The 56,047-nt window shown below is 71.0% G+C and carries 53 protein-coding genes (2 of these 53 only partly in view); 19 read left to right on the top strand and 34 right to left on the bottom strand.

Annotation, left to right across the window (positions count from 1 at the left end; genetic code table 11):
* The 14 genes from KIK09_RS50755 to KIK09_RS50690 form a co-directional block, all read right to left on the bottom strand.
* Nucleotides 1-118: the start of an ABC transporter ATP-binding protein gene (locus KIK09_RS50755; RefSeq protein ID WP_214326804.1), read on the bottom strand. It extends 818 nt beyond the left edge of the window; only the first 118 of its 936 coding nucleotides appear in the window; its start codon is at nt 116-118; its stop codon lies off the left edge, out of view.
* A gap of 78 nt (nt 119-196) precedes the next feature.
* Nucleotides 197-994, bottom strand: a complete 798-nt coding sequence (locus tag KIK09_RS50750; RefSeq protein ID WP_214326803.1) for a lantibiotic dehydratase C-terminal domain-containing protein — start codon at nt 992-994, stop codon at nt 197-199.
* Between the two features lie 19 nt (nt 995-1,013).
* The gene (locus KIK09_RS50745) at nt 1,014-3,377 is read right to left on the bottom strand and encodes a lantibiotic dehydratase family protein (protein WP_214326802.1); all 2,364 of its coding nucleotides are present in this window, start codon (nt 3,375-3,377) and stop codon (nt 1,014-1,016) included.
* Nucleotides 3,374-4,447, bottom strand: coding sequence for a hypothetical protein (locus tag KIK09_RS50740; RefSeq protein WP_214326801.1), 1,074 nt, complete (start codon nt 4,445-4,447; stop codon nt 3,374-3,376). The genes KIK09_RS50745 and KIK09_RS50740 overlap by 4 nt, the downstream gene beginning before the upstream one ends.
* Nucleotides 4,448-4,511: 64 nt before the next feature.
* Nucleotides 4,512-4,679 (bottom strand): thiocillin family RiPP, encoded by a 168-nt coding sequence (locus KIK09_RS50735; RefSeq protein ID WP_214326800.1) that lies wholly within the window; start codon nt 4,677-4,679, stop codon nt 4,512-4,514.
* Nucleotides 4,680-4,688: 9 nt separating this feature from the next.
* The gene (locus KIK09_RS50730; protein WP_214326799.1) at nt 4,689-4,871 is read right to left on the bottom strand and encodes a thiocillin family RiPP; all 183 of its coding nucleotides are present in this window, start codon (nt 4,869-4,871) and stop codon (nt 4,689-4,691) included.
* A gap of 14 nt (nt 4,872-4,885) precedes the next feature.
* A complete protein-coding gene (locus tag KIK09_RS50725; RefSeq protein ID WP_214326798.1) occupies nt 4,886-5,047 on the bottom strand; it encodes a thiocillin family RiPP in 162 nt (53 codons plus the stop codon).
* Nucleotides 5,048-5,068: 21 nt separating this feature from the next.
* On the bottom strand, nt 5,069-5,236 hold the full coding sequence (locus KIK09_RS50720; RefSeq protein WP_214326797.1) for a thiocillin family RiPP: 168 nt from the start codon (nt 5,234-5,236) through the stop codon (nt 5,069-5,071).
* 5 nt (nt 5,237-5,241) lie between these two features.
* Nucleotides 5,242-5,940 (bottom strand): nitroreductase family protein, encoded by a 699-nt coding sequence (locus KIK09_RS50715; protein WP_214326796.1) that lies wholly within the window; start codon nt 5,938-5,940, stop codon nt 5,242-5,244.
* On the bottom strand, nt 5,937-7,523 hold the full coding sequence (locus tag KIK09_RS50710; RefSeq protein ID WP_214326795.1) for a nitroreductase family protein: 1,587 nt from the start codon (nt 7,521-7,523) through the stop codon (nt 5,937-5,939). The genes KIK09_RS50715 and KIK09_RS50710 overlap by 4 nt, the downstream gene beginning before the upstream one ends.
* The gene (locus KIK09_RS50705; RefSeq protein ID WP_214326794.1) at nt 7,520-8,122 is read right to left on the bottom strand and encodes a TOMM precursor leader peptide-binding protein; all 603 of its coding nucleotides are present in this window, start codon (nt 8,120-8,122) and stop codon (nt 7,520-7,522) included. The genes KIK09_RS50710 and KIK09_RS50705 overlap by 4 nt, the downstream gene beginning before the upstream one ends.
* A gap of 8 nt (nt 8,123-8,130) precedes the next feature.
* A complete protein-coding gene (locus KIK09_RS50700; RefSeq protein WP_214326793.1) occupies nt 8,131-9,453 on the bottom strand; it encodes a YcaO-like family protein in 1,323 nt (440 codons plus the stop codon).
* 411 nt (nt 9,454-9,864) lie between these two features.
* Nucleotides 9,865-10,626, bottom strand: coding sequence for a hypothetical protein (locus tag KIK09_RS50695; RefSeq protein WP_214326792.1), 762 nt, complete (start codon nt 10,624-10,626; stop codon nt 9,865-9,867).
* A gap of 2 nt (nt 10,627-10,628) precedes the next feature.
* Nucleotides 10,629-11,486: an ABC transporter ATP-binding protein gene (locus tag KIK09_RS50690; RefSeq protein ID WP_214326791.1), complete on the bottom strand. Its 858-nt coding sequence runs from the start codon at nt 11,484-11,486 to the stop codon at nt 10,629-10,631.
* Between the two features lie 509 nt (nt 11,487-11,995).
* On the opposite strand from KIK09_RS50690, the gene KIK09_RS50685 reads away from it, so the two are divergent.
* The 7 genes from KIK09_RS50685 to KIK09_RS50655 are packed head-to-tail and all read left to right on the top strand — an operon-like array spanning nt 11,996 to nt 18,466.
* Nucleotides 11,996-13,276 (top strand): MinD/ParA family ATP-binding protein, encoded by a 1,281-nt coding sequence (locus tag KIK09_RS50685; protein WP_214326790.1) that lies wholly within the window; start codon nt 11,996-11,998, stop codon nt 13,274-13,276.
* Complete coding sequence (locus KIK09_RS50680) at nt 13,273-14,181, top strand: ATP-binding cassette domain-containing protein (RefSeq protein WP_214326789.1); 909 nt, start codon at nt 13,273-13,275, stop codon at nt 14,179-14,181. Before KIK09_RS50685 ends, KIK09_RS50680 begins: the two co-directional genes overlap by 4 nt.
* On the top strand, nt 14,178-14,987 hold the full coding sequence (locus KIK09_RS50675; RefSeq protein ID WP_214326788.1) for an ABC transporter permease: 810 nt from the start codon (nt 14,178-14,180) through the stop codon (nt 14,985-14,987). The genes KIK09_RS50680 and KIK09_RS50675 overlap by 4 nt, the downstream gene beginning before the upstream one ends.
* 20 nt (nt 14,988-15,007) lie before the next feature.
* Nucleotides 15,008-15,529: a hypothetical protein gene (locus tag KIK09_RS50670; RefSeq protein WP_214326787.1), complete on the top strand. Its 522-nt coding sequence runs from the start codon at nt 15,008-15,010 to the stop codon at nt 15,527-15,529.
* Nucleotides 15,530-15,546: 17 nt separating this feature from the next.
* Nucleotides 15,547-16,614, top strand: a complete 1,068-nt coding sequence (locus KIK09_RS50665; protein WP_214326786.1) for an efflux RND transporter periplasmic adaptor subunit — start codon at nt 15,547-15,549, stop codon at nt 16,612-16,614.
* The gene (locus KIK09_RS50660; RefSeq protein WP_214326785.1) at nt 16,611-17,273 is read left to right on the top strand and encodes an ABC transporter ATP-binding protein; all 663 of its coding nucleotides are present in this window, start codon (nt 16,611-16,613) and stop codon (nt 17,271-17,273) included. The genes KIK09_RS50665 and KIK09_RS50660 overlap by 4 nt, the downstream gene beginning before the upstream one ends.
* Nucleotides 17,270-18,466 (top strand): ABC transporter permease, encoded by a 1,197-nt coding sequence (locus KIK09_RS50655; protein WP_214326784.1) that lies wholly within the window; start codon nt 17,270-17,272, stop codon nt 18,464-18,466. The genes KIK09_RS50660 and KIK09_RS50655 overlap by 4 nt, the downstream gene beginning before the upstream one ends.
* Here KIK09_RS50655 and KIK09_RS50650 read toward each other — a convergent pair.
* The 4 genes from KIK09_RS50650 to map all read right to left on the bottom strand — a co-directional run bounded on the left by KIK09_RS50650 (nt 18,420) and on the right by map (nt 22,017).
* Nucleotides 18,420-19,178 (bottom strand): DivIVA domain-containing protein, encoded by a 759-nt coding sequence (locus KIK09_RS50650; protein WP_214326783.1) that lies wholly within the window; start codon nt 19,176-19,178, stop codon nt 18,420-18,422. The two genes, KIK09_RS50655 and KIK09_RS50650, sit on opposite strands and share 47 nt — an antisense overlap.
* Complete coding sequence (locus KIK09_RS50645; RefSeq protein ID WP_214326782.1) at nt 19,175-20,311, bottom strand: globin domain-containing protein; 1,137 nt, start codon at nt 20,309-20,311, stop codon at nt 19,175-19,177. The genes KIK09_RS50650 and KIK09_RS50645 overlap by 4 nt, the downstream gene beginning before the upstream one ends.
* A 156-nt stretch (nt 20,312-20,467) precedes the next feature.
* On the bottom strand, nt 20,468-21,121 hold the full coding sequence (gene npdG, locus KIK09_RS50640; RefSeq protein ID WP_214326781.1) for an NADPH-dependent F420 reductase: 654 nt from the start codon (nt 21,119-21,121) through the stop codon (nt 20,468-20,470).
* Nucleotides 21,122-21,168: 47 nt separating this feature from the next.
* Nucleotides 21,169-22,017 carry a type I methionyl aminopeptidase gene (gene map, locus KIK09_RS50635; protein ID WP_214326780.1) on the bottom strand — a complete coding sequence of 283 codons (849 nt, stop codon included), beginning with the start codon at nt 22,015-22,017 and terminating at the stop codon, nt 21,169-21,171.
* A 32-nt stretch (nt 22,018-22,049) separates the two neighbouring features.
* Between map and KIK09_RS50630 the strand changes: the two genes are divergently transcribed.
* Nucleotides 22,050-22,226, top strand: a complete 177-nt coding sequence (locus tag KIK09_RS50630; protein ID WP_214326779.1) for a hypothetical protein — start codon at nt 22,050-22,052, stop codon at nt 22,224-22,226.
* Here the strand turns inward: KIK09_RS50630 and KIK09_RS50625 are convergent.
* Both KIK09_RS50625 and KIK09_RS50620 read right to left on the bottom strand, forming a co-directional pair.
* Nucleotides 22,223-22,873, bottom strand: a complete 651-nt coding sequence (locus KIK09_RS50625) for a cyclase family protein (RefSeq protein WP_214326778.1) — start codon at nt 22,871-22,873, stop codon at nt 22,223-22,225. The genes KIK09_RS50630 and KIK09_RS50625 overlap by 4 nt on opposite strands.
* Nucleotides 22,870-23,127, bottom strand: a complete 258-nt coding sequence (locus KIK09_RS50620; protein ID WP_214326777.1) for a CBU_0592 family membrane protein — start codon at nt 23,125-23,127, stop codon at nt 22,870-22,872. Before KIK09_RS50620 ends, KIK09_RS50625 begins: the two co-directional genes overlap by 4 nt.
* Before the next feature lie 73 nt (nt 23,128-23,200).
* Here KIK09_RS50620 and KIK09_RS50615 point away from each other — a divergent pair, with 73 nt between their 5' ends.
* On the top strand, nt 23,201-24,154 hold the full coding sequence (locus tag KIK09_RS50615; protein WP_214326776.1) for a LysR family transcriptional regulator: 954 nt from the start codon (nt 23,201-23,203) through the stop codon (nt 24,152-24,154).
* A 34-nt stretch (nt 24,155-24,188) separates the two neighbouring features.
* On the opposite strand, the gene KIK09_RS50610 is transcribed toward KIK09_RS50615, so the two are convergent.
* Complete coding sequence (locus KIK09_RS50610; protein WP_250575125.1) at nt 24,189-24,767, bottom strand: hypothetical protein; 579 nt, start codon at nt 24,765-24,767, stop codon at nt 24,189-24,191.
* Nucleotides 24,768-24,876: 109 nt separating this feature from the next.
* Here KIK09_RS50610 and KIK09_RS50605 point away from each other — a divergent pair, with 109 nt between their 5' ends.
* Nucleotides 24,877-26,019 (top strand): lipase family protein, encoded by a 1,143-nt coding sequence (locus KIK09_RS50605; protein ID WP_214326774.1) that lies wholly within the window; start codon nt 24,877-24,879, stop codon nt 26,017-26,019.
* A 172-nt stretch (nt 26,020-26,191) separates the two neighbouring features.
* On the opposite strand, the gene KIK09_RS50600 is transcribed toward KIK09_RS50605, so the two are convergent.
* The 4 genes from KIK09_RS50600 to KIK09_RS50585 form a co-directional block, all read right to left on the bottom strand.
* Entirely contained in the window at nt 26,192-26,578 is a 387-nt protein-coding gene (locus KIK09_RS50600) for a sensor histidine kinase (protein ID WP_214326773.1), read from the bottom strand.
* 163 nt (nt 26,579-26,741) lie between these two features.
* Complete coding sequence (locus tag KIK09_RS50595; RefSeq protein WP_214326772.1) at nt 26,742-28,715, bottom strand: bifunctional copper resistance protein CopD/cytochrome c oxidase assembly protein; 1,974 nt, start codon at nt 28,713-28,715, stop codon at nt 26,742-26,744.
* Nucleotides 28,712-29,290: a copper resistance CopC family protein gene (locus KIK09_RS50590; protein WP_214326771.1), complete on the bottom strand. Its 579-nt coding sequence runs from the start codon at nt 29,288-29,290 to the stop codon at nt 28,712-28,714. The genes KIK09_RS50595 and KIK09_RS50590 overlap by 4 nt, the downstream gene beginning before the upstream one ends.
* A gap of 46 nt (nt 29,291-29,336) precedes the next feature.
* On the bottom strand, nt 29,337-30,620 hold the full coding sequence (locus tag KIK09_RS50585; protein WP_214326770.1) for a helix-turn-helix domain-containing protein: 1,284 nt from the start codon (nt 30,618-30,620) through the stop codon (nt 29,337-29,339).
* 425 nt (nt 30,621-31,045) lie between these two features.
* On the opposite strand from KIK09_RS50585, the gene KIK09_RS50580 reads away from it, so the two are divergent.
* On the top strand, nt 31,046-33,868 hold the full coding sequence (locus tag KIK09_RS50580) for an AfsR/SARP family transcriptional regulator (RefSeq protein WP_214326769.1): 2,823 nt from the start codon (nt 31,046-31,048) through the stop codon (nt 33,866-33,868).
* A 58-nt stretch (nt 33,869-33,926) separates the two neighbouring features.
* Complete coding sequence (locus KIK09_RS50575; protein ID WP_214326768.1) at nt 33,927-36,746, top strand: AfsR/SARP family transcriptional regulator; 2,820 nt, start codon at nt 33,927-33,929, stop codon at nt 36,744-36,746.
* On the opposite strand, the gene KIK09_RS50570 is transcribed toward KIK09_RS50575, so the two are convergent.
* On the bottom strand, nt 36,747-38,225 hold the full coding sequence (locus tag KIK09_RS50570) for a PucR family transcriptional regulator (RefSeq protein WP_214326767.1): 1,479 nt from the start codon (nt 38,223-38,225) through the stop codon (nt 36,747-36,749). It abuts the gene before it with no gap.
* Between the two features lie 93 nt (nt 38,226-38,318).
* On the opposite strand from KIK09_RS50570, the gene KIK09_RS50565 reads away from it, so the two are divergent.
* From KIK09_RS50565 to KIK09_RS50555, 3 genes are all read left to right on the top strand, one after another.
* On the top strand, nt 38,319-40,532 hold the full coding sequence (locus tag KIK09_RS50565) for a xanthine dehydrogenase family protein molybdopterin-binding subunit (RefSeq protein WP_214326766.1): 2,214 nt from the start codon (nt 38,319-38,321) through the stop codon (nt 40,530-40,532).
* On the top strand, nt 40,529-40,753 hold the full coding sequence (locus KIK09_RS50560; protein WP_214326765.1) for an EF-hand domain-containing protein: 225 nt from the start codon (nt 40,529-40,531) through the stop codon (nt 40,751-40,753). Before KIK09_RS50565 ends, KIK09_RS50560 begins: the two co-directional genes overlap by 4 nt.
* Nucleotides 40,754-40,891: 138 nt before the next feature.
* Nucleotides 40,892-42,268 carry an NCS2 family permease gene (locus KIK09_RS50555; RefSeq protein ID WP_214326764.1) on the top strand — a complete coding sequence of 459 codons (1,377 nt, stop codon included), beginning with the start codon at nt 40,892-40,894 and terminating at the stop codon, nt 42,266-42,268.
* Here the strand turns inward: KIK09_RS50555 and KIK09_RS50550 are convergent.
* A complete protein-coding gene (locus tag KIK09_RS50550) occupies nt 42,265-43,113 on the bottom strand; it encodes an excalibur calcium-binding domain-containing protein (protein WP_214326763.1) in 849 nt (282 codons plus the stop codon). The two genes, KIK09_RS50555 and KIK09_RS50550, sit on opposite strands and share 4 nt — an antisense overlap.
* Nucleotides 43,114-43,213: 100 nt before the next feature.
* Here KIK09_RS50550 and ald point away from each other — a divergent pair, with 100 nt between their 5' ends.
* Entirely contained in the window at nt 43,214-44,329 is a 1,116-nt protein-coding gene (gene ald, locus KIK09_RS50545; protein WP_214326762.1) for an alanine dehydrogenase, read from the top strand.
* Nucleotides 44,330-44,458: 129 nt separating this feature from the next.
* Here the strand turns inward: ald and KIK09_RS50540 are convergent, their stop codons facing one another.
* Nucleotides 44,459-45,175, bottom strand: coding sequence for a thioredoxin-like domain-containing protein (locus tag KIK09_RS50540; protein WP_214326761.1), 717 nt, complete (start codon nt 45,173-45,175; stop codon nt 44,459-44,461).
* A gap of 101 nt (nt 45,176-45,276) precedes the next feature.
* On the opposite strand from KIK09_RS50540, the gene KIK09_RS50535 reads away from it, so the two are divergent.
* Nucleotides 45,277-45,903: a DUF305 domain-containing protein gene (locus tag KIK09_RS50535; protein WP_214326760.1), complete on the top strand. Its 627-nt coding sequence runs from the start codon at nt 45,277-45,279 to the stop codon at nt 45,901-45,903.
* Nucleotides 45,900-47,369: a phytoene desaturase family protein gene (locus KIK09_RS50530; protein WP_214326759.1), complete on the top strand. Its 1,470-nt coding sequence runs from the start codon at nt 45,900-45,902 to the stop codon at nt 47,367-47,369. The genes KIK09_RS50535 and KIK09_RS50530 overlap by 4 nt, the downstream gene beginning before the upstream one ends.
* Here the strand turns inward: KIK09_RS50530 and KIK09_RS50525 are convergent.
* From KIK09_RS50525 to KIK09_RS50500, 6 genes are all read right to left on the bottom strand, one after another.
* The gene (locus KIK09_RS50525; protein ID WP_214326758.1) at nt 47,366-48,406 is read right to left on the bottom strand and encodes a threonine aldolase family protein; all 1,041 of its coding nucleotides are present in this window, start codon (nt 48,404-48,406) and stop codon (nt 47,366-47,368) included. The two genes, KIK09_RS50530 and KIK09_RS50525, sit on opposite strands and share 4 nt — an antisense overlap.
* Nucleotides 48,403-49,032: an SDR family NAD(P)-dependent oxidoreductase gene (locus tag KIK09_RS50520; protein WP_214326757.1), complete on the bottom strand. Its 630-nt coding sequence runs from the start codon at nt 49,030-49,032 to the stop codon at nt 48,403-48,405. Before KIK09_RS50520 ends, KIK09_RS50525 begins: the two co-directional genes overlap by 4 nt.
* Complete coding sequence (locus KIK09_RS50515; RefSeq protein ID WP_214326756.1) at nt 49,029-51,101, bottom strand: DUF6421 family protein; 2,073 nt, start codon at nt 51,099-51,101, stop codon at nt 49,029-49,031. Before KIK09_RS50515 ends, KIK09_RS50520 begins: the two co-directional genes overlap by 4 nt.
* A gap of 361 nt (nt 51,102-51,462) precedes the next feature.
* Nucleotides 51,463-52,119: a response regulator gene (locus KIK09_RS50510; RefSeq protein ID WP_308164789.1), complete on the bottom strand. Its 657-nt coding sequence runs from the start codon at nt 52,117-52,119 to the stop codon at nt 51,463-51,465.
* A gap of 58 nt (nt 52,120-52,177) precedes the next feature.
* A complete protein-coding gene (locus tag KIK09_RS50505; RefSeq protein WP_214326754.1) occupies nt 52,178-53,671 on the bottom strand; it encodes a serine/threonine protein kinase in 1,494 nt (497 codons plus the stop codon).
* On the bottom strand, nt 53,671-55,146 hold the full coding sequence (locus tag KIK09_RS50500) for a zinc ribbon domain-containing protein (RefSeq protein WP_214326753.1): 1,476 nt from the start codon (nt 55,144-55,146) through the stop codon (nt 53,671-53,673). Before KIK09_RS50500 ends, KIK09_RS50505 begins: the two co-directional genes overlap by 1 nt.
* A 103-nt stretch (nt 55,147-55,249) precedes the next feature.
* Here KIK09_RS50500 and KIK09_RS50495 point away from each other — a divergent pair, with 103 nt between their 5' ends.
* Nucleotides 55,250-56,047, top strand: the beginning of a protein-coding gene (locus tag KIK09_RS50495) for a hydantoinase/oxoprolinase family protein (RefSeq protein WP_214326752.1). It continues 1,224 nt past the right edge of the window; only the first 798 of its 2,022 coding nucleotides appear in the window; it begins with the start codon at nt 55,250-55,252; its stop codon lies beyond the right edge, outside the window.

Genomic DNA, 56,047 nt, shown 5'->3' with positions numbered 1-56,047 from the left:
TAGGGCCGAGCAGGCCGAACACCTCGCCGCTCGCGATGGTCAGCGAGATCCCGTCGACGGCGGTGACCTCGCCGTAGCGCTTGACGACGTCGTCGAAAACGACCGCCAGGTCGTGCATGGAGATTCCTCTCTCTGGTCGTGCCTGGCCTATCGCTTTCCATACTGATATCTACTTTCCAACTTGGCAAGTACTTTCTTAGTTGGCAGCCGCCAGGCCGAGCAGGCACTCCTCCGCGGGGACGAAGCCCCACCTGTTGAGGTCCATGTGCAGGTAGTTGAGCAGCAGCTCGGCGCGCGTCACCGGCACGCAGGCGGCCTCGGCCGCGTCGAGGGTCTCGACGACGTTCGCGATCTGCCCGTCGAGGTCCACGCCGCCGGGGGCGGGCGTGCCGTGCACGCGGACGACCCGCTCGCGCAGCTCTTCCTGGCCGGGCACGGCCATGCGCAGCTGCCAGCCCCACTGCCGCCGGTGCGCGGCCCAGAAGGCGGCGGGGTCGGGCAGCGCGGCGCTCACCAGGCCGCGCATGTAGGCCAGCGCCAGCCCGGCCCTGGCCCGCGCCCGTTCGAGCCCGGCCACGCCGGCGTCGAGGTACCAGGCCGAGCCGCGGGTGAACAGCTCCTCGGCCAGCGCCACGCCCGCCGTCCCGCCGTACTTGCCCAGCTCGGGCGCGTACAGGCAGGGCCGCGCGCGCCGATGGCTCGGCAGCGTGCCGGGGAACTCGCCGCGCACGAGCGCCTCGTACGGCTCGGCCCGCAACCCGCCGAGCAGCCGCTCCACCTCGGGGACTCGCTCGTGCAGGCGGTCGACGCCGTCGGGCGGGCAGCTCAGCCGCAGGCGCAGGTGGTAGCCGCTCAGGTCCCAGTAGCGGATGAAGAACCACCGCCCGGCGCCCTCGCGGGCGGCCTGGTCGCGCAGCCAGGGCACGAGCACCCGGGTGGCAGGGTCCATGAGGTCGGATCCGCCCGGGTAGGCGCGGACGTACCACCAGTCCATCTCAGTCCCCCTGAAGGAATCAGCGCTGCCGTGGCCAGCGGACGAGGACGGCGTACTCGACCGCCCTGCGCCGGCCTTCCCTGTCGAGCTGCGGGTGCAGGTGCCGCTCGGGCAGCGCCTCCACGATCCGCACGTGCGTGGTGCCGGGCCGCAGCCACTGGTGGAGCATGCCGATCGACAGCGGCGAGGCCAGCGACACCCACAGCGGCTTGCGCTCGCCCGCCATGCCCATCGAGGCCCCGCCGAGCTGGTGCACGAAGACCTCCTCCGGCAGGCCGTGCGCGCGGCGGAAGCGGTCGGCGCGCATGGCCAGGGCCGCGTCGTCGTCGCCAGGCTCGGGCAGGGCGCCGATCGGCGCCACCCACGAGGCCCGCCTGACCACGACCCTGCCCTGCGCGACGCGCGGCAGCGCGACCACGTCCGCGCCGCAGGCGGCCTGCAGCTCGCCCGCTCTGCCCATCGTGTAGTCGGAGTGCGGCGCGGCGTTGATCCACGGGTCCGCCAGCACGGCGAGCAGCCGGACGTAGGACTGCAGGATGTGGTTGGGGATGAGGCCGAGGTAGGCCAGCCCGATGGGCTCGCCGCCCATGTCGAAGAGCGAGAGCGTGTCCGTTTCCTGGTCATGGGCGAGCGTGGTGCCCTCCAGCGTGATCCCGCCGGGTCCGCCGACCTCGCCCGGCAGCACCAGCGGCGGCAGCAGCCCGGTGCACTCGGACTGGACGGTGTTGCACTCGGTCCAGGCGACCAGCTCGCGCCGGTGTCCGCCGGGCCAGCAGGCGGCCACGTGCTCGGCCAGCGGCCCGCGCACGCCCTCGCCGAGCAGCGTGCCGAACCGGCTGAACAGCCCGCCGCCGCCGTAGCCGAAGTTGTTGACCACCAGCCGGTAGCGGCCCGCCTCCACCTCGGCCTGGCTCGCGGCCTCGATCTGGAACAGCAGCGCGGTGCCCGGCGGCGCGCTGGTCGGCCCCACCGGCAGCCAGGCCCGCTCCCCCGGCCGCGGCCTGGCCTTCATGTCCAGCGCCGCGGCCCGCTCGAGCGGCGGGTTGGCGTCGCCGTCGACGACCAGCCGCATGAGGAAGTCCAGCGGGTCCCGGCACGCGCCGCCGCGCCCGAACTCGGCCACGAAGCGCTCCACCAGCAGGTCGTAGACGTGCGAGCGGAACACCCACGGCCGGATCCGCGCCGTCAGCCCCGCCAGGTCCTCCTGTACGGCGGGCAGCGCGCACGGGTCGGGAAGCGCCAGGTCGGTCTCACGGTCCTCGTAGATCAGCCCCTTGGGCCGGCCCGTCCAGGCCTTGGACAGCTCGCCCACCTCCGCCCCCGCGGCCAACCGCTCGGGCACGTCGCCGCGCCAAGCGCCGCCGCCGAGCTCGCCGATCTCGGCGACCGCCCGCGCCTCGGGGGCGTCGCCCAGGACCCGGGCCAGCGCCTGGAAGGGGTCCTCGTCGCGCTTCCACGGCGGGACGGGGTGCAGCAGCCCGCTGTCCATGAGCCGCAGGAACCGGGTGAACGGCCGCTCGCCGCCGACGGCCCGGGTGATCTCGGCCAGGGTGAGCGTGTCGCCGTCGAGGCGGTCGAGCCAGGGGCGGGCGTGGTCGGCCTCGACGACCCGGTCCTGGCGCCAGATGATGCCCTCGGCCTCGACGACCTCGCTGTGCAGGGCGTACTCGCCCTTGAGCGTGGCGGGCCGGTAACGCAGCAGGCCCGCGCTCTCCTCCTGGTGCGCCACGTGCCACAGCGCCTGGTGGGCGAGGGTGGTGGCGGCCCGGCTGCGGGCCTGGCCCCGGCCTGTGGTCCCGGCCAGGCCGACCGTGGTCAGGCCCGACAGCGGGCTCGTCTTGACCGCGGCGCGCGAGACGTAGGAGTACAGGGTCTGCCGGTGGCGGGGGGTGTCGCGCTTGCCGTACCTGATCCAATCGGGCGCGGCCAGGGCCAGCGAGCGGGCGAACTCGGGCCGGTCGAGGGCGGCGCGCAGGGTGGACAGCGCCTGGGCGCGGTCGGCGGCCAGCTGGGCGGCGAGCTTGTCGGCCAGGTCGTCCCGGCTGCGGCTCAGCCTGATCCAGGTGTCGGCGGACACGCGGGCCGCCGGGTCGAGGCGGGCGCGGACGCGGCGCTCGACGTCGTCGTCCCAGGGCAGCGTGGCGAGCCGGTTGGCGGCGCGCTTGCCCGCCAGCACCTGGCGGCGCAGCGGCACGTCGTCGTCGAGGCGCGGCACCAGCGCGAACAGCGCCTCGATGAGGCGCGGGGCCAGCTCGTCCAGCTCGTCGGTGATCCTGGCCAGCTCGGCGAGCAGGCCGGCGGTGGGGGCGGCGGCCAGGTCGAGCACGTCGGCGGGCAGCCCGGCGACCCGCGCCATGACGGGGCCCGACAGGTGCGCCTTCACGGGCCCACCGCCGCGAGCGCGGCCCTGACCACCCAGGGCAGGGCCGACACGACTGATACGGCGAGCACGCAGATGTAGGCGGCCGAGATCGAGGCGTAGGCGAGGTAGGCCAGGCGCGCCCTGGCGGGCAGGTTGGTGAGGTATTCGGGCAGCGGGCGCGGGATGATCTTGCTGCCGAGCAGCGTGAACGCCCTGCCGCGCGGGTCGACCAGGCCGGTGGCGGCCTCGATCGCGGTGTAGCCGTCGCTCGGAAGCAGCGGGTTGAGGTTGATCACCAGGCCGAGCAGCTGGAAGACCAGCATGATCGAGGCGGTGTGGTGCGGCAGGCCGCTCGTGGTGAAGGCGACGGTCGCGGTGACGAGCGTGAACCAGCCGTCGCTCATGACCCCGGCCAGCGACAGCACGATCCGCCCGCCGCGGCCGCGCAGCCGGTAGGCGTCGGTCCTGTCGACGTAGGCCAGCGGCATGAAGTAGAACAGCAGCGCGACGCCCAGGCCGCGGACCGGCACCCTCAGCACCTGGGCCACCAGGGCGTGCGCGGTCTCGTGCACGAACATCAGCGCCAGCTGCAGTACCGCCGCCAGGACGAAGGCGGGCCCGGCGATCTGCGGGAACGACAGCCCTTCCGTGCTCGTCCTCACCACCGCCAGCGGATACCCGGCCAGCCCGCCCAGCGCGAACAGGGCCACCAGCACCCGCGGGTTCCGGCGGCGCAGCATGGCGGCGAGCGGCTCGAGCAGCCTGGGCAGCGCGCGGGAGATGACGACGCGCGGCATGAACAGCGAGGTGTTGATCCGGCCGCGCCGCGGCTTCTCCGGCGGGTCGGACCCGACGAGCAGCCCGCTCTCCTCCAGCGTGGCCAGGAAGGCCTCGAGCCGGCCCGGTTCGCCGCCGCCGAGCAGCGCCACCAGTTCCTCGCGGGTCCTGGTGCCGTCGAGATGGCCGAGCACCACGCGGGCGGCCGGGGTCACGCGGTGGTAGGTGCCGGTGATCGGGTCGTAGACGAGCGGACGGTCGTCCATCCCTGTGAGGAGTTCCAGGTCGTCCCGGAGTTTCGGTGCGCTGATCATCACCTGGTCCTTGGATCGGGAGGGCTGGGGCCGCGCCGGCCCCAGCCCGTCGTCCTTGCGGCCGTCAGCCCAGGCAGGCGGCCGTCGTGAGGCTCGAAGCCGAGGTGAACGGGCACGACAGGCTTCCCGCCGAGGTGAAGCTGGAGAAGCTGCCGAGGGCCGTGCCCTCAGGCAGGCCCTCCAGAGCCATGCCCTCGTCCATCGCGTAGAGGTCGATCTGGTCGGGGGTCATAGCGACTCCTTAGCTCGAGCTACTGGCGCACATGACGGTCATGGCGCTGCTGAACGGGCAGCTGCCCGTGCTGACGGTGGAGGAGGTGCCGAAGGTGCCCAGCGCGGCGGCCTCGTCCAGCTGCTCGATCTCGAGACCGCCCGCGGGCAGCTCGATCGCTGTCAGCTCGATGTCGTGGTTGTCGTGTGTCATGCGGGTTGCTCCTTCTACGAGAAGGTCGACGCAGTCCCGACACAGCTGGCGGAACTCAGCGGACAGGACGCCGTGGATGCGGACGCCGAGGAGAAGAAGCAGCCGAGAGCGTTACCCGCCGGCAGCTCCTCCACGTCGAGCGCGTCGTCGAACGCGTAGAGCTCGATCTGCTCCATGTGCCAACTCCTAAAGGGGGATCAGGTGTAACTGGAGAAGCTGCTGAACGACGAGGCCGTCGACAGCGGGCAGGACGTCGTGGACGCCGAGCCCGACGACGAGATCGACGCCAGGGCGTTGGCTTCGGCCAGTGACTCCAGTTCCAGCGAGTCACCCAGGGCGTACAGCTCCAGGTCGTGCTCTTCCATCTGCTTCACTCCTCTCTGTGTGCTGGTACGGCTCGCCCGACTGCCAGGGCGAAGACGTGGTGGCGGCTGGTTCCGTCGCTGTGCAGCGCCCGCCTCACCGAGGCGGGGATGAAGCCGGCGAAGACCGTGCCCGCCAGGCCCGACGCGACCGCGTCGAGCCACATCGTGTAGGCGGCGGCGCTGATCCTGCCGAGCAGCATCCGGTACCCGTGCGCGCCACGGGCCCTGTCGGCCTCGGCGAGGTCGGCGGCGATCGAGACGATGGCCGGCGACCGGCAGAACTCCGCCTGCAGCGTCAGGTGCTCGCGTTCCTCCGGCGGAGGAAGCGGCGCGACGGGCTGGAAGGAGCGCCGGTCGGCCTCGAAGCGGTACATGGCGGGCTCGAGCCCGTCCACGTCGAAGGCGACCACGTCGGTCTGCAGGGGCTGCTCGCCGGGCCAGGCGGCGGCGTCCTCGCGGATGCCTGCCGTGACGATGTCGGCGAGCAGACCGGTGTGGATGGGGCCCGGCGCGTAGAAGCGTTCCGACCTGCGGCGGATCAGCGTGGTCAGCAGGTCGGCGCGGGGCGTGCCGGACTCGGGTGCGATGGTCGCGGGGCCGAGCGGCTCCGGCGCCGGGCGCGGCCTGGCCGGGCCCGGGCGGGCTGCGGCGGGCTCGCGGAAGGCGGCGATCAGCCGGGTGGCCGGCTCGTGCGGGCCGTTCATCGGTGTCCTCCCAGGTCGATCACCGCGGTGAGCGGCTCCACGTCGGGGTCCACGCCGAGCAGGGCGGCCAGGGCGTCGTCGTCCCAGTGCGGCCGGAGCGCGAAGCCGATCCCGAGCGTGCGGGCGGCCAGGCGGCAGGTGGCCTGCGCGCAGCCGCTGTCGAGCAGCACGATGCGCAGCGCGAACGCGCCGTACTTGCGGGCCACCTTGGTGAAGTCGCCGGTCAGCACGAGCGTCGCGGGCGTGTTCCCGTCCGGCGGCTCCGGCGAGAGCCAGGCCAGGCGGTGCTCGGCGGGCGCGTAGCCGTACAGCCCGGGGTCGAGGCCGGGGACGTCGCGGACGGCGACGTAGGCGACGACCGAGCCGATGTTGCCGCCGCTGGCGGTCCAGCGGAACAGCCGCTGCGGGGTGTCGGCCTTGATGCCCGCCGTGACGGACAGCAGCAGGGACAGCCGCTCGGCGTCGAGCTTGCCCGAGCTCGGCCGGGCCAGCAGCTCGTGCCCGGGCGGCGGCAGCTCGACGCGCCTGGCCACCGGCCAGGTCCTGGCGATGCGCTGAAGCGCCAGGTTGGAGGGCTTGTAGTGCATCTGGTGGGCCTTGAGGTCGGCGTGCTCCTTCGGCGGGAACGCGATGCTCGCCTCGTACCGGGCCGCCAGTGGCGCCTCCTCCGCCTGATCCGCGGGGGCGGCCGAGCAGCTGGGGCAGCCCGGTCTGGTGGCGGCCGACAGGTCGTGCTGTTCGAGCGTGGCCAGGTCGACCACGCGCCTGCGCATCGGCAGCGGCCCGGGGACCGCCCTGGACACCAGCGCGAAGACGTCCCTGGCCAGCAGCGACACGGCCAGCGCCAGATCGCCGTCGACGGGTTCGCGCCCGTCCTGCTCCTCCCCCGCGGTCCCGCAGGCCAGGCACGGGGTCACCCGCGGGTCCACGAACGGCCCGAGCATCGCGCTACGTCCGCGCACGCGCATCCGCACCAGCGGGATCTCACGCTCCCAGCACTCGCGCTCCGGCCCCGGCCTCCCGTCGTCGATCCAGACGGCTAGCGTCGTCCGGTGATCAGGTACGGCTCCCGCGGCCCGTACGGCGGGCATCGACGGACCCAGCTCGGCCACCAGCGCCTCGGCCCGCTCGGGATCCCCGAACACCTCGACCCGGGCGGCGGCCAGACGCCGCGCCGCCAGCTCCCAGGCGGAGTTGGCGCCGGTCGAGTCGCCCATCCTGGACAGGAAGTCGGCCAGCCCGTCGTCGATCTCCGGGGCGGGTCCCTCCGGGGCCGCCTCCTCGATGACGCCGCACGTCCACAGCAGCGACAGGACCTTGAACACCGACTCCTCGGGCAGGCCGAGCCCGATAGCAAGGGCGGCGTGGTCGCGCTCGCCGTCCAGCAGCTCGAACAGGCGCGGCAGCACCTCGGTGGCGGACCGGCCGCGCAGCAGCTGCTTCTTGGGGCCGCCGGTCACGACGACCTGGTCGTCCTCGAAGTCGATCACCAGGCCGCGGCGCGGGCGCGGGCGGGCGGGGACGCGGATCTGCGGGTCGAAGCGGGCGGCCGCGCCGATGGCCTGCGCGGAGATCACGTTCACGAGGCGCTCTCCTGTGAGATCCGGGCGAAGGCGGGCCACAGCTCGTCGTCGCGGACGGGTCGGGTGCGGCAGCGGGGGCAGCGGTCGACCGCGACCACGGTGGCGGTGCGCGTGGCGCCGTCCACCTGGCCGAAGAGCCGGACCGTGGCGCCGATCGCGCCGGGCTCGGGCCCGTCGACGGCCTCGGCGAGCGCCTGGCGGGCGAGCGCGGCGGCCACGCCCACGTGGTGCGCGGGGTGGCCGGTCGGCATCCGCCGCTCCACCTGGTCGGGTTCCGTCGTGCGGTGCTGCTCGCGGCGGCGCAGGTAGCAGGCGTGGCACGCCGTACGGCCCGGGATGACGACCGGTCCGCACCGCAGCTCTCCCGCGGACGGGTGGACGCCGAACCAGGGCACCCGCCAGGCGTGCGCGGCGCGGTCGACGGCCTCGGCCAGGCCGAGCCGTTCGCGTCCCGCGGCCAGCACGATCACGTCGGCGTGCGGCCAGAGGCTGGGGTGGGTGCCGTCGTCGACGTGGTGGACGAGGGCGGTGGGGTCGGCGGCGCGCAGGCGGGCGGCGACCGCGTGGCCGAAGGGGTCGAGGGCCAGGATCAGGTTCACGGTGTTCCTCACGCGAAGGGCTGGGGCACGGGGTTGATCTCGGCCTCGCCGCGCACCGGGTGCCCCATGGCCCGCGGCGCCTCGTAGAGCCGCGGGTGGGCCAGGTAGCGGGCCCTGTGCACGAACGACAGCGGCATCAGCTGCGGCACCAGCACCCGCACGGCGGTGGCGCCGACCTGCCTGGCCTCGTCGGTGGTGATGTCCACGACGACGACCTCGCAGCCGGCGCCGTGCAGCCGGTCGAGCAGCCAGGGCAGCGTGCTCCGGCCAGGACCCGGCCTGGGCAGGTCGTCCAGGCGGCGCGCGGGGCGGTCGCCGTCGAGCAGGAAGTCGAAGCGGTCGCGCCGCTCGAGCGGCGCCGACTGGAGCGCTCCACCCACGACGGTGAGCGTGTCCTCGGGCACGACGTCCTGCTGGGTGGGGGCCAGCGCCCGCAGCGCGATGCGCAGCGAGGCGGCCTCACGGTAGAGCTTGGCCACCGCCCTGCCCGGGTCCACGTCGCAGGTGGCGACCACGACCTGGGCCAGGCTGGGGTCGTGGTCGGCCAGCTGGACGCCGTAGACGACCGGGACCCCGAGGTCGGTGGTGGCGTCGAAGAGCAACGTGCGCACGTTGGCGGACGCGCCGCGCTCGACGAACGCGCGGTGCTCGGGGGCCAGGTCCGCCGGGTCGAACTCCAGCCGCGGCAGCCGCAGCCGCTGCAGCCAGGTCAGGCTGATCGAGTCGCGCTCGACGACCTCGAGCAGCCCGTTGGTGACGGCGGCCGCCGGGTCGCGGTGCACGGCGCACCCGGTCGAGACCGGATGGGTGTAGCGCTCGCCCGCCGACTCGGGCGGGAACTTCAGGTACACCTGCACGGCCGGCACGTAGACGGGCCCGCGGCGGGTGAACGACCAGCCGCGCAGCCAGCGGATCGGGATCCGCGGGTCGTGCTCGGTGAGCCCGGAGCGCGGGTCGGCCAGTTCCCTCGCCGAGCAGATCGGCCACCGGCTCGGGGCGATCGCCTCGTCGCCCAGTTCCTCCGCGGTCGCCCAGATCATCCGGCCCGGGTCCCACGCGCACGAGGAGTACCGCTCCAGCGACTCGGCCACGGCCAGGTGCGCCGCGGTCTCCGTGTCGAGCGCGCCACCGGCGCCGTCGAAGTTCCCCGAGGCCGGGTCGTGCTCCCAGCCGCGCAGCGAGGCCAGCGCCGCGCCCGCGTTCCCCAGCGAGCCCGTGTAGATCTTGAACGCCGGCTCGCCCTCGGCCACCGGCAGCCACGTCAGCCTCGAGACCAAACCGTACGGTGAAACCAGCCTGCCCATGTCCCGAAGCGACTCTGGGACGGCCATGTGCTCCCCTTCCCCCGTCTTCCACCCCGGACCGCCACTCCCCCGACCGGCGACCGGACACGCCCACCAGTCTGCGCAGCCCTCGCTTCCTCCCCGCTTCCTCGCAAGTTTCCGCAGGTAGACATGTATCTACTGACATTCAGACGACCGGACATAAGCGCCGGTCGGCGAGAAGGTGTACGGCGGGCAAGCCAAGCCGTGGTGCCTCGTTCACGCATCGCCGTGACGGCGAGCAACAATCCCCGACTCGCCGGAAGCGCCGCCCACAGGCCCTCAACCGCAGTACGGCGGGCGGCCGGATTCGCCGGCCTGCCGTACGAGAGGAGGAAACAACCAGTACGGCGGGCGGCCGGAATCGGCTGCCCGCCGTACAAGAGAAAGAACCATCCGCCGTGCGGGAGAGGGAGCGAACTAGGTCAGATCGCGGCGCGTGTGAAGCACAGTGGCGAGTGCCACCGCGGCGGCCACGATCGCCGCGAAGTACGCCAGGCCCGGCAGCGGCCCGAGGACGCCGATGATGGCGGCGTTGGCACCGATCGTCTTGAACGGCAGGTAGGCCGACACCGACGACGGCAGGATGAACAGCAGGACCTGCTCGACGCCGAGCGCCCAGATGAGCAGCGCCGCGACCGCCGCCGCCGTGCTCCTGAGCAGCAGCCCGAACGCCGTCCCGAGCACCGCCGCGAGCGGCACCGCCAGCAGGATCGACAGCAGCACCACCGCGCCACCCCCCGACAGCGGCGAGTACGCGCCGGGCGCCCCCAGGAGCCCGCCGAGGTAGCCGAGGACCAGCCCGGCCAGCGCCACGACCAGTCCGGCCGCCGCGGCGGCGGTGAACTTGGCCGCCAGCAGCCGCCCGCGCCAGGGCACCATGACGGAGGCGACCCGGAGCGTTCCACTGCGCAGGTCGGCGGTGGCGATCAGGACGCCGATCACCATCATCACGTACAGCAGCACGTCGGACGGGATCGTGATGGCGTTCACCGACGAGCCGGCCGAGGCCGCCATGTCGCCGCGGGCGAACAGCGGGACGTGCCCCTGCGGGTCGAGCGACCTGGCGACGGTCAGCGCGCCCAGCCCGGTGAGCAGGATCGCGACGGCCGCCGCGACGAGGTAGGCGGGGATGGTGCGGATCTTGATGACCTCCGCGGACACGATGTCGCCGAAGCTCATGGCTAGCCCACCTCCCCCTTGATCTCGACGCGGTCGATCGTGGCCTTGGCGAACGCGGTCTGCAGGCTGCGTTCCTCGGTGAGGCCGAAGAGCGCGACTCCCGCGTCGCGCGCCAGCTCGCCGAGCTGGGCCGCGGTGAGGCCGCCGACCTGCATGCGCTGGCCGTCGCTGTCGAGCACCTGGCCCCCGGTCTGGATGACGGCGGCGCCGAGGACCTGCGGCCTGTCGCAGATCACGCGGATGGTCTGGGCCTGGAAGCGCTCGATGAACGCCGCCGCGGATCCACTACCGATGATCTTGCTTTGCGCGATCACGACCAGGTCGTCGACGAGATCCTCCAGTTCCGCCAGCAGGTGGCTGGAGACGAAGACGGTCCTGCCCTGGTCGCGGAACGTGCGCAGCAGGCCCTTCATCCAGGTGATGCCCTCGGGGTCGAGCCCGTTCATGGGCTCGTCGAGGATGACGATCTCGGGATTGCCGATCAGCGCGATGGCCAGGGCCAGGCGCTGGCGCATGCCGAGCGAGAAGCGTCCGGCCCGCTGGCCTGCGACTTCGGTGAGGCCGACGCGGTCGAGCAGCGCCTCGGCCTGGTTCGCGGGCACGCCCGCCAGCCTGGCCGCCCACCGGACGCTGTCGATGGCCCGCCTGGCCGGATGAGCACACTGCGTGTCCAGCGCGGCGCCGACCTTGCGGGCAGGCACCGGCCACTCGTGGATGGGTTTCCCGTCGATCAGCGCCGCCCCCGACGTGGGGTGGTCGAGCCCCAGGAACAGCCGCATCGTGGTGGATTTCCCGGCGCCGTTCGGGCCGAGGAATCCGGTTATGGCCCCCGATCTGATGGCGAAGCTCGCGTTACTCACCGCGAGCACCGGCCCGTACCGTTTCGTTAAGTTCTCTGCTTGCAGCATTGGTTTCATGCTCAGTGCAACCATCACTTCCGAGTCACACACCCCGTTGGAGATATGTCCGTTTCGTGCCTTGATTGGCTGTTCGATGTGACATGCGAAGTTGGTGGGCTAGCGTATGACTTTTCCCCGGCTAACCCATTTGAAGCATCATGCAAACACCGGTGAATACGTCTGTCAATCTGCAAGATCTGCCCGCCATTGGCATGCGCTGGAGCTCCAGATAACCCGAATCTCGCCTATGACCTGCAGATACAGGTGACAAAATGGCAACTTGGCGACAATTCGCGCGAGCCTGGCCGGGATCCGGTAAGCGCGGGAACCAGTGTGGCTGCCGAGATCAATGTCCACTGTGTCACGCTCACGGCAATTGTCGATCACGTTTTTAGGTGATATATGGGTCTTTAGATTGCCATTGAGGCTTGCTACGTTGTTAACCGTTGAGTGAACTCAGGAAGCAGCCGATGCGGGTCAGCAAGAGGGGCGAACGGGGCACTATGCACGGCGAACCTGAAGACGACGGGGTATTTGTTTCGACTGATGAGGCGGGGGCCTTCGATCCGAGCAAGACCACCCAGTGGGTGCGGCGTGACGCGCCGCGCCGGGTGCTCGATCCGGACCAGGAGCGCGCCCTGCGCTTCCCGCCGCCCAATCCGGCGGCGGTCGACGCGGAACCACGCCGCTTAGGCCACTTCGGCACCGCGACCGAGGATCCGCCGACCGGCACCGACCCTGGTACGGCGGGCCTCCCGCGGACCGCGGATCCCGCGCCGCCGCCGCCCGTGGACCTGCCCGCGGACGACGGGGACCCGACCTCGGAGAGCCTGCGCCCCGACCGCCTGCTCCGCAACCGCAGGCGCCCACCGGCGAGCGGCTGGCGCAGGCTCGTCTACAGGATGACGGGCGGCGCCATCCACCCACCTCCCTCCAAGCTCGAACGCCACCGCCACGACCTGGTCGAACGCATCCGCCAGCCGGTGGCCAAGGGCCACTTCAGGGTCGCGGTGATGAGCCTCAAGGGCGGCGTCGGCAAGACCACCACCACGATCGCCCTCGGCTCGACGCTGGCCGCCCAGCGCGGCGACCGGATCATCGCCGTGGACGCGAACCCGGACCGTGGCACGCTGTCGGACAAGCTCCGCCTGGAGTCCCCCGCCACGATCCGCGACCTGCTCAACGACCGCGGCGGCATCAGGCGCTACGCCGACGTCCGCTCCTACACCTCCCAGGCGCCCTCCAGGCTCGAGGTGCTGGCCTCCGACAGGGACCCGGCGATCTCGGAGGCGTTCAACGCAGCCGACTACGCGGCCGTGGCCGAGATCCTCGACCAGTTCTACTCGATCGCGATCACCGACTGCGGCACGGGCATGCTGCACTCGGCGATGAGCGCGATCCTGGCGATGGCCGACCAGATCATCCTGGTCAGCCCGATCACCGTGGACGGCGCGCGCTCGGCCTCGGCGACGCTCGACTGGCTGCAGGCGCACGGCCACCGCCCGCTGGCGAGCAACGCCGTGGTGGTGCTGTCGGCGATCAAGAACCTCCGCAGGAACGCCGTCGACGTCGACGAGCTCAAGGGCCACTTCTCCAGACGCTGCCGGGCGGTGATCGGCGTGCCGTTCGACCCGCATCTGGAGGAGGGCTACGAGGTCGACCTGGACCTGCTGCGCCCGCGGACCCGCGACACCTATCTGGAGCTCGGCGCCGCCATCGCCGACGCCTTCCACAGCCGGGACCCGCTGTGACGCCGCTGCTGCGGGTGTCGGATCTGGAGGCGGGCGTGCTGGCGGGCGTGTCGTTCACCGTACGGCGGGGCGAGGTCGTGTGCGTGGTCGGCCCGCCGGGCAGCGGGAAGACCACGCTGGCCGAGTGCGTGGCGGGCTCCCGCGAGCCGGACGCCGGCCACGTCGAGTCCACCGGCCGCGTGGGCGTGAGCCTGCGCGACGACGACCCGCCCGCGCGCATGAAGGTCCGCGAGGCGCTGACGCTGTTCGCCGAGCTGTACGGCACGCGCGGCCTGCCCGCCCACCTGGCGGACCTGCTCGACCTGGATCCGCTGCTCGGCAAGCGCTTCGGCGCGCTGACCGAGGGGCAGCGGCGCAGGGCGCAGGTGGGCCTGGCGCTGACGGGCAACCCGGAACTGATCGTGCTCGACGACCCCATGGGCGGCCTGCGCGACGGCAGCAGGGACCGCATCGAGCGGGTGATCGCCGAGCTGAGCACCGGCTACGGCGCGGTGTGCCTCACCCTCGACGACCCGGCCCAGGCCGAACGACTGGCCGACCGGGTGGTGCTGCTGCGCGCCGGCCGGGTGCTGGCCGAGGCCGAGCCGTCGCGCCTGCTCGGGCTGCTCGGCGCCGACTGGGTCCTGCGCGTCCCGCCGCAGGTCCGCGTCGGCGAGCCGGCCGAGGTCCGGGTGCTGCGCGGCGCCTCGTCCACCTACCTGTACGGCGAGCGTCCCGCCCTGGAGCGCGCGGCCAGGGACCTGCCCGGCGTCAACGGCGACCGGATCCGCCCCACGTCGTTGCGTGACGCCTACCTGGTCCTGTCGACCGAGGGCCGTCAGGAGGCCCCGCGGGAGCCCCGCACGCTGACCGGACGCCTGGTCGGCCCCGGCGAGGTCCCCGCGGCGCTGGAGCAGGGCTCATGAGCGCGCCGGAGGCCAGGCCGATGCGGACGGTGTGGATCCTGGCGCGCAGCGAGCTGGTGCTGCTGGCCAGGACGCCGGTGGCGTGGCTCGCCTCGGTCGCGCTGCCGTTCCTGGTGTGGCTGCTGCTGATGCTCTTCATCGGGTTCTCGCTGCCGACGATCGAGTTCGGCGCCATGCCGGGCGTCCGGGTGATCGACCGGCTGACGGCCGAGATGGCCGGGACCGTGGCGGCCTGCGTCGGGATCGTGGTCGTCGCGCTGAACGTCTCAGGCAGCCGGGCCGGCGGGATGCTGCGGCGGCTGCGCCGTACTCCCATGACGGACGGCGGCTTCATCGCCGCGCAGGTCGTCGTGGCGGCGGCGCTGGTGGTGGCGAGCGTGACGCTGTTCGTGGCCGTGACGTTCGCGATCTACGGGGCGCCGCGGACCTGGCACCCGCTGTACTTCGCGGGGGCGCTGGCCGTGGTGGCCTACTGCACGTTCAGCGTGGGGCTGCTGCTCGGCGGGCTGCGGCTGCCGGAACCCGCCGCCAGGGTGGCCGCACCGACGATCTTCGTCCTGCTGTTCCTCACCAGCGGCATGGGGGTGCCGCGCGAGGGCTGGCAGGGAGTGGCGCCGTGGCTGTACCAGATCACCACGGTCAACCCGCTGGCGCAGCTCGACGACTTCGTCTTCGACGCCGCCTACCTGGGCAGGCTGTCGGCCACCTGGCCGGCGGTGGCGGGCCTGTTCGTCACCGCGCTGGTGGTGAACGTGGCGACCGGCAGGACGTTCGACTGGACCGGGCGGCCCGCACCGATCACTTGACGTAGGGGGACACGGGGGACATGCGCACGACCATCTGCCTGGTGTCGGCGGCGGTGATGCTGTTGTCGCTCGTTGCCGGCTGCACGCAACGCGACTCCCGGCATCCCATCGCCATCGCGATCGCCGGCGGCGCGCAGCGGCCCGCCGTCCAGCAGACGCAGCCGCGGGCGCCCAAGCCCGCGGGCTCGCTCAGCCCGGCCGACGCGCAGGCCAAGCTCACCCAGTGCATCAGGCAGAACGGTATCGACATGCCCGACCCCGGCTCGCCCGAGGCCAGGAACTGGCGCTACACCGGCGACCAGGCCACGCTGCAGAAGGCGCTGAAGGCCTGCGAGCAGTACACCAAGCAGCTCCCCAACCCCTACGACGACCCGAAGATCCGCGACCAGCTGGTCAAGTTCGCCCAGTGCATGCGCAAGCAGGGCATCGACATGCCCGACCCGCCCCAGCAGAACTGGAACCTCAACCCCAACGACCCCTCCTTCCAGAAGGCCATGCAGGCCTGCCGCCAGTTCGTGCCCAGCTTCGGCGGGTCACAGTGAGAGGCCCGCTGAAGGGCGTGATCGTCGCTCTGGAGACCACCGCGATCGGCGCGGCCGTCACCGCGGCGGGCGTGTTCGCCGCCGGGGCGTTCTTCCACGATGGCCCGCACGCCGCCAAGGCCGCCGCCCCCGCCACCCGCCCGCCGGCCACGGCCACCGCCGAGATCACCCGCGGCGACCTCGTCGACCAGGAGAGCGTGGACGGCAAGCTCACCTTCGCCGACGGCCGCACGATCAAGGCCGGCCAGCCCGGCACCGTCACCGGCCTGCCGTCCGAAGGCGCGGTCGTCACCCGCGGCCAGGCGCTCTACCGCGTCGACCGCAAGCCGCAGATCCTCATGTACGGCAGGCTGCCCGCCTACCGGGACCTGGAGGAGGACGTCAAGAAAGGACCCGACGTCGAGCAGCTCGAACGCAACCTCCGCGCGCTCGGCTTCGGCAAGGGCGTGACCGTGGACGGCAGGTTCACCTCCGCCACCGCGCGAGCCGTACGCAGGTGGCAGAAGCACAACGGCCTGGAACGCACCGGCCGGGTGGAGGCGGGACAGGTCGTGTTCCTGCCCGGCGCGGCCCGGGTGAGCGCCACGAGCGTCGAGGTCGGCGACCGCGTCGCGCCGCAGCGGCCGGTGCTGCAGGTCACCACCACCGAGCGGCTGGTCCGCATCGACCTGGACGCCGACAAGCAGGACGTGGCGCAGGCCGGCAAGAAGGTCACGGTCAAGCTGGCCGAGGGCAGGACCGTCACGGGCACGATCTCGAAGGTCGCCAAGGTGGCCAAGCTGGTCAAGTCGAACGGCCAGGACAAGGGCAAGCCCGTGGTCCAGGTCGAGATCAAGGTCCCGGCCAAGGACGTGGGCGCGCTCGACGAGGCGCCCGTCACGGTCGAGCTGCGGCGGCAGCGCGCCAGGAACGTGCTCAGCGTGCCCGTCGAGGCGCTGCTCGCCCTGCCGCAGGGCGGCTACGGCGTCGAACTGGCGGACGGCCGCCGGGTGCCGGTGACCACGGGCGCGTTCGGCAGCGGCCGGGTCGAGGTGAGCGGGCAGGGCATCGCCGAGGGCACGCGGGTGGCGGTGGCGGGACGATGAGCAGGCCGATCCTGGAGATCCACCGGGTCAGCAAGGACTACGGCGGCGTGCGGGCGCTGCGCGAGGTGAGCCTGACCATCGGCCAGGGCGAGATGGTGGCGATCGTGGGCCCGTCGGGTTCGGGCAAGTCCACGCTGCTGCAGATCGCCGGCACCCTGGACCGGCCCACCTCCGGCACGGTCCGCGTGGCGGGCCATGACGTGAACCGGCTGTCGGACCGGGAGCTGTCGGCGCTGCGCGCCCGCTGCATCGGGTTCGTCTTCCAGCAGTTCCACCTGGCTCCCGGCCTGTCGGCGCTGGACAACGTGGCCGACGGGCTGCTGTACTCCGGGCTGCCGCTGCGGGCGCGGCGCGCCAGGGCCGCACTGGCGCTGGAACGGGTCGGGCTCGGCGACCGGTTGCGGCACCGGCCGCATCAGCTGTCGGGCGGGCAGATGCAGCGGGTCGCGGTGGCCAGGGCGGTGGCGGGCGAGCCGCCGCTGCTGCTGGCCGACGAGCCGACCGGCAACCTCGACACCGAGTCCGGCGCCGAGGTGCTGTCGGTGTTCCGTTCGCTCAACGCGGCCGGGATCACGATCGCGCTGATCACCCACGACCTGGACGTGGCCGCCGCCTGCCCGCGCAGGATGCGCGTGCTCGACGGGCGGATCACGCCGTGAACGGGGTGCTGCGCCCGGTCCGGTTGCGGCCGTCCGACCTGGTCAGGCTCGGCACCGCCGGGCTGCGGGCCAGGCCGGGCCGCGCGCTGCTCGCGGCGCTGGGCATCGCGGTCGGCATCGCCACCATGGTGACCGTGGTGGGCATCTCCGCCTCCAGCCAGGCCCGGCTGCTGCGCCAGCTCGACGCGCTGGGCACGAACCTGCTGCGCGTCTCCCCCGGCGACGACCTGTTCGGCGACGACCCGGTCAAGCTGCCCAAGGGGGCGGCGGCAGCCGTCCTGCGCATCGACGGGGTGCGCGAGGCCGGCCAGACCGGCGACACCAAGGCCACGGTCAGGCGCAACGACCTGATAGCCGGCGAGGTCTCGCTCGGCATCAGCGTGCAGGCCACCAGCCTGGACCTGCTGCGCACGCTGGACGGCAGGGTCCGCTCGGGCACCTGGCTGAACGCGGCGACCGAGCGGCACCCGGCGGTTGTGCTGGGGTCCGTGGCGGCCGAGCGGCTCGGGCTCACCGCGCCCGACGCCCAGGTCTGGATCGGCAACCGGTGGTTCACCGTGATCGGGATCCTGGACCGGATGCCGCTGGCCGAGGAGATCGAGCGATCGGCGCTGATCGGGTTCCCCGCGGCCGAGGAGTACCTGGACTTCGATGGCCATCCGACCACCGTCTACGAGCGGTCGGACGACGAGAGCGTGGAGAGCGTGCGGGACGCGCTGGCCAGGACCGTCAGCCCGGAGCGGCCCAGCGACGCCAAGGTCAGCCGGCCCTCCGACGCGCTGAAGGCCAAGGCGGCGGCGGCCGGCGCGTTCACCGGGCTGATGCTGGGGCTGGGCGCGGTCGCGCTGTTCGTGGGCGCGGTCGGGGTGGCCAACACGATGGTCGTGGCGGTGCTCGAGCGGCGCAAGGAGATCGGGCTGCGCCGCTCGCTCGGTGCCACCCGCGGGCAGGTGCGCACGCAGTTCCTGGTGGAGGCGCTGATCCTGTCCGTGGCGGGCGGGGCCTTCGGCGTGGTCGGCGGGGCGCTCGCCACGTTCGTCTACGCGGGCGTCAACGCGCTGCCCGCCGTGGTGCCGGTGTGGGCGCCGGGCGGGGCGCTGGGGACGACGCTGCTGATCGGGGCGCTGGCCGGGATCTATCCTGCGGTCAGGGCTGCCCGGGTTCCTCCTTCGGTTGCTCTGACGGCCCAGTGAGCTCGGCCTGCTCCCACTCGTCCAGGTCGGCCAGCACCAGGCGCAGCGAGTCGCGCAGGTTGCCGCGGTAGTGGCGGTTGGTGGCCCTGAGCTGCTCGGCCCCCTCGTCCTCGCCGTGCTCGGCCGCCCTGGCCAGCAGTTCGGCGCGGCGGCCGCGGGCGTCCTCGACCAGTTCCCTGCTGTACTGCTGCGCCTCCTGCATGTACTGGTCGGCGGTCTGCTGGGCCTGCGACAGGATGCTGGCGGCGTAGACGTGCGCCTCGTGGACCCGGCTCACCGCCTGCTGCACGGGGACGGGCTCCTCCTGCTTGGTCTCCAGCTCCTTGCCGTGCTGGGGCGGTGTCTCCGGCTGGGAGGTGCCCGCGACGTACTCGCGCAGGCGGGTCACCTCGGCCTCCAGGGCCCGCTTCTCCTGCAGCAGCACGGTCAGCTCCTGCTCGACGCGGTCGAGGAAGGAGTTGACCTGCTGCTCGTCCAGGCCGCGCTTGCCGAACGCGGCCCGGCGGAACACCACGGACCGCAGCTGCGCCGGGGTCAGCCAGTCGGCGGTGCGCGCCTCCCAGGGCTCGGGCGCCGCGCGGGGCTCGTCCCACTGCGGCTCCTCCCACGCCTCCTTGTGCCCGTTCTGCCCCGGCTCCTGCCAGGGCACCACGTCTTCCGCTTCCGCGGGAGCGGTGAACTTGGCGTGGAACTGCTCCACGTTGTCAGTCATGATGCGAACCTCTGTGGCGGCGTGGCCACCGTGCTGGCGAATCGTTCCAGGTGGATGCGGGTGTCGTTGAAGCCGCTCGCGCGTAGCCGCCCGACCGTGTCCTCGACCATGGCGGGCGGGCCGCAGATGTAGGCCTCGTAGCCGTCCCAGCGGCCGTAGCGGCCGACGACCTCACCGGCGGTGCCCGAGGGCGCCATGTCGGGATCGCGCACGTCCGACAGCGCCGGGGTGACGTTGAGCCAGGAGTAGCGGGCCGCCCAGGAGCGCAGCGCGGCCAGGTCGTACAGGCCCGCCGGCTCGCGGGCGCCCCAGAACAGGCTGACCCACGGCGGCACCGGCAGCCGGGTGACGTGTTCGAGAATCGCCTTGATCGGCGCCAGGCCCGTGCCGCCCGCTATCAGCAGCAGATTTCTGCCCGTGGTGGGATTGAGCGTGAGCGTGCCGACCGGCGCGCCGAGCTTTATCGTGTCGCCTTCCTGTAAATGGCGCACAAGTGTCTGGCTGACCACGCCGGAGGCTTTCACGTGCAGCTCGAAAGTATTGTCCTGGCGCGGCACGTTGGCCATCGAATAATAACGCCACGTATTCGGCCGGCGGTCCACTTCGACGGGCGCCGACTGGCCGGGCACATACGGGTAGGGGCGGTCGGCGAGCAGGCGCAGCACCGCCGTGTCGACGGCCCGCCGTTCGTGACTGATCACCTCGGCGGTCCAGCACGCGGGGCGCGTGGCCGCGTCGAGCTGGGCGCCCTCCACCAGCACCCGCGTGATCTCCCCCAGAAAACGGTGCCAGTCGGCCTCCAGCTCCGCGTTCCACACGGGTCCCGAGAACCGCCGCATGGTGCCGACCACGCTGGCGCCCCACTGCGCGTAGTGCTCGGGCTCGGCGCCGAACTTGCGATGGCTACGGCCGAGCCTGTGCAGGTAGGGAGTGATCTCGGGGATGTCGCCCGCGTGCTCGACCGCGAACGCGAGCGCGGTCATCAGCCGGGCCCGCTGGTTGCGCATGTTGAGCGGGAACATTTCCCGCAGCTCGGGCGCGCGCAGGAACAGATCGGAGAATAAATACAGCGGCACCGTGTCGCCGTATTTGGCCACCAGCTCGAAGTTGTCCTTGAGTCGCTGAAAAGCCAAAAGAGCCCCCCGGTAGAACTCTAATATTTTTTTACCTTAACCAGGCGGGATGGTGATTGTCCACCGCCTTGACCGGGGGAAATCCGATGAGTGCGGGCTCCAGCTTCACGCATGACGAAGGAGGCGCCGGGCCCGGCGCCCCCTTCGTTCGGACGATCAGACGTCGGTGATGCGGATGCCGGCGTGCGCCTTGTAGCGGCGGTTCACCGCGATGATGTTGGCGGTCAGCGCCTCCACCTGGTGGGCGTTGCGCAGCCGCCCGCCGTAGATGCCGCGCACGCCCGGGATGACGGCGGCCAGCGCCTGGACCAGGTCGGTGGCCTCGCGGTCGTCGCCGAGCACCAGCACGTCCAGGTCGACCTTGTCGACCTCGGGGTCGAGCAGCGTCACGGCCGACACGTGGTGGAAGGCGCCCACGACCCGGCTGTCGGGCAGCGCCTGCTCGGCCTCCTGGGCGGCGCTTCCCGCCTCGACCTTCAGCGCGTACGGGCCCTGCTTGTCGAAGCCGAGCGGGTTGACGCAGTCGACGACGATCTTGCCGGCCAGCTCGGTACGCAGCGACTCGAGCAGCGCCTTGTGGCCCTCGTACGGCACGGCCACGATCACGATGTCGGTCTCGGCGGCGACCACGTGGTTCTCCGCGCCCCGGGTGCCGGATCCGATCGAGTCGGCCGCGTCCTGCGCCCGCTGCGCGTTGCGCGACCCGATCACCACGGGATGGCCCGCCAGCGCGAACCGCCGCGCCAGCCCCTTCCCCTGGTCACCCGTCCCGCCCAAGATGCCGATAGAAAGCCCGCTCACGTCAGTCATGCGTCAGATCATGCCAGATCGCCATTTCCCGCTCTTTCCGCAGCCCCTCAGGGGAGCGTCAGGATCTCGCTGCCGCTGTCGGTCACCAGGATGGTGTGCTCGAACTGGGCGGTGCGCTTGCGGTCCTTGGTCACGGCGGTCCACTTGTCGGGCCAGATGTCGTACTCGATCGTGCCCAGCGTCAGCATTGGCTCGATCGTGAACGTCATCCCCGGCTTCAGCTCCACCTGCAGCGACGGGTCGTCGTAGTGCGGCACCATCAGCCCCGAGTGGAACGTGGTGCCGATGCCGTGGCCGGTGAAGTCGCGCACGACGCCGTAGCCGAAGCGCTTGGCGTAGGCCTCGATCACCCGGCCCACCACGTTGAGCTGGCGGCCGGGCGCGACCGCCTTGATCGCGCGCATCATCGACTCGCGGGTGCGCTCGACCAGCAGCCTCGACTCCTCGTCCACGTCGCCGACCAGGTAGGTGGCGTCGGTGTCGCCGTGCACGCCGCCGATGTAGGCGGTGATGTCCACGTTGACGATGTCGCCGTCGCGCAGCACTGTGTCGTCGGGGATGCCGTGGCAGATCACCTCGTTGATCGAGGTGCACAGCGACTTGGGATAGCCGCGGTAGCCCAGCGTGCTGGGATAGGCGCCGTGGTCGAGGAGGAACTCGTGGCCGATCCTGTCGAGTTCGTCGGTCGTCACCCCGGGCGTTGCGTGCTTGCCGACCTCCTCGAGCGCCTGTGCGGCGATCCGGCCGGCGACGCGCATCCGCTCGATGATCTCGGGCGTCTTCACGTCGTCCTCGCCCGTCTTGGGATGCTTCCTGCCGACGTACTCCGGCCGCTCGATCGAGGCGGGCACCTTACGCATGGGCGAGACTCGCCCGGGCTGGAGCAGTGTCGTCATGAAATCCGAGTGTACGGGGCATCATTGGTGGCGTGAGCGATGGCCAGTGGTGGTTCTGCCTCAAGCACATGCGCGTCGAGCCCGAGAAGGGCTGCCCGAACAAGGACCGCATGGGCCCCTACGAGACAGAAGAGGAGGCCGCGGGCGCCCTGCGGCGCGCGGCCGAGCGCAACAAGGCGTGGGACGAGGCCGACAAGGACGAGGACTAGGGCACGATCGCGTAGGCCCGGACGGGGAAGGTCCCCAGGCCGGCGATCATCGGCGGCGCCGCGTGGAAGCGGAAGCCGTCGTCCGGCAGCGTGTCCAGCCCGGTCAGGTGTTCCACCAGCGGGATCCCTGCCGCCAGGAACCTGGTGTGGGCCGGGCGCTCGCCGCCGGACGGGGTGTCGTCCATGTTCAGCGAGTCGATGCCGACCAGCGCCGCGCCCTGCTCGGCCAGCCAGTCTGCCGCCTCCGGCTCCAGGTAGGGGTGGCCGCTCAGGTACTGCCCGGTGCCGAAGTGACGGTCCCAGCCGGTGTGCAGCAGGACCGCCCTGCCGTACACCTCGCGGCCCTTCAGCAGCTCGAGTCCCACCGACGGCAGGCCTTCCGCGCGGATCACCAGTCCGGGCAGGTCGACGAGCCTGTCCAGCGGGAACTCCGACAGGTCCGAGCCGTCGGCGTAGCGGTGGAAGGGCGTGTCCACGTACGTCCCGGTGTTGGTGGCCAGGGTGATCATGCCGATGGTGAACTCGGTGCCCGGCGCGTAGACCTGCTTGGAGTCTTCCCTGCTCAGGTGCACGCCGATCTCCGGCACCGGAATGCCCGGATAGGTCACCATCCCGTGGGTGATGCGGTGGCTCAGCTCGACGATCATTTGGAGACTCCCTGACGCGTGGTGCCCAGCTTGACGACCGTCGCGATGCCGATCGCGGCCCAGACGAGGTTGAGCCCGGCCGACGGCCACGCGGCGTTGTAGGCGCTGTTGACCATGAGGCTGGCCGCGCCGACCAGGTTGAGGAGCTGGTACGGCAGGCCGTCACCCGACATCCGGGATGTCGACACCATGCCATAGCCGAACAGCAGTAGCGCGGCCCCGATCCAGCCGACCGCCGCGAGCAGGAGATCCATGGCCGCCATTGTCCGGACTTATGCCCCTGAAGTGCAATTAAAGATAGCTAACGTGGCGCGTAAGCTGACCTGCATGGACATCGACCCCCGCCGCCTGCGAGTCCTGTACGAGGTCCACCGCCGTGGCGGGGTCATGCGCGCCGCCGAAGCGCTCTTCCTGACGCCCTCGGCCGTCTCCCAGCAGCTCGCCCAGCTTGAGCGCGAGGTCGGCCTGGCGCTCATCGACCGCTCCCAGCGCCGCGTGTCGCTCACGCCCGCGGGACGGGTGCTCGCCGGCTACGCCGAGCGCGTCGAGGACGAGCTGGCCGAGGCCAAGCGGGAGCTCACCCGCTTCACCGAGCGCCTTGCTGGCCCCGTCAGGATCGCCGCGTTCCCCACCGTGATCAAGCACATGCTCGTGCCCGCCATGCGCGACCTGGCGGTCAGGCATCCCAAGATCGCGCCGACCATCCACGAGGTGTACGGCCAGCCCGCGCTCCAGGAGCTCCGCCTCGGCGCGGTCGACGTGCTGATCACCGAGCACGACACGGGACTGCCCACGCTGGCCCAGCCGTCCCTGGCGACCCGGGCGCTCTACGTGGACGAGTACCGCATCGTGGTGCCGCCCGGCTGGCCGCTCCCCAGGACGATCGACGACCTGGCGGACGCGCCGTGGGTCGCCGGGGAGCCCGACCAGGCCTGCGGCCAGGCCCTCGACCGCCTCGCCGGGCTGCACGGGTTCGCCCCCCGCAAGATCCATGTGATCACCGAGTTCGGGCCCACGCTGGCGCTGGTGGCGGCCGGCCACGGCGTGGCCGTCGTGCCCGGCCTCGCGCTGCTCGACGTGCCGGAAGGGGAAGTGCAGGTCAGCGAGGTACGCAACGTCGGCGCCCGCCGCCTGGACGCGGTGACCCGCATCAGCCGCACGGGTTCGGGCGAGCCGGACCCCGTCCAGGCCGTCGTCATCGCCGCCATCGAACAGGCCACCGACAACCTCGGCCAATCCCTCGAAGCCCACCTCATCCCAGCCTCCGCGCTGGAGTCCTGACCGGGGTTCCCAGGCGCCGGGCCCGCCGTACAAGCTAGTCGAGCAGTTGCGGGCCGCTGACCTTGTCGAGGAGGCGGGCGAGGCGCGCGCGCAGGCTGGGGCGCTGGGTGATCTCGCCCGCGGCCGCGCTGACCAGGTGCTGCGCGCCGTCGAAGGTGATCAGCCCGTGCGCGGGTACCGCGATCGCGTCGTGCGCCAGCCCGGCCAGCTCCGTGTCACCGCTCTCCAGGGCGAGGATCGTGGCCCCGGTGCGGCGCGCGTCGTCCACCCGCTCCAGCAGCGGCACCGGCGCCTTCTGCTCCGCCACCACGAACAGCGTCTCCCCGCGGGCCGCCTGCTCGAGGCGGTCGAGGCCGACCCGCAGGTGGGCGGGCGCGTCGGCGGGCGGCTGCCAGCGCACCAGGGTGGGCGTCAGCTGGGACAGCCCCGACAGCCTGGCCTCGTCGCCGAGATGGGCGGTCAGGTGCCAGGGTTCGTCGTCGGGCGTGCCGACCAGCAGCAGCCCGCCGGGGGACCGGGTGGTGCGCAGCGCGAGCCCGAGCTCGCGGGTGCGCTCCAGCCAGCCGGTGTCGGTGAGGAGCTCGCGGAGGAAGGCGACCGACCCTGAATCCATGCCCTCCATGATGGTTCACATCGGGCCTTGACAAGGTGTTACTCGCGGGTAACGATCGGCTCGCGGCGCCGCCCTCCCATGAGTGATCCCCCACGAGAGGGGCCGGCACATGAGATTACGTGTCCGCGTCAGCCTGTCCGCCATCCTGCTGCTGATCCTGTCGCTCGTCGCCATCCCCGCCCGCGCCGCCGCGCCAGGGGACGTCATCACCGCCCAGCCCACCACCGTCTACGCGCTACCCGGCAAGGTGCTCGAAGTCCCGGTCAACGCCTGGCACCTGCTCTACACCTCCACCTCCGCCACCGGCAACGCCAACGCCGTCTCCGGCACGCTGCTGGTGCCCAAGGCCTCCTTCCCGCTCGGGCGGCGTCCCATCATCGGGTACGCCGTCGGCAGCCACGGGCTCGGCGACCAGTGCGCGCCCTCGGTCAGCATGAGCCAGGGCACCGAGGCCGAACTCGCCCTGATCAGCCTCTTCCTGCTCAAGGGCTTCGCTGTGGCCGTCACCGACTACGAGGGCCTCGGCACCCCCGGCGAGCACACCTACATGGCCGGGATCTCACAGGGCCACGCCGTGCTCGACTCGATCAGGGCCGCGACGCGCGTCTCGGGAGCCGGGCTGTCCGACCGTGCGCCGGTGGCCGTCATGGGCTACTCGCAGGGCGGCGCCTCGGCCGCCTGGGCCGCCCAGCTGCAGCCCTCCTACGCGCCGGAACTGCGACTCAAGGGCGTGGCGGCCGGCGGTGTCCCCGCCGACCTGCACGCGGTGGCCGACCACCTGGACGGTACGTCCAACTTCGGGCTGGCCGCCGCGGCCGGCGTCGGCCTCGACGCCGCCTATCCGGAACTGCGCCTGGTCGACGACCTCAACGCCCGCGGACGCGCCCTGCTGGCCGACGCCGCCGACGACTGCGTGGGCGACCTGAGCAAGCTCGCCGGGCTGCGCTTCTCCGACCTGAGCACGGTGGACCTGCTCAACCAGCCCAAGTGGCTGGCCCGCCTGTCGGAGAACCGCCTCGGCGCCCAGCCGCCGCGCGTGCCGATGTTCCTCTACCACGCGCAGGGTGACGAGATCATCCCGTTGCAGGTCGGCTCCACGCTCCGCTCCGAGTACTGCCGCGCAGGCGTCAACGTCCGCTGGGCCTCGCTGCCGGCGCCCAGCCACGTCCTCGGCGCGGTCGAAGGCGGGCCGGCGGCCATCGAATGGCTCGCCCTCCGCATCCTGGGGCTCCCCGCCCTGTCCAACTGCTGACCGCCGCCCGCGGGCCCGTGTTCTTACCTGCTCCTGTACGGCAGGCCGCCCCCACTGGCCGCCCTCCGCACTTCGGCTGAGGGCCCGCGCACGGCGCTCACGGCGAGTCGATGACACTTGCCCGCCGCCACGACTCCGCTCCACCCGGGTACCCGGGTGGAGCGGGTCCCGGTTAGCGCCTGGGCACGATGCCCGACACGGTGGTGCCTTCACCCTGCACGCTGGACACCGACAGGCTGCCGCCCAGCTCGGCCAGCGAGGCCCGCATGCGGGCGATGCCGCGTGCGGCCTGGTTGAGCGAGAACCCGTTGCCGTGGTCGCTGACGGTCAGCTTCAGCCCGTTCCTGCCCACGGTGACGGCGATCGACACGGTCGTGGCGCCGCTGTGTCGCTCGACGTTGTCCAGCGCCTCCTTGATCACGGCCAGGACCCCACGGGCGATGCGTGACGGCACGTCGACGGTGGGCAGCGCCCAGGTCTCCACGGCGATCCCGGTGCGCCCGGACCATTCACCGAGGTAGCTCTCGAGCTCCTCGGCCAGGCCTCGCCCCCCGCGCATGCGCGTGTCTTCCGTCAACTGATCTCGCCTTCCTGAGCATCTGAGCCCGCGCCTGTCCCCGAAAGCTGTGCTTTGCCACGCGGTGATGCTCGACTCCCCCACAACCAGGCTACCGTCGGGCCACAGACGGTGATGGGGAAGATAGGGTGCCGTGACCGTCCGGCTACTCGCCCTTGTCAATGCGATTGAGGTTGGCGAGGTAGGCGTTGTAGGCGTCGAGTTCGGGATCGCCGCCGCGCTGCGCCGCCCGCCGGTCCCCGCGCCGGGCCTTGCGGTCCTCGTCGGCGTACCACTGGAAGGCGATGGTCAGCAGCACGATCAGCGTCGGGATCTCGCCGAACCCCCACGCGATGGCCCCGCCGGTCTGCTGCTCGTCCAGCAGCGGCCCGCCCCAGGTCCTGCCCAGCTTCTCGTACCAGCCCGAGGCGATCACGGTGCCCATCATCATGAGCGCGATGCCGAAGAACGCGTGGAAGGGCATGGTCACGAACAGCAGCAGCAGCTTGCCCACGTACGGCAGGCGGTGCGGAGCCGGGTCGACTCCGATGATCACCCAGAAGAACAGCGATCCGCTGAGCAGGAAGTGCAGCGTCATCGCGATGTGGCCGAGGTGCTCCTCCATGGCAGAGGCGAACAGCGGCGTGAAGTAGAGCGCGTAGGTGGAGGCGATGAAGATCGCCGTGGCGATGGCCGGATGCGCGACCACCCGGACGAACCGGCTGTGCAGGATCGTCATGATCCACTCGCGCGGCCCCCGGTCGCCGCGCCTGGCCGCGGGCTTGAGCGCGCGCAGCGCCAGCGTGACCGGCCCGCCCAGGACCAGGAAGATCGGCACCACCATCGACAGCGTCATGTGCTCGATCATGTGCACGTCGAACATGACCTTGGCGTAGCGGGCCAGGCCGCTCTGCGTGGCGATGACCAGGATGAGCACGCCGACGTACCAGGCGGCGGTGCGGCCCCACGACCAGTGGTCGCCCCGCCGTACCAGCCGGTAGACCCCGGCCGCGTACAGGCCTGCCATCAGCGCGGCCACCACCGCGAAGAACAGGTCCAGCCACCACAGCGAGACCAGGTTGCCCAGCGTGACCGGCGGCGGCATGCGGAAGCCCAGCAGCTCGAACGCCGGGTCGCTGGGCAGGTCGACCGGCGGCGGTGGCGTGCGCGACAGCGCGACGGCCAGGCCGACCGTGGCGGACATGAGCAGCATCTCGCCGCCCGCCAGCCGCGTGAACGAGCCGGGCTTGCCCTTGCGCAGGCTGACCAGGCTGCGCTGGCGGTGCCAGTAGCCCACGTAGCCGAGCAGGACGAAGGCGATGATCTTCGCCACGATCAGCACGCCGTACGACGAGGTCCACAGATCCGACACCGCGGTCAGCCGCGCGAGCACGCTGAACACGCCGGACAGACCGACGCCGATGTAGCACCACAGCGCCATCCGCGAGAACCGGTCGGCCGCGATCTCGAGGTGCGACTGCTTGCGCACCGCGTGCAGGGCCAGTACGGCCAGCCCGCCCACCCACAGCGCCAGCGCGAGCAGGTGCAGCGACAGGCCCGAGGTGGCCAGGTCGTGGTTGGGCGAGGAGGCGGAGTGGCCGGTGAGCGCCGGAGGCAGCAGCGTGGCCAGCGCGAAGACCAGCAGCCCCGCCGAGGCGCCCGCGGTGATGGCGCCGCGCGAGAACAAGGCGATGGCCACCCCGAACAGCACCACCAGCGTGAGCGCGATGCCCTGGCTGGTCTGGGTGGCGTAGCTGGTCAGGAAGTTGCCCTGGAAGACCTGGCCGACCGGCATGCCCCAGGAGTCGGCCGTGCCGAACACCAGCGCGAGCGCCGCGGCGCCCGCCCAGCACAACGCGCTCCATGAGGCGGCCTTGACGTAGCCGAGCGCGGGCTTGCCGAGCAGGCCCTTGTCGTTGGGCAGCAGCGCGGTGGCCATCAGCAGCAGGCCGACGGTGACGATGGCGCCGCCGTCCATGGCCACCTTCGACAGCGGCAGCCCCCACCGGGTGACGGCGCCGGCGTCGGGCAGGCCCGGGATGATCCTGGGGAACGCGGCGCCCCCGGCGATCATGGCGATGATCAGGCCGGCGAGTGCCGCCCCCGCCGCCGCGAGCGCCAGCCGCGCGGCCCTGGTCATGGCTTCTTTTTCCGTACGCTGAGCAGGAAGCCGATCCCGATGCCGACGAGCGCGCCGACGACGATGACCAGCCAGACGGGGAACGCGGTCCCCGTCTCTTCCTTGGCGACGCCCTTCTGGTCGGCCGCGGCGCTCTTCTGGTCGGCGGCCTGCAAAGGAGTGTCGCTCGGCGTCGCGGCGGCCTGCGAGGGAGTGGCACTCGGCGTCGGGGACGCCGCCTTGACGGTGAAGGGGATCTCGCCCTCGATCGGGTGCCCGTCGGAGGACACCACCCGGTAGGCGATCGTGTACTTACCCGCTCCCAGCGGCTCCTTCAGCGCCTGTCGTACCTTCGCACCATCGACGGACGGCTTGCCCGCCTGGTGCGCGACGCCGTCGGCGCCGCGCACGAGCACGGTCGGCATCCGCACGCCCTCGGAAAAGACAAGACTGACCTGGTCGACGGCCTCAACGGTCGACCCCTTGGCGGGGTCGCTGCTCTTGAGCGAGTCGTGCGCCAGCGCGGGCCCGGCCAGCCCGAACACGAACAGGGCGGCGACGAAAGCGGTAAGTGCCGCGAGCGGGGATCTCTTCATGACACCCCCAAGGCTACCGACGCCACCACCCGGTCCGGACTCCGCGCTACAACCCCGCGCAGGCCAAAGCCCGCTGATAAGCCTCCACAGCGCCTTCGCTGTCGCCTAGCTGCTCCAGGGTGTCAGCCGTGGCGTACCAGTTGGAGGCGGACCGACTCGTGTCAGGCATCGGGGCGAGCCAGTCGCGCACGCTGATGACGTGCTGCATGGCCTGGTCCTGCTGACCGACTGCTGTGTGGGCATACGCGAGCAGGAGGCTTCCCTCCGCACCCAGCGTGCCGGCAACGCTGGGGAGCAGCGCCAGCCCGGCCAGCGCGTGCTCGGCCGCCTGCGCGTACTCTCCCGAAAGAAACTGCGCTCTGGCGATCTCGATCTGGGCTCGTGCCTGGTCGATCCGGCTGGCCGAAGTCTGAACCAGCTCGTCCAAGGCCCTGCGCTGCGTCGCGCTCGAGATCGGCCCGTTGTCGGGAGAGATCCGCGCCAGCAGGGAGCCCAGCGCAGAGCGCATCCGGGCGATGTTGCGCGGCTGGCCGCTCTCCTCTTGGACAGCCATCGCACGTTCTGCGAACGTCAATGCCTCCACGGCGTGCCCTGTGTGCAGGGCCACGTATGCAGCGTTCCAGTTGGCCGCCACGATCGCGCGCGGGGTTCCAAGCACGTCAGCCGCGTTCAGCAGCTCAGCAGCGAACTGTCGGGCCCGTAGTAGATCACCGCGCATCGTGTAGGCGGCCAGCAGCGCCGAGCCCAGCTCAACCATGAGGTCGGACCAGACGGGGCGGGTGGGTGCGCCGATGATCTCCTCGGCTACGGCTACCGCCTCCGTGAGCCGCTCGCTCTCCTTGTACGCGCGGCTCAACGCGATCGCCACCTCGATCTGCCGGTCGGCGCTGATGTCCTCAGCCTTGATCCGGTTCAGGATGTTGATGGCGTCCTCATGATCGCCGCAGGCTTCGGCTGCCAGCGCCAACCCGAATTCCGTTTCTTGACGTAGGGCGGTGAGTCCTGTCAGGTTGGAGTCCGCCAAGAGCTCGGCAAAGCGCGTACGGGCTTCGGAGATTTCTCCGTTTTCCAGAGCCAGGCGTGCATAGCCGAGCGCGAGCTCGATGTCTTCCATCTGCTCGGCAGTGACGCCGTTGACGAGATACGAGAGTGAGCAGTCCAGCTTCTGTGCCAGCAACTCAAGAACAGCCGGAGTCGGGGTACGCTTGCCACTCTCGATCAAGGAGACGTAGCTGTCTGACAGTTCGGGATGCGCCAGTTGCGCCTGCGACAGGCCACGCTGTCGCCGAACGGTCTTAATCCGGAGGCCGACCAAGTCAGATGTGGTCACGGCTGACACTCCCTGAGATGATGTCCACGCAAACCCACGGCGAGGGAGCCCCTCATGCGCACGCGTCTTGCCCTGTCCGTACTTGCTGCCGTTGTCACGGCAATCGTGGTACTTGGAGGCAATGCTACGGCCGCAAGTGCCCAAACGTCTTCCTCAGCTGAGGAAGTGTCAACAATCGCCCCCGCATCGTCCTTGGACATGGGGACCTGCTGCTGATCCCGGCTCGAGAGTCACCCTACGTGGGTGTCCGCCAGACGCCAGCTGGTAGACACCATCAAGGCTGCGGAGGCATAGCGGCATGCCGCTGTGCCTGCGAGCTCCCCACTTCGCCCGCAGCTCCGTCGAACATACCGACGTGATCTACATTTCTTCTACATGCGCCCGACCAGCATCGCCCGCGGACGATGCTGGCTACGCTGCCAAGTGTGACCGAGGCGATTGCGATCAGGTTCCTCGGGCCCACGGTGGGCATCATCGAGGGCTCGCCGGTTGATCTCGGACCGCCACGCCAGCAGGCAACCTTGGCGGTCCTGGCTTCCCACGTGGGACGCGCCGTCTCCAAGGCCCAACTGATCGACGCCTTATGGGGCGAAGCCCCGCCCGCCAGCGCTGAACAGAGCGTTTACACCTACGTCGCGGGTTTGCGGCGGGCACTCGAACCTCGCCGCGGCCCACGCGAGCGCCCCCAGATCGTGACAAGCACCGCCGGCGGATACCTGCTGCGCCTGCGTCCGGAGCAGATCGATGTCTGGATGCTCGCGCATCTGTTGGAGAAGGCGTCCCAACTGAAGGAGCCAGGCAATCAACTCCAGCGATTGGCGCTGCTGAACGAGGCATTGGATCTATGGCGAGGGCCGAGTCTGTGCGGCGTACCAGGACCGTGGGCCGAGCGTGAGCGCATGCGCCTGGAGGAGTTACGCTTCGAAGCCGTCGAGACGCGTGCCGACCTCCTCATCGCACTGAGGCGCCACGAGGAGGCCATCGAGTCTCTGCAAGAGCTGACCGCCCGCTCTCCGCTCCGGGAACGACCGCGCGAGCTGTTGATGCTCGCCTTGTTCCACAGCGATCGTCAGGCGGAGGCGCTGGCGATCTACGAAGAGGGGCGACGCGTACTCGCCGACGAGCTGGGTGTCTCTCCCGGAGAGGGCCTGCGGCGCAGCCACGAGATCGTATTGAGGGGTCCGACGCCCTCGCCGTCGCGAGAACCGTCGATCCCGCGCCAACTCCCCCGCGAGCTGCTGGGATTCGTCGGTCGCGCGGCCGAGACCGCGAAACTGAAAGGGCTTCTCGTTCCTTGGGATCGTTCGCCGGCCCATCCGCTCGTCGTGATCTCGGGCCCTCCTGGGATCGGTAAATCCACACTGGCGGTCCAGGTCGCGCATCTGGTCCGGGACAGCTTTCCCGATGGCCAGCTCCATCTCGACCTCCGAGGCGCCACGCCGAACGTGCCGAGGCTGGGTCCGCTCGACGTCCTGGGCAGGCTGCTGCGAGCGCTGGGCGTGCCCGGCGCGGCTGTGCCTGACGACGTGGACGAGGCAGCTGCCGTCTGGCGCGGGTGTATCGACGGCAAGAGGCTGCTGGTCCTGCTGGACGACGCCGCAGAGCTCGCCCAGATCCGCCCCGTGTTGTCGGTGCCGTCCGGGTCGGCGATCCTGGTGACGAGCCGCGAGAGCATGCGCGCGGCAGACGACTGCTATCAGATCCACCTGTCGTGCCTCACAGCTGCCGAGGCGAGCACTGTCCTGGCCAAGCTGGTGGGCGCGGAGCGAATCGCCAGCGACCCGCAAGGCACAAGAAGGCTGGTCGAGTACTGTGACGGCCTGCCCCTGGCGATCAAGATCGTTGGTGCACGACTTGCTGATCAGCCAGACTGGGGCATCACGGCGTTCGCCGAGCGCTTCCGGGACGAGCGCCAGCGGCTACACGAGCTTGAAGCCGGAGACATCACCGTAAGGTCCAGCTTCATGGCCAGCTTGGACGCCCTGCGCTCGAGCCCCCGGCCGATTGATCGATCCGCCGCCCGAGTCCTCGCGCAGCTCGGCATCCTGCACGTCCCGACCATCACCGCCGACGCGGTGGCACAGCTCGCCGCCATGGACGAAGGCGAAGCCGCGCGGAGCCTCGACCGGCTGGTGAACGCGAACCTTCTGGAGCGGAGGGAGCAGGGCCGCTACCGGCTTCACGATCTCGTCAGGCTCTTCGTGGGCGAGCTCCGGCCTGAAGGGCGGCACGAGGCGATGAGCAGGGTGCTGAGCTACTACGTGGCCACCGCGCGCCGGGCCAGCACTCTGATGGACCCCCACCGGGTGCAACCACAGGAGCTTCCGGTCGATGCCCGACCGCGACGCCTCTCGGACCAGGATGAGGCCGTATCGTGGCTGGCCGACGAGGAAGCCAATCTCACGCAGGCCGCCCTGCAGGCGATGGCCGGCGAAGACGCCGACCTCGCGAAGCTCGGCACGGCGCTGGCTTTCGCCCTGATGTGGTACCAGCAAAAGGCCCACCATGCCGCGGAGATGGTCACGCTCAACTCCGCGGCGTTGGAGGTAGGCATCCGCCTGGATGACCAGCGCATCACGCGATTCGCGCACAGCCACGTGGCCGGCGGGCTGCACATGCATGGCCGCCCTGCCGAGGCTGGAGAACACTTCGGCATCGAGCTGGCGATGGCGCGCGAAGCCGGCGATGTCGCCACCGAGCACCGAGCGCTGGGAAATCTCGCGAACGTCCACCTCACCATGGAGGATTATGGGCGCGCGCTGCATTACGCGCAGCAACAGCTGGCCCTGGCGAAGAAGATCAGCTCTCGCATTGGAGAGCGCTACGCCCAGTTGATCGCCGGGGCGGCGCATACCGGCCTTCGCCAGTTCGAGGAGGCACGAGTGTCGCTCGAGGCCTCGCTCCGCAATGCCCGCGCGGACGGCGACATCGTCCACGAGGGGCAGGCTCACATGCACCTGGGGGAAGCCCTCCTGGCGGCCGGGCGAGGGGATGTCGCGCTGGAACACCTGCGCCAAGGTGCGGCCAAGCAACAGGCCGGCGGATACAAGATCGGAGAGCTCCGCTGTCTCGTCGGCGTGTCCAAGGCGCTACGCATCAGGGGACAGCTCACCGAGGCGCTCGAGACGATCTCCGGCGCGATGCCGCTGGCGCGGGCGCTGGGGAACGAGCGATGGAAACTGCGGGCCGAGCTCGAGCAGGAGGCCGTGCACGCGGCGCTCGGGGTGCCGCCCGTGCGGGCCGTGTGACTCACCAAGCGAAGCTCGCCTGCCAGAGGGCATCGTCAGCATCGACGTGGGATGACGCGTGACTGAGGAGATCGAGATCCGACTCCTCGGACCTGTCATGGGCGATCGACACGGCTCGCGACTCGACCTCGGCCCACCGCGCCAGCTGGCGGTCCTGGCCGTTCTCGCCTCGAGGGCCGGCCAGGTCGTCACCATGGGCCAGCTCATCGACTCTCTGTGGGGCGATGATTCGCCCAGGACCGCGGAGCAGAGCGTTTACACCTACATCTCCGGATTACGGCGAGCGCTCGAGCCTCACCGCGGCCCACGCGAACCCTCTCGGCTGCTCGTCGGCACGGACGGCGGCTATGTCCTGCGCCTGGCTCCCCATCAGGTCGACGTCGCCGTCCTGGCCGAGCATCTCGACGGAACCCGGCGCCTGAGGGCGGCCTCGGATCACCTCGGCGCTCTGGCACTTCTCGACCAGGCCCTGTCTCTTTGGCACGGCCTGACGTTGAGCGGCGTTCCCGGGCCTTTCGCCGACAGCGAGCGCGTCCGCCTGGAACAACTGCGTTCCGACGCCGCCGAATGGCGAGCCGAGGCGCTGATGGAGCTGAGGCGCCCGCAGGAGGCGCTGGGTCCGCTCAGGGAGCTCATGGCGCAGCAGCCTCTGCGTGAACGCGCTCGTGAGCTGTTGATGCTCGCCCTCGACCGGCTGGGGCGTCAAGCAGAGGCTCTGCAGGTCTTCGAGGAGGGCAGGCGCGTCCTCGCCGAGGAACTGGGCGTCGATCCAGGGGAAGGCCTACGTCGCCGTCACGAGGCCATACTGCGCGGCACCTCTCAGCCCGAGGCGGAATCGCCCGTCCCCCGCCAGCTCCCGCGCGACCTCGTCGGCTTCGTCGGCCGGGCCAAGGAGGTCATCCAGTTACGGGGCCCCCTGGCCCCATGGGACGGCTCCCCGCCCCATCCGCTGATCGTGATCTCGGGTCCACCGGGTGTGGGCAAGTCGGCGCTGGCAATTCACGTCGCCCACCTGGTGAAGGACCTCTTCCCTGACGGGCAGCTGCACGTCGACCTCAGGGGTGCGACGCCGGACGTGCCCGAGCTGGAGCCTCGCGACATCCTGGGCCGACTGCTCAGAGCGCTCGGCGTGGCCGGCGACGCAGTGCCGTCGGACCAGGACGAGGCGGCGGCCATGTGGCGGGATCGGCTGGCGAGCAAGCGCCTCCTGGTGCTGCTCGACGACGCTGCCAGGCTCGACCAGATCCGGCCCGTGCTTGCGACCCCGCCCGGCAGCACCATTCTGGTGACCAGCCGCGAGAGCCTGATCGCCGGCGATGACTGCTTCCAGGTGCACCTCCCCCGGATGAGCGGCGCCGAGGCTACGACGCTGCTGGCCAAACTGATGGGCCCGCAACGTGTAGCGGAGGATCCCAGCGCCACGGCGACCCTGGTCAAGCTCTGCGAAGGTCTCCCCCTGGCGCTCAAGATCGTCGGCGCCCGGCTCGTGGACCGACCGAACTGGAGCGTCGGTTCGCTGTCCGAGCGACTGCGTGACGAGCGCAGGCGGCTGAGCGAACTCGAGATCGGCGACCTCGCCGTGCGGTCCAGCTTCATGTCCAGCTGGAAGGGACTCCGGGACGGGCCGCGGCCACTGGACGTGGCCGCCTCCCGGATGCTGGCCCAGCTCGGCATCCTGCACGTGCCCACGTTTTCGGCAGAGACGACAGCGGCCCTGTCCGGCATGAGTGACGCCGAGGCCGAGCGGAGCCTGGAGAGGCTGGCGGACGCGCACCTGGTGGACCGGGCGGACCCCGGCTACTACCAACTGCATGACCTGGTCAGGCTTTTCGTCGGCGAGCTTGATCCGGTCAAGCCGGACGTCGCCCTGACCAGGGCGCTGAGCTTCTATGTCGCCTCGGCCCGGCAGGCGGCCACCTTGCTGGATCCCCATCGCGTGCAACCGCCGGCCCCGGAGGTACAGGCCGTACCGCTTGTCATGAAGGGCCGTGACGCCGCCGTCCGATGGCTCGGCCTGGAAGAGGTCAACATCCGGCACGCCGCCATGCAGGCGATGGCTCACCAGGACCCGTCGATCGCGCGGCTCGGCGTGTGGCTCACGTTCGCGATGATGTGGCACCAGTCAGGCCAGCACCGCGGTGCCGACCTCATCATGATGAACTCCGCCGCGATCCAGGTCGGCGAGCGACTGGCCGATGAGCGAATCGTCCAGTTCGCCCATGGCCATGTGGCCTTCGGCATGCGCATGTTCAGCCGCCTTGACGAAGCTGTGGAGCACTTCGAGATCGAGCTTGCGATGGCCAGGAGCTCCGGTGACCGGTTCGACGAGCAGCGAACCCTCGGCAATTTGGGCATCACCCATCTGACCATGGCGGACCACGGTCAGGCGCTGCACTACCTCAAGAAGCAGTTGGCCTTGGCCAGAGAGCTCGGCATCGCCATCGGCGAACGCTTCGCGCTCATCAACATCGCGGAGGTCAGCAGGGCCCTCGGCGAGCACAGGAATGCGCGACAAGCGCTGAACGAGGCGCTCCGCCTGACCAGAGAGGCCGGAGACACCCTGCACGAGGCCCATATCCACATGCACCTCGGCGAGGCCTGCGTGAGGTCGGAGGAGCCCGTGGAGGCTTTGAGCCACTTCGGGCTGGCGATGGCGCGGCACCGGGACGCCGGCTACCGGATCGGCGAGCTGCGGTGTCTGGTGGGGATGGCACAGGCGCATCGGATCGCGGGCGATCTGGACGGGGCGCTGAAGGCCGTCGACAGAGCGATGCCGCTGGCGCGGACTCTGGGGAATGCCCGATGGGAAGCCCGGGCCGAGCGCGAGCAGGCAGCCGTCCACGAGGCGCTCGGGGTGCCGCCCGTCCGGAGCCTATGATCACATGGCCTGGAGGGCGAGGAAGAAGTCGACTCTGTCGGACATGGTGGTCAGGTCTCTGCCGGTGAGTTCCTCGACGCGACGGATGCGGTAGCGGACGGTGTTGACGTGGACGTGGAGGCGTTCGGCGCAGGCGTTCCATGAGCCGGTGCAGTCCAGGAACGTGGCCAGGGTGTGGACCAGGTCCGACTGGTGGGTGCGGTCGTAGTCGATGAGCGGCTGGAGGAGCCTGTCGGCGTAGGAGCGGCGGATGTCGCCCGGCACGGTGGCCAGGAGCAGCGCGTGGGTGTAGATCTCGTCGCTGGTGACCACGCCGCCGCCGCGGGCCTCGGCCAGGCGCCTGGCGTGCCCGGCCTCCTGGATGCCGCCTCTGATGGCGGTGGAGCCGGTCAGGGCGCCGCTCAGGCCGACGCTGACGCGGGTGTCCGGCAGGGCTGCCAGGACGTCCGTGCCGCGGCGCAGGCGCAGGGCCAGGTCCTCGACGGTCGTGCCGCGCAGCGGGACCAGCGCCACGGCGCTGTCGGCGAAGGCGGGCGCGACGACCTCGCGGGCCAGCAGCTCCTCGACCACCTGCCCGCCGAGCGCGGCCGCCTCGGGCCCGCGCGCCGCCGCGGTGGCGTCGACGATCGCGTACGGCTCGGCCGCCTCGATCCCGCAGGTGCGCAGCCGTGCCGTGAGCTCGGCCTGGTCGCCGTCGGCCAGGGCGGCGCCGATGAGCTGCTCGGCCAGGCGGCGCTCGACCCTGCGGCCCTCCTCCATCCGGCTGCGTTCGAGCGCGACGCCGGCGGCCAGCTCGTACCCGAGGTCAGCGCGGTCCATGAGATCGCCCTCGCACGCCACCAGCCATCCGGCCGCCCGATGACCCCGCCCGACGGCGAAGATAGTGAAATTTCCGGACCTGGTGGGGAGGCGGGAGGCGGTCAGGTAGGCCCGCGCCAGCCGTACCGTCTCCTCGCTCTCCGCGAGCGGACCGACCAGCGGGACACCGGTCGCGGACAGCAGCGTGGCGGTGATGCCCAGCTCGGCGGCCGTCAGCGCGAACAGCTCCGGCAGGTCGGCGCCCTCGGCGACGGCCGCGACGATGCGCCGGTGACGGCCGAGCGCGTCGCGCACGTCGCCGGCCAGGCGCGGCACGGCCAGTTCGGCGACCGAGCGGAAGGAGACCTCGGTGGGCACCTCGAGGAGCGCCAGACCCACCTCCCTGCACGCCTCGACAAGGTCGGCGGGGACGTGGCCGAGCCAGGCCTGGCCCGCGCCGAGTCCCGCCACCCCGGCCTCGACGAGCGCGGCCACGAAGGCGGCCGAGTCGTCCGGCGTCTGTCGCCACATCAGCCCGGTCAGCACGAGCTCGCCGCCCGACAGGTAGCGGCCGGGCGCGGGCAGGTCCGTGATGTGCACGGTACTGAACTCACGCGAGGGATCCCCGGCGAGCAGCTTCAGCCGAAGCTCCGGAATCGCCAGCAGGTCACTGATCCGCACTTGGAGGAATATACAAGTCGTCCCGCAAACCCCTGACCGCAATTTCACCGCACATGCATTGGAGTGCGAGAACGCCGGTGCTCTACTCGAAAGATGACGGAGACGGTCAGCGTGACGCGGCAGGGCGTCGGTGAGAGCGTGCGGCGCCCCGACGGGGTGCTGAAGGTGACGGGCGAGTTCGCCTACGCCTCCGACCTGTGGCTCGACGGGATGGTCTGGGGCGTGACGCTGCGCAGCCCGCACGCCTCGGCGTGGATCCGGTCGATCGATGTGGGACCGGCGCTGGCGGTCCCGGGGGTGCTGGCCGTACTGACGCACGAGGACGTGCCGGGCGCGAAGTACTACGGCCTGGAGCACAAGGACCAGCCGGTGCTGGCCATCGACCAGGTGAACCACCAGGGCGAGCCGGTGGCGCTGGTGGCGGCCGACCACCCCGAGACGGCCCGCAGGGCCGCGGAGAAGATCGTCATCGAGTACGAGATCCGGCAGGCGGTGACGGATCCGTATAAAGCGGCTCATGACGAGACCCAGCCCAAGCTCCGCCCGGACGGCAACATCCTGCGCCGCCAGCCGGTCAAGGTCGGCGACACCTTCACCGCCCCGATCACGGTCACCGGCGAGTACGAGGTGGGCATGCAGGACCAGGCCTTCCTCGGCCCCGAGTCGGGCCTGGCCGTCCCGGCCGAGGACGGCGGCGTCGACCTGTACATCGCCACGCAGTGGCTGCACGTCGACCGCGACCAGCTGGCGCCCTGCCTGGGCCTGCCGCCGGAGAAGGTACGGCTGACGCTGTCGGGCGTGGGCGGCGCGTTCGGCGCCCGCGAGGACCTGTCGATGCAGGTGCACGCCTGCATGCTGGCGCTGCGGCTGAACCGGCCCGTCAAGATCGTCTACGGCCGCGAGGAGTCGTTCTTCGGCCACGTGCACCGCCACCCGGCCAGGATGCGCTACGAGCACGGCGCCACCCGCGACGGCAGGCTGGTCTACGTCAAGGCCGACATCCTGCTCGACGGCGGCGCGTACTGCTCCTCCTCGCCCGCGGTGGTCGGCAACGCGGCCTCCCTCGGCGTCGGCCCCTACGAGGTGCCCAACGTGGACGTGGTGGCCACCGGCGTCTACACCAACAACCCGCCGTGCGGCGCGATGCGCGGCTTCGGCGCGGTCCAGGCCTGCTTCGCCTACGAGTCGCAGATGGACCGCCTGGCCGAGGCGTGCGGCCTGTCGCCGCTGGAGATCAGGATCCGCAACGCCGTCTCGCAGGGCTCCCACCTGATCACCGGTCAGATGATCGACTCGCCCGCGCCGCTGGCCGACATGCTGCGCCGCCTGGACGCCATGCCGCTGCCGCCGGCCGCCGACGACGACCTGCGCTCCATGCCGGGCGGCGTCTCACAGACCACCCACGGCGAGTCGGTACGGCGGGGCGTCGGCTACGGCGTGGGCATCAAGAACATCTGCTTCTCCGAGGGCTTCGACGACTACTCCACGGCCAGGGTGCGCGCCGAGCTGATCAACGGCGAGCCGCACGTCACCGTGCACACCGCGGCGGCCGAGGTCGGCCAGGGCCTGGTGACGATCCAGGCCCAGATCGCCCGCACCGAACTGGGCGTCGACCAGGTCACCGTGGCGGCCGCGGACACGGCGGTGGGCTCGGCCGGCTCGTCGTCGGCCTCCAGGCAGTCGTACGTGACGGGCGGCGCGGTCAAGGCGACCTGCGAAGCCGTACGGGAACGCTTCGAGGGGCTGCCGGCGCGCGAGGCGCTGGAGAAGTTCGGCCCGATCGAGGAGACGCGCGTCTACCGGCACCGGCCGACCTACCCGCTGGACCCGGTGACCGGGCAGGGCTCCTCGCACACGCAGCTGGCCCTGTGCGTGCACCGGGCGGTCGTGGACGTGGACAGCGAGCTCGGGCTGGTCAAGGTCGTCGAGCTGGCCGCGGTGCAGGACGTGGGCCGCATCATGAACCCGCAGGCGCTCGAGGGCCAGATCCACGGCGGCTCGGCACAGGGGCTCGGCCTGGCGCTGATGGAGGAGATCCAGATCAAGGACGGCCGGGTGCTGAACCCGTCGTTCACCGACTACCTGATCCCCACGACTCTCGACATGCCGCCCATGACCATGGAGATCCTGGAGAACCCGGACCCGGCGGCCCCCTACGGGCTGCGGGGCGCGGGCGAGCCTCCCACCCTGTCCTCGACCCCCGCGATCGCCGCGGCGGTGCGGGCGGCATGCGGCCACCGGTTGACGCGGGTTCCGATTCGGCCCGAAGATATCGCCTTGGTCGACTACGGGGAGGGAATCCGATGAGTGACGCGGCCAAGGCCGAGTTCGAGAAGTACGACACCGACGGCGACGGTGTGCTGACGGCCGCCGAGATCCGCCAGGTCAACGAGGCGCTCGGCGACCAGGGAGCCTCGGCGGAGGAGATCGAGGCCTTCATCGCCTCGGCCGACCGCGACGGCGACGGCAAGGTCGGGCTGGAGGAGTTCGTCGCCCTGGTGGGCGGCGGCCGCCACGAGAGGCACTGAGCGCGCTACCGACCCCGCCCCCGAGTGAGGACCACTCGGGGGCGTCCTACTGGGCGACCGACGGCCGGCCGCAGGACTGGTCCGACGGTTAGTGGGTAAGGACTCGTCTGTCCCCCTTGATCGCGAAGGGGGGAGGTCGTGCTTGAGCGGTTGTTCGAGCTGCGCGACCGGGAGACGACGGTCGCGCGCGAGGTGCGTGGCGGGATCACCACCTTCATGGCGATGGCCTACATCATCCTGCTCAACCCGATCATCCTCGGCGGAGCCCACGACGTCACCGGCGCCAAGCTCACGATCGCCCAGCTGACCACCTCGACCGCGCTGGCGGCGGCGGTGTCGACGCTGCTGATGGCGTTCGTGGGCAACGCGCCGTTCGCGCTGGCGGCCGGGCTCGGACTGAACGCGGTGGTGGCCTACCAGGCCGCGCCGTTCATGACCTGGGCCCAGGCCATGGGGCTCGTCGTGCTCGAGGGCTTCGTGATCATCGTGCTCGCGGTGACCGGGCTGCGTACTCTGATCATGAACTCGATCCCGCTCGCGCTCAAGCATGCGATCAGCGTCGGCATCGGGATGTTCATCACGCTGATCGGGCTGGTGGACGCCGGGTTCGTGACACCGGGCAAGGGCACGCCGGTGCAACTGGGCGCCGGCGGGCATCTGATGGGCTGGCCGGTGACGGTGTTCTGCTTCGGTCTGCTGCTGATGATCGTGCTGTTCGTCCGTAAGACGCCCGGCGCCATCCTCATCAGCATCATCGCCGCCACCATCGTGGCCGTCCTGGTCAACAGCCTGACCACGATCGACCAGAAGACCTGGGGAGTGGTGAGGCCACGGGTTCCCGAGCGGTTCGTGGCCGCGCCGGACTTCGGGCTGGTCGGGCAGTTCGACCTGTTCGGCGGGTTCGCCACGGCCGGGGCGGTGACGGCGAGCGTGGTGCTGTTCACGCTGGTGCTGTCCGGATTCTTCGACGCGATGGGCACGATCATCGGCGTCAGCGACGAGGCCGGCCTGGTCAGCCCCCAGGGGCAGGTGCCACGGCTGGGCAGGATCCTGACCATCGACGGCATCGGGGGCGTCCTCGGCGGCGTGACCAGCTCCTCGGCCAACACCGTCTTCGTGGAATCGGCCGCCGGCGTCGGCGAAGGGGCGCGGACCGGGCTGGCCAACGTCGTGACCGGGATCCTGCTGGCGATCACGCTGCTGTTCACCCCGCTGGCGGCGGTGGTCCCCGCCGCGGCGGCCGCGCCCGCGCTGGTGCTGGTCGGGGCGCTGATGATGACGCAGAGCCGCAACGTGCCGTGGTCGGACCTGGAAGTGGCGATCCCCGCGTTCCTGACGATCGCCCTGATGCCGTTCACGTACTCGATCACGAACGGCGTGGGCGCCGGAGTGATCTCCTACACCCTCATCAAGGCGGCAGTCGGGAAGTTCAAGGAGATCCCGTGGCTGCTGTGGGTGGTCTCGGCCATCTTCCTGGCCTACTTCGGGATCGTGGCCATCGAAGGGCTGATCTAACGGATGTCGCCGGAGTTGCAGGCCGCGCCGTTGTGGTCGACGTCGGGGTACCAGAAGTACTCCTCGTGCATGCCCTTGTAGTACGGGCCCTTGCCCGCCGCCACGGCCTCCTTGCAGGAGGGGTACTTCGGGTCAGGCGTACGGCTGCCGCCCACGGGAGACGTCGCGCCGGTGGTCTGCTGGATGCCCGGTGGGCTCGACGAGACAGGGGCGGAGGGCTCCTGGGACACCGGCGGCTGCGACGGGGACGACGGCTGGGTCGTGGGCGCCGGCGCGCTGCCGCCCAGGAGCTTGGCCACCAGCGCGTCGGCGTCCTGCTTGGAGTATCCGGTGATGCTGATGCTGTCGCCGTCCATGCCCTGCATGACGTAGGGCGCGGCCAGCACGGTGTCGGGCATCAGCACCAGCGCCACCTGCCGCTGGTCGTTCACCAGCTCGTCGATGAGAGAGGCCACCTTGTCCCTGAAGGCGGGCGCGATCGCGATCCGCACCGAATACGTCCCGTTCTTGTCCCGCACGGCCTCGACGCGCTGCACGGCGTTGACGGTGACGCCGTCCTCCAGCAGGTAGCAGGTCTTCTTGGCGACGTCGAGCGCGACCTGCTCGCCGGGGCAGGGCGCGTCCTTGGCGTCCCTGACCGCCGCGAAGTGGATGGGTACGGCCAGCCGCTGCGGCGGCGCCCCACCCAGGAGCGGCGCGTCGGGGCTGCGCGTCATCAGGACGGCGACCGTACCGAGGACACCGGCGATCAGCACGACGAGCACGAGGGAGGCGAGCAGCACGACGGTGGTAAGCCTGCTGGCCTTGCGTGCGTCCGGCTCGGCGGGGGGCGGCTGTTCCGGCATCTCCATATCCTGACGTACGGGCTGCCGGTGAGCCTATCGAGGACGGACCCGAGCAGGGTAATCAGGCGAAAAATCCTCGCTTTGGGGAAAGACCTAAAGCATGAAGGTCGGAGTACCGCGAGAAGTCAAGAACAACGAATACCGGGTGGCGCTCACCCCGGCGGGCGTCCACGAGCTGGTACGGAACGGTCATCAGGTCTACATGGAGCGCGACGCGGGCGCGGGATCGTCACTTCCCGACGCCGACTACGAGCGCACGGGTGCGGTCATCCTGGAACGTGCCGACGAGGTCTGGGCCGAGTGCGAGCTCATCATGAAAGTGAAGGAGCCGGAGGCCGAGGAGTACCACCGGATGCGCAAGGGGCAGGTCCTGTTCACCTACCTGCACCTGGCCGCCTCACCGGAGTGCACCAAGGCGATGCTCGACGCGGGCATCACCGGCATCGCATACGAGACGGTCCAGACGCCCAACGGCGCGCTGCCGCTGCTGGCTCCCATGTCGGAGGTGGCGGGCAGGCTCGCGCCGCAGGTCGGCGCCTACCACCTGATGCGCTCGCAGGGCGGCAGGGGAGTGCTGATGGGCGGCGTGTCCGGCGTGCGCGCCGCGAACGTCGTGGTGATCGGCGCGGGCGTGTCAGGCATGAACGCGGCCGCCATCGCGCTCGGCATGCAGGCGGAGGTGCTGCTTCTGGACAAGAACATCGACAAACTGCGCCAGGCGGACTCGATCTACCAAGGTCACCTCCAGACGCTCGCCTCCAACACACTGGAGATCGAGCGGTCCGCGCTGGAGGCGGACCTGGTGATCGGGGCGGTGCTGGTGCCCGGCGCCAAGGCGCCCACCCTGGTGACCAACGAGCTGGTCTCGCGCATGAAGCCCGGCTCGGTGCTGGTGGACATCTCCATCGACCAGGGCGGCTGCTTCGAGGACTCCCGTCCGACCACGCACGAGGATCCCACCTACAAGGTGCACGAGTCGATCTTCTACTGCGTGGCCAACATGCCCGGGGCCGTCCCGCACACCTCGACGTTCGCGCTCACCAACGTGACGCTGCCGTACGCGCTGGCCATCGCCAACCAGGGCTGGGTACAGGCACTACGCCAGGACCACTCCCTGGCGCTGGGCCTGAACACCTACGAGGGCCACGTCACCAATCAGGCGGTAGCCGAGGCCCACAACCTCGACTGGGTCCCGATCGCGCAGGTCCTCGCTTAGCGGGATGACCGGGTGCGGTCGCTGTAGGGGTTGCGGCCGTCGAGCAGCCGAGCCCGAGGGGTTTCCCCACGCATTGGCGGAAAGCGAAAAACGCGCCGCTGGTGGGCAGCGGCGCGCTCTTCTTGGTGGCTACTTCTTGGTGGGCGAGGGCGAGATCGTCTCGGTGGGCATCGGCTGCTGCTGCTGCTGGTTGTTCTTCGGCTGCGGCGGCAGCGGGGCCTGGTCGGCCGTCGTGGTGATGGCGTCAGGACCGCCGCAGATGGCGCCCGGCTCGGGGGTGTCCTTGCCGTTCTGGAACTTCTTGATGAAGGCGGGCAGCCTCGGGTCCTCGGGGTCGTCCAGCTTGAGCTGGTGGCCCCAGGAGCTCGCCACCACCGGCGAGGGCAGGCCCGGATACGGGCTGACCAGCATGTAGTCCTGCTGGCCCGTGGAGGTGGCCACCTTCTTCAGCGCGGCGACCTTGTCCTTGGCCAGGTCGGGCCGGTAGGTGATCCACACCGCGCCGTGCTCGAGGGAGTGGACGCCGTGCTCGTTGTGAATGGGCTTGTCGTAGACCGCGCACGCCTGCCAGTAGTTGTTGTGCTGGCCGCCGACAGGCGGGGTCTCCTTGTACTGGACAGGGTTCCAGACGTGCTCGCCCGCCTTGTAGTTGTAGTTGGCGACGGCGTCGAGCGAGGTCTCACGGGCCTGCTTGATCAGGTAGAACCCGACCAAGCCGACGAGGAGCACGACCACGAGGCCGCCCGCTCCCCACATGAGCGTCGCGGCGCGGCGCTCCTTGCGCTTCTGCTCGGCGCGCATCTTCTGCAGATGCTCGCGTCGCGCCTGCGCCTTCTCCTTCGTCATCGTTCCTCCATCGGCCAACCAACTCCGGGTCACCCTATGCCCTCGGGGCGTATGCGGTGAATAAGACCGTGGGGCCCACAGGTGGGTAGGCTGGACTCGCCATGGAAAAGCCCGCCAAAAGATCGCTTCTCATCGCCCTCGCGGTGCTCGTCGTCGCCGCCGCTGCCGTCTTCGTCGTGCTGGGCAGGAGCGGCTCGCCGGGCGACGCCTCCGCTGACGCGGGGTTCGCCCGCGACATGGCCACGCATCACGCGCAGGCCGTCGACATGTCGTTCACGATCAGGGACAAGTCCTCCTCCAAGGACGTCCGCAACCTGGCCTACGACATCATCACCACCCAGTCCACCCAGCGGGGCATGTTCCTCGGCTGGCTCCAGGAGTGGGGCCTCGACCAGACCGGCGACCGGCCCGCGATGGCCTGGATGGCCCATGGCGGCCACGGCCCCGTCGCCGCGGGCGGCTCGATGCCGGGGATGGCCTCGCCGCAGGACCTGACCCGGCTCAAGGACGCCCAGGGCACGGCGGCCGAGGTGGTGTTCCTGCAGCTGATGATCCGCCACCACGAGGGCGGGCTGCAGATGGCGCAGGGGCTGGTCAAGCTGTCCAACCGCGACGAGGTCGTGGGCATGGCCCAGAAGATCATCAATGGGCAGACGGGCGAGATCAAGCTGATGACCGAGATGCTGCGCCAGCGGGGCGCCCAGCCGCTTCCCTCGATCCTGAAGTGAGGCCCGACGCGGTCGTGGTCGGCTCGGGGCCCAACGGGCTCGTCGCCGCCGTGACCCTGGCCTCCGCCGGGCGCCGGGTGCTCCTGCTGGAGGCCGCCGACGCCTTCGGCGGCGGGCTGCGCTCGGCCGAGCTCACGCTTCCCGGCCGCGTCCACGACCTGGGCGCCACGGTCATGGCCATGGCGCTGGCCTCCCCCGCCTTCCGCTCGCTCGGCATCCTGCACGACGCGCGCGTTCAGGGCCCCGGTACGGCGGGCGCGCGCTCCCGGGCTTCCCTCGGATCAAGTGTCGAGGTGGTGCATCCCGCGGTGGCGGCGGCGCACCCGCTGGACGGGCGGCCTGCCGTACTGGTGTATCGGGACGCCGAGCGGACGGCGGCGGGTCTGGGGCGCGACGGCGCGGCGTGGCGGGCCACCGTGGGGGCTGCCGCGCGGGCCGGGCTCGCGCTGACGGATCTGCTGCTGCGGCCGCTGGGGCCCTGGGAGGTGCCCAGCGTGGCGACGCTGGCCGCGGCGGCGCGGTTCGGCGCGCTGGGCGCGCTGCCGGCCACCACCGTGGGCAGGCGGGTGTTCAGGACCGTCGAGGGGCGGGCGGTGCTGGCAGGGATGGCCGCGCACTCGGTGCTGGACCTGCGCTCCCCCATCACCGCCGGGTACGGCCTGCTGCTCGCGGCCACCGCGCACCTGGTGGGCTGGCCGCTGGTCAGGGGCGGATCCCAGGTGCTGGCCGACGCGCTGGTGGCCAGGCTGAGGGAGCTGGGCGGGGTGGCCGTGGCAGGCCACCGGGTCAGGAGCCTGAGCGAGCTGGACGCGCCCGTGATCGTGCTCGACGTGACGCCCAGGCAGCTGCTGTCGATGGCCGACCTGCCGCCGCGCTACCGGCGGGCGCTCGAGCGCTACCGCTACGGGCCGGGCGTGTTCAAGCTCGACTGGGCGCTGGACGGGCCGGTGCCGTGGCGGGATCCGGCGGTCGAGGCCGCGGGAACGGTCCATCTGGGCGGCACGATGGAGGAGATCGCGCTGAGCGAGGCCGAGGTGGCCGCGGGCCGCCACTCGCCCAGGCCGTACGTGCTGCTCGTCCAGCCGTACGCGGCCGACCCGACCAGGGGCGGGCACACGCTGTGGGCGTACTGCCACGTGCCGAACGGCTCGACGACGGACATGACGGCCGCCGTCGAGGCGCAGATCGAGCGGCACGCCCCCGGCTTCCGCGACCGGATCCTGGCCAGGCACGCGATGACCACCGCCGATCTGGAGGCGGTCAACCCGAACCTGGTCGGCGGCGACATCGGCGGTGGCTGGGCCGGCCTGGGCCAGTTCGTCAGGCGCCCGGTGTGGTCACCGGCGCCGTGGCGCACCCCGCTGCCCGGCGTCTACCTGTGTTCCTCGGCGACGCCGCCGGGCGGGGGCGCGCACGGCGTGGGCGGCTGGCAGGCCGCCCGCCTGGCCCTGCACGACACCCGCTAGCCGAGCTCCTCTGCCAGGGCCGCGGCGAAGGCGTCGACGTCGGCCTCGGTGGTGTCGAAGGAGCACATCCAGCGCACCTCGTTCAGCGCCTCGTTCCACAGGTAGAAGCGGAAGCGCTTCTGCAGGCGCTCGATGACGTCCCTGGGCAGGCGGGCGAAGACGGCGTTGGCCTCGACCGGCCGCGGCACCTCCACGCCGGGCAGGTCGCGCACGGCCGCGGCCAGCCTGGCGGCCATCGCGTTGGCCTGCCGCGCGTTGCGCAGCCACAGCTCGCCCGACAGCAGCGCCTCGAACTGCGCCGACACGAAGCGCATCTTGGACGACAGCTGCATGTACGTCTTGCGGATGTAGTCGATCCCGGACACGGCGCCGGGGTTGAGCACCACCACGGCCTCGCCGTACAGCAGCCCGATCTTCGTGCCGCCGAAGGACAGCACGTCCACGCCCGCGTCGGTGGTCAGCGCGCGCAGCGGCACGTCGAGCGCCGCGGCGGCGTTGGTGAGGCGCGACCCGTCGAGGTGGAGCAGCAGCCCGAGCCCGTGGACGTGGTCGGCGATCTCCTTGATCTCGGCGGGCGTGTAGACGGTGCCCAGCTCGGTGCTGTTGGAGATCGACACCACGCGCGGCTGTGACCGGTGCACGTCGCCGAAGCCCCACGCCTGCCGGTCGATCAGCTCGGGGGTGAGCTTGCCGTCGGGCGTCGGGACGGTGAACAGCTTGAGCCCGGCCACGACCTCGGGGGCGCCGCCCTCGTCGGTGTGGATGTGGGCGGTGTCGGCGCAGATGACCGACTGCCAGGGGGCGGCCATCGAGCGCAGCGAGACCACGTTGGCGGCGGTGCCGTTGAACACCGGGTACGCCGCGGCCTGCTCGCCGAACTGCGCCTGGAAGATCCCCTGGAGCGCCTCGGTGTAGACGTCCTCGCCGTAGGAGATCTGGTGGCCGCCGTTGGCCTCGGCGATGGCCCGCAGGATCTCGGGGTGGACGCCGGCGTAGTTGTCGCTGGCGAAGGCCTTGAGCTCGGGGTCGTGCCTCACGCGGTCAGGTCCCGTCGTGCGCCGTTGACCTCGGAGGCGGGCAGCTCGAAGAGCCCGCCGACGGCCGTGGCCAGGTCGTCGACGTCGGTGAACCCGGCGAACTTCGCCTCGGGCCTGGCGGCCCTCATCTCGTCGTTCACCAGCGCCTTGACCACCAGGATCGTCGCCGCCGAGGGGGTGTCCTTCAGCGCGTCGGCCAGCGACAGCGTCCACGCCTCGGAGGCCGCCTTGGCCGCGGCGTAGGCGGCGCCGCCCGCGCTGGGCTTCTCGGCCGCCTTGGCCGACACGATCACGAAGCGGCCGTTCTCGCTCTTGCGCAGCAGCGGCTCGAAGGCCAGCGACACGTGCTGGAGCGTGCGGACCAGCAGGTCGTGCAGCGTGTCCCAGTCCTCCAGCTTGGTGTCGGCGAACGTCTTGCCGCCGCGCCAGCCGCCGACCAGGTGCACGACACCGTCGACGCGGCCGTGGTCGCGCTCGATCGCGTCAGCGAGGGCCTGTACGGCATCGCGGTCGAGAAGGTCGACGTCGTCCTTGTCGACCCCGATCACGGTATGCCCGTTTTTCTCGAAATATTGGGACACCGCCTGGCCGGTGGGGCCGGCCGAGCCGGTGATGAGGATGATCATGCGCGGATGCCTTTCGTGGACTCGACCACATCGGCCAGCTTACGGCGCAGTGCCTCGTAGAACATGCTCAGGGGGAACTCATCGGACAGCACCGCGTCCACCTTGGCCTTCTGCTCCTCCGGCAGCGCCTGGATGCCCTTGGCCCAGGTCGAGGCCGGGTTCGGCTCGACGTAGGCGCTGACGAGCTCGTGGGCGGCCAGCCAGTGGGCCAGCTTGGAGCGGTCGATGCTGTCGCGGTAGAGCTTCTCCACCTCGCCGCGCAGGTCGGCGACGCCGTCGGGCACCCGCTCCCAGTCGATCGAGAGCCGGTTGTCGGTCCACCGCACGATGTCGTTGCGGTGCAGGTAGGCGAACAGCAGCTGCCCGCCCAGCCCGTCGTAGTTGCGCACCCGGTCACCGGTGATCGGGAAGCGGAAGAGCCGGTCGAACAGGATGGCGTGCTGCACGTAGCGGGCGTGCGCCACGCCCTGCCGCTCGAGCTCGACCGCCTCGCCGAACGCGGTCAGGTCGCAGCGCAGCTCCTCCAGCGAGTACAGCCAGTACGGCATGCGCTGCTTGATCATGAACGGGTCGAACGGCAGGTCGCCGTGGCTGTGCGTGCGGTCGTGGATCAGGTCCCACATCACGAACGTGTCCTGGGCCAGTTGCTGGGAGTCCAGGAGCCGGGCGGCGTCCGGCGGCAGGTCGACCTTGAGCGTCTGGGTGGCCGCCTTCGACACGCGGCGGAAGCGGGCAGCCTCGCGGTCGGCGAAGATGCCGCCCCAGGTGAAGCGCTCGGGCGCCTGCCTCACGGCGACCGTCTCGGGGAACAGCACCGCCGAGTGGGTGTCGTAGCCGGAGGTGAAGTCCTCGAACGCGATGGGCACGAACATCGGGTTGTCGTAGCCGCCGGCCTCGAGCCTGGCCAGCCAGTCGGGCCAGATCGTGCGGATCCAGACGGCCTCGAGGTTGCGGTTGAGGTTGCCGTTCTGGGTGTACATCGGGAAGACCACGAGGTGCTCGAGGCCGTCGACGCGCTGGCTGTCGGGGTGGAAGAGGTTCAGCGAGTCCAGGAAGTCGGGCACGCCCAGGTCCTGCTCGACCCACTTGGCCAGGTCGTTCCGCACGGCCTGGAGGTAGTCGGCGTCATGCGGGAAGTGCGGCGCGATCTTGCCGATCTTCGTGCTGACGGCCTCGACGAGGGTCTTGGCGCGCTCCTTGTCCTGCGGCACCGAGCCGTCCTTGACCTGCAGCGGGCGCAGCTCCTCCACGCTCGCCTTGAGGTCGGCGAACAGCCCCGCCACCGGGGACTCGGTACGGCCGGCCGCACCGTCGGCGGGCACGCGGGCCACCCAGGTGACCAGGTTGCCCCACAGCCGCCGGTGGTCGTAGTCCTCGATCGAGTCGTCGCCGAACAGGTCGGAGTCGGCGAAGACCACGACGCGGCCGTGGCCGTACGTCAGCGCGAGCGCCAGCGGCGCGGCGGCCGGGGCGGCGGTCGGCGAGCTGCGGAACAGCACGGTGGCGCTGGCGGACAGCTCGGGCAGCAGCGTGAGCGCGCCGGAGCGGTAGAAGGCGGCGGACTTGACGCCGGCCAGGATGCCGTCGCGGGTGGCGGGCTCGCCGAGCACCCAGGTGGCGACGTCCTTGTGCGCGCGCTTGGGGTCGCGGACGGTGGTGTGCTCGACGCCGACGCCGAAGCGGGCGAGCAGGTCGGCGAGGTTGTTGCCGTACTTGTCCTGCTCCTCCTCGGCGAGCACGACCAGGCCGCCGCCGTCGCGGACGTAGTCGGCGATCGCGTCCACCTCGGCCCCGCTGAAGACCGGGCTGCCCTGGCCGGTGGTGCGCTCCCAGCGCTCACCCGACGGGTGCGCGATGACCAGCACGTCCTGGTCCTGGAGCGTTCCCGGCTCGATCGGGCCCTCGGTGTGGGCCGCCACGGCATGCCCCAGGTGGCGCAGTTGCTCGGCGGCGCGCGCGTAGCTGTTGTCGTCGGGATGGCCGGGGTTGATGGACTCGGCGACCTCGCGGCGGATCGTCCACGACTCGCTGTGGGCTTCGTCGAACAGCACCTTGGGGAAAGACCGCATGAAATATCTCCTGTACTTACGACCTTCTGACGGAAAATATACACACACATGCGGCATGCAACGCCACACCCTCCCGGATGGCGAGACAGCGTGTGCGTTCGGTTACGTGGCGCTAACCCCGCATTGACCCGTGCTCTCCTACGTTTTCAGCCAGCGGTCGCCCCGGGCGAAGCCGATTCCGAACCGTCGCGAGCACGGCCAGGGGTGCCACGCCGCCCGGGGCGACCGTGCCGCGACCGGATCCGCCGCCCCGCCCCCCGCTCAGCGGCGGATCCGCCCCCTCCTGCGACCCCCGCTCCGCTCCCGTCCCCCCGTACCGGGCGCGGAGCGGGCCGCCGGGGGTTGGAGCGTGCCAGCCAGGTCAGGCGGCTCCGGGGCTGACCACGCCGGACTCGTAGGCGAAGACCACGGCCTGGGCGCGGTCGCGCAACGAGAGCTTCATGAGGACACGGGCCACGTGGGTCTTGACCGTGGCCTCCCCGACGTACAGCTCGCGGGCGATCTCCGCGTTGGTGATGCCGCGGGCCAGCAGGCGCAGGACCTCCAGCTCGCGGGGCGTGAGCTCCTGGAGGCGGGGCGAGGGCGTGGGGTCGGGTCGGGCGGCGAAGGAGGCCAGGACGCGGCTGGTGACGGCGGGGTCGAGCAGGCCGTCACCGGCGTGCACGAGCTTGATCGCCGCGATGAGCTGTTCGGGCGGCGACACCTTGAGCAGGAACCCGCTGGTGCCCGCGCGCAGCGCCGCGTACAGGTTCTCGTCGGTGTCGAAGGTGGTCAGCGTGATGACCTTGGGCGGGTGGGGCGTGTCGAGCAGTTCCCTGGCCGCGGCGACGCCGTCCATGCGCGGCATCGAGATGTCCATCAGCACGATGTCCGGCCGGGTACGGCGGGCCACGGCGATGGCCTCGCGCCCGTCGCCGGCCTCGCCGACGACCTCCATGCCGGGCTCGCTCTCCACGATCATGCGCAGGCCGGCCCTGACCATGGCCTGGTCGTCCACGATGACAATGCGTATGCCCACACCCGGAGGGTAGACGCTGGGCCGGGCAGGACGAAAGCGGGTCCAAGTCGCTTGCAAGTCAGAACACATGCACGCTCTGCGCGATGCGCCGCTCGGTGGCGTCGTCGCAGCTGTTGCGGGCGCAGAAGTACAGCACCAGCACGGGTTTGGGCTGCCGGTCGATGACGTAGCTGACGAAGCCGAGCCCCGAGCCGCTCCTGGGGTCGTGCAGGGAGCCGTCGTAACGGGTGGCGTCGCGGTCGCCCGCCCGGTCCTGGACGGGCTTGCCCAGCTCGACCTTGCCGGGCAGCAGGCCCTCGAGGATGGTCTTCATCTGCTCGTCGCTGGCGGCGGGGTCGAGCGTGTCGGAGACCTGGACGTACAAGCCGGAGGCGGAGTCGGGGTCGTCGTTGATGATCGGCTGTACGGCCGACCAGTCGGCGCCTGCGCCGCCCACGAACAGCGCGTCGAACTCGTCGTGCTTGGGTGAGGTCAGCGCGAACAGGTCGCCGTGGTTGCGCGCGGTCCACGAGGCCGGATAGCTGAACGTCAGTGGCGCGGCGGTGCTCTTCTGATAGGTCGACCAGGAGTCGCCGCGCTGGTTCATGACGATCAGCACGACCAGGGTCAGCGCCGCGATGGCGGCGACCAGGGTGACGGCGACGATGGGCAGGCGGCCGGGGCGGGCCGGCCGGGGCACGGGAGCGGCGGCGCGGGGCTGGGTGTCGACCGGCTGGCCGCTGATGGCATCGCGCAGCGCGGTGACGAAGACGGTGCAGGAGGGGAAGCGCTGCTCGGGCGACTTCGACAGCGCCCGCATCATCACGGCGTCGACCTCGGGCGGCAGCTCCGGGCGTACGTGCGACAGGGGCACGGGACGGTCGGCGAGGTGTGCCCACAGCAGCGCGATGTCGTTGTCGCGCTCGAACGGCAGGCGGCCCGACAGCGCCTCGTAGATCACGCAGGCCAGCGCGTACTGGTCGCAGCGGCCGTCGATGTGCTCCTTGTTGATCTGCTCGGGCGACATGTACCGGGGCGTGCCGATGAACTGGTCGGTCTGGGTGAGCCCGGAGATCGAGGTGCGGTGCTTGGTGATGCCGAAGTCGGTCAGGTAGACGTGGTCCCCGGCGAGCAGGATGTTGGCCGGTTTCACGTCGCGGTGGATCAGGTCGTGCGCGTGCGCCGCGTCGAGGGCGGCGGCCACCTGGGCGAAGATCTGGTTGGCCTGCCCGACCGGCAGCGGCCCGTTCTCGTAGAGCAGGCGGCGCAGGTCGAGCCCGTCGACGTAGCGCATCGCGATGTACAGCACGCCGTCGGCGTCGGCGTTGGCCTCGTAGATCGGGATGATGTTGGGGTGCTCGATGCTGGCGACCGTCCTGGACTCCAGCACGAAGCGCTGGCGGAAGCGCTCGTCCACGCTGAGCACGGGGTTGAGGATCTTCAGCGCGACCCGCCTGGACAGGCGGGGGTCCAGCGCCAGGTAGACGACGGCCATGCCGCCCTTGCCGACGATGTCCTCGATGTAGTACCCGGCCACCTCCTGGCCGATGAGAGATCTGTCGTTCACCTGCATCACGTCTCGATGGGGTGGCCGCAGTAGCCGCAGAACCGGTGCGCGGGCCCGAGCCGCATGCCGCATTCGGTGCAGTACTTGACGGATGGCTGCTCGTTGGCGGTCATCAGGGGCTGCTGCCGGGGAACCACCTGGAAGGGCTGCGAGCGCTGCACGAACACGGTGGGGTTGGCACCCTCGTCGAACGGCTGGGGCGGCACGGCGGCCACCGGCGCGGGCGGCTCGTCGGGCTTGTCCTCAGGCGCCCGGCGCCGCCACAGCAGGAACGCTCCGGCCAGCGCGGCGACCAGCAGCACCGCGGCGGCCACGATGAACGGCCACAGCGGCAGGGATCTGGGCGTGGGCGAGACGGCCTGCTTGGTGCCCGCGTCCTCGGCGGTGCCGCGCTTCTGCAGGGAGATCTTCAGCAGCCCGGCGGCCACCACGTTGCCCGGGTACAGCTCGAGCACGCGCTGGAAGCCGGAGGCCGCCTCTGTGTAGTACTTGGTGTGGTAGCGCGTCAGCGCGGCTTCCATGGCGGAGTCGATGGCGCCGCGGCGCGGGGCGACCCCGGCCTTGGCCAGCGCGGCGGTGATCTCGCGCACCCCGATCATCCTGCCGTCCTGGCCGCCGCCGAAGAGCATGCCGACGACGTGCCCGTCCTTGTCGCCGATCACGGGGGCGCCGAGGAATCCCTGGTCGATGAGCTTGCCCAGCTTGACCGGCTCGTCGGCCTTCTTCTCCGGGTCGGCGAACTGCCTGCCCTGCGCGTCTCCCTGGCCGCCCTTGCGCAGGTGGGCGATGTCCACGGTGTACGGAACGTTGGGCGCGGGCCGGCCGAGGAACCCGGCCACGTTGGTCGGCGAGCCCTCGGCGTCGGGCACCTTGTCGGCCAGCGGCGCGGTCGGCATGCCGAGGCTGCCCAGGACCCGGCTGGACAGGGTCAGCACGGCCGGGCTGTCGAGCGTGTCACCCGCCGTGATCAGGTCGGCCTTCAGGCCCTTCGGGTCAGGCGGAGAGATGTTCGGAAATACCAGGATATTGGTGGTGATGTTGAAGAGGCAGTTGGAGGTGCTGGTCTTGGGCGGGTAGCACTCCTGCAGGTGGTGGTCCAGCTGGTCGTCCTTCACGTGGTGCTTGGCGAAGTCCAGCGGGATCTTCACCTTGTGGTGCTCGCTGAACACCTTGTTCGCTGCGTAGACCGCGAGGTCCTTGTCGGTCTTGACCACCCGCTTCAGCGTGACGATCCCGCCCTCGGGGCTGACGACGATGCCGGTGCCCACGCCGATGGGGATGTCGTAGGACCGCTCCACATGGACGAGTTCGCCGATGTGGTCTAACAGCGTGACCTCCACGTGCGCCAAGGTCTCGACCCGGACCACGGCCGGCGTCACCAGGTCGGTGATGCCGCTGGGGTGCTCATGGGCCATCGCTGGGGCGGCCAGCAACACCAGCGCCACCGCGAGGCCGCCGGCAACCGCTGTGAGACGCGCCATCTCCGCTCCCAACTGAGTAATACGACCAGGGTCCCAAGCGCGTGCCGTAAGTCAAGGGACGGGCTCGTAGACAAGCGCTTGGTAGGGGTTTTACGGTACTCCGGTGGGCTACGCGATCGGCGTCGACGTCGGGGGCACCTTCACGGACGTGGTCCTGCGGGCCCCCGCGGGCGAGATCACGGTCGCCAAGCGGTTGAGCACCCACGATGACCCCATCGCGGGCATCGCCACCGGCGTTACGCAGGTCCTCGGCGACCTCGACCCGGCGCTCGTCACCCAGGTGGTGCACGCCACGACGCTGGCCACCAACGCGGTCCTGGAGCGCAAGGGGGTCAGGGTCGCCTACGTCACGACGCGCGGCTTCCGCTCCGTGATCCCGCTCGGCCGCTACGCCCGCGTCGAGGAGGACCGCTACGACCTGCGCTTCACTCCCCCGCCGCCGCCCGTCGACCCGGCCGACTGCTTCGAGGTGGCCGAGCGCGTCTCGGCCCGCGGCGAGGTGCTCGAGCCTCTGGACCTGGACTCGGTACGGCGGGCCGCGGCGGAGATCGGCCGCCGCGGCATCGAGTCGGCGGCCGTCTGCCTGCTGCACTCCTACGCCAACCCGGCGCACGAGCAGGCGGTGGCCGCGATCCTGAGGGAGACGGTCGGGAACGTGGTGGCCTCGTCGGAGGTGTGGCCGGAGATCCGCGAGTACGAGCGCGCCACCACGACCATCATGTCCGCCTACATAGGCCCGCTCATGGCCTCCTACCTGACGCGGCTGCGGGCCCGCCTGGCCGAGCTGGGGATCTCGGCGCCCGTCCACGTGATGGAGTCGGGCGGCGGCGTGATCTCCGCCGAGCTGGCGGCCAGACGGGCAGTCTCCACGATCGAGTCGGGTCCCGCGGCGGGCGTGCTC

The organism is Nonomuraea sediminis, assembly GCF_018531495.1.
Lineage (GTDB): Bacteria > Actinomycetota > Actinomycetes > Streptosporangiales > Streptosporangiaceae > Nonomuraea > Nonomuraea sediminis.
This window is presented reverse-complemented; position numbering and strand designations above follow the sequence as displayed.

What these genes read in the sequence shown, in the direction of transcription:
- KIK09_RS50750 (WP_214326803.1), bottom strand. Translation starts at nt 994, where the DNA reads ATGGACTGGTGGTACGTCCGCGCCTACCCGGGCGGATCCGACCTCATG.
- KIK09_RS50740 (WP_214326801.1), bottom strand. Translation starts at nt 4,447, where the DNA reads ATGATCAGCGCACCGAAACTCCGGGACGACCTGGAACTCCTCACAGGG.
- KIK09_RS50735 (WP_214326800.1), bottom strand. Translation starts at nt 4,679, where the DNA reads ATGACCCCCGACCAGATCGACCTCTACGCGATGGACGAGGGCATGGCT.
- KIK09_RS50730 (WP_214326799.1), bottom strand. Translation starts at nt 4,871, where the DNA reads ATGACACACGACAACCACGACATCGAGCTGACAGCGATCGAGCTGCCC.
- KIK09_RS50725 (WP_214326798.1), bottom strand. Translation starts at nt 5,047, where the DNA reads ATGGAGCAGATCGAGCTCTACGCGTTCGACGACGCGCTCGACGTGGAG.
- KIK09_RS50720 (WP_214326797.1), bottom strand. Translation starts at nt 5,236, where the DNA reads ATGGAAGAGCACGACCTGGAGCTGTACGCCCTGGGTGACTCGCTGGAA.
- KIK09_RS50715 (WP_214326796.1), bottom strand. Translation starts at nt 5,940, where the DNA reads ATGAACGGCCCGCACGAGCCGGCCACCCGGCTGATCGCCGCCTTCCGC.
- KIK09_RS50700 (WP_214326793.1), bottom strand. Translation starts at nt 9,453, where the DNA reads ATGGCCGTCCCAGAGTCGCTTCGGGACATGGGCAGGCTGGTTTCACCG.
- KIK09_RS50695 (WP_214326792.1), bottom strand. Translation starts at nt 10,626, where the DNA reads ATGAGCTTCGGCGACATCGTGTCCGCGGAGGTCATCAAGATCCGCACC.
- KIK09_RS50685 (WP_214326790.1), top strand. Translation starts at nt 11,996, where the DNA reads ATGCGGGTCAGCAAGAGGGGCGAACGGGGCACTATGCACGGCGAACCT.
- KIK09_RS50675 (WP_214326788.1), top strand. Translation starts at nt 14,178, where the DNA reads ATGAGCGCGCCGGAGGCCAGGCCGATGCGGACGGTGTGGATCCTGGCG.
- KIK09_RS50670 (WP_214326787.1), top strand. Translation starts at nt 15,008, where the DNA reads ATGCGCACGACCATCTGCCTGGTGTCGGCGGCGGTGATGCTGTTGTCG.
- KIK09_RS50660 (WP_214326785.1), top strand. Translation starts at nt 16,611, where the DNA reads ATGAGCAGGCCGATCCTGGAGATCCACCGGGTCAGCAAGGACTACGGC.
- KIK09_RS50650 (WP_214326783.1), bottom strand. Translation starts at nt 19,178, where the DNA reads ATGACTGACAACGTGGAGCAGTTCCACGCCAAGTTCACCGCTCCCGCG.
- npdG (WP_214326781.1), bottom strand. Translation starts at nt 21,121, where the DNA reads ATGACTGACGTGAGCGGGCTTTCTATCGGCATCTTGGGCGGGACGGGT.
- map (WP_214326780.1), bottom strand. Translation starts at nt 22,017, where the DNA reads ATGACGACACTGCTCCAGCCCGGGCGAGTCTCGCCCATGCGTAAGGTG.
- KIK09_RS50625 (WP_214326778.1), bottom strand. Translation starts at nt 22,873, where the DNA reads ATGATCGTCGAGCTGAGCCACCGCATCACCCACGGGATGGTGACCTAT.
- KIK09_RS50620 (WP_214326777.1), bottom strand. Translation starts at nt 23,127, where the DNA reads ATGGATCTCCTGCTCGCGGCGGTCGGCTGGATCGGGGCCGCGCTACTG.
- KIK09_RS50615 (WP_214326776.1), top strand. Translation starts at nt 23,201, where the DNA reads ATGGACATCGACCCCCGCCGCCTGCGAGTCCTGTACGAGGTCCACCGC.
- KIK09_RS50610 (WP_250575125.1), bottom strand. Translation starts at nt 24,767, where the DNA reads ATGGATTCAGGGTCGGTCGCCTTCCTCCGCGAGCTCCTCACCGACACC.
- KIK09_RS50605 (WP_214326774.1), top strand. Translation starts at nt 24,877, where the DNA reads ATGAGATTACGTGTCCGCGTCAGCCTGTCCGCCATCCTGCTGCTGATC.
- KIK09_RS50600 (WP_214326773.1), bottom strand. Translation starts at nt 26,578, where the DNA reads ATGCGCGGGGGGCGAGGCCTGGCCGAGGAGCTCGAGAGCTACCTCGGT.
- KIK09_RS50595 (WP_214326772.1), bottom strand. Translation starts at nt 28,715, where the DNA reads ATGACCAGGGCCGCGCGGCTGGCGCTCGCGGCGGCGGGGGCGGCACTC.
- KIK09_RS50590 (WP_214326771.1), bottom strand. Translation starts at nt 29,290, where the DNA reads ATGAAGAGATCCCCGCTCGCGGCACTTACCGCTTTCGTCGCCGCCCTG.
- KIK09_RS50565 (WP_214326766.1), top strand. Translation starts at nt 38,319, where the DNA reads ATGACGGAGACGGTCAGCGTGACGCGGCAGGGCGTCGGTGAGAGCGTG.
- KIK09_RS50560 (WP_214326765.1), top strand. Translation starts at nt 40,529, where the DNA reads ATGAGTGACGCGGCCAAGGCCGAGTTCGAGAAGTACGACACCGACGGC.
- KIK09_RS50550 (WP_214326763.1), bottom strand. Translation starts at nt 43,113, where the DNA reads ATGCCGGAACAGCCGCCCCCCGCCGAGCCGGACGCACGCAAGGCCAGC.
- ald (WP_214326762.1), top strand. Translation starts at nt 43,214, where the DNA reads ATGAAGGTCGGAGTACCGCGAGAAGTCAAGAACAACGAATACCGGGTG.
- KIK09_RS50540 (WP_214326761.1), bottom strand. Translation starts at nt 45,175, where the DNA reads ATGACGAAGGAGAAGGCGCAGGCGCGACGCGAGCATCTGCAGAAGATG.
- KIK09_RS50535 (WP_214326760.1), top strand. Translation starts at nt 45,277, where the DNA reads ATGGAAAAGCCCGCCAAAAGATCGCTTCTCATCGCCCTCGCGGTGCTC.
- KIK09_RS50520 (WP_214326757.1), bottom strand. Translation starts at nt 49,032, where the DNA reads ATGATCATCCTCATCACCGGCTCGGCCGGCCCCACCGGCCAGGCGGTG.
- KIK09_RS50515 (WP_214326756.1), bottom strand. Translation starts at nt 51,101, where the DNA reads ATGCGGTCTTTCCCCAAGGTGCTGTTCGACGAAGCCCACAGCGAGTCG.
- KIK09_RS50505 (WP_214326754.1), bottom strand. Translation starts at nt 53,671, where the DNA reads ATGCAGGTGAACGACAGATCTCTCATCGGCCAGGAGGTGGCCGGGTAC.
- KIK09_RS50500 (WP_214326753.1), bottom strand. Translation starts at nt 55,146, where the DNA reads ATGGCGCGTCTCACAGCGGTTGCCGGCGGCCTCGCGGTGGCGCTGGTG.